We start from the raw sequence: 57,045 nt of genomic DNA on the forward strand, positions 1-57,045 counted from the left end.
CAACTCGCTGAACCCGGTGCAAACCATTGGCGCACAGGTCGGCGAAATACTCCGCCTGCATCAAAAAAGCAGTAAAACGGAGCGTCGACAGCAAGTTATCGCCCTGCTGGAAAAAGTCGGCTTAAGCCATCCTGAGCTGCGCGTAGACCAATATCCGCACCAGCTCTCCGGCGGTATGAAACAGCGGGTGCTGATCGCCATTGCCATCGCCCTGAAGCCGGATTTGATTATTGCCGACGAACCCACCAGCGCGCTCGACGTGACGGTCCAAAAAAGAATCCTCGATCTGCTCGATCATTTGCGTCGTGAATCCGGCACCGCGGTGCTATTTGTCACTCATGACCTCGCGCTGGCGGCGCAGCGTGCCGACCGGCTGGTAGTCTTTCGTCACGGTGAAATTCAGGAGCAGGGCAATACGGGTGATGTGATTCGCACCCCGCAGCACGGCTATACCCGCCAGTTGCTGTGCGATCTGCAGGGACAGAACCTGCACTTAACCACCGCCATTCGCCCGTTTGTTACGCCGGCAATACGGGTTGAAGGCCTGAGCAAACGCTTTGCGTTAGGAGGGAGTCATCTCCAGGCGCTGGATAACGTAAGCTTTATTTTACCGCGTGGCAGTACCCATGCGCTGGTCGGCGAATCGGGTTCAGGAAAAACCACCCTCGCCCGCATCTTGCTGGGTTTTGAGCAGGCCGATAGCGGACAGGTGACCATCGATGGTATTGCCAGCGGACAATTGAGCCGCGAGGCCCAGCGCCAGCTGCGGCGCAAAATTCAGTTTGTTTATCAAAACCCTTTCGCCTCCCTCGATCCCCGCCAGACCCTGTTCGATATCATCGAAGAGCCGTTGAAGAATTTTCAGCGCCTGACCAAAGATGCGCGGCGTCAGCGGGTAGCGTCCGTCGCCGCCCGCGTCGCGCTGGCGCCGGAGCTACTCAACCGAACCGCTCGCGAGCTCTCCGGCGGCCAGCGTCAGCGGGTCGCTATCGCCAGGGCGTTGATCCTCGACCCCACGATTCTGGTGCTTGATGAGGCCACCTCAGCGCTGGATGTCACGGTGCAGGCGCAAATTCTCGCCCTGTTGCTGCAATTACAGCAACAGCTAGGGTTGAGTTATCTGTTCATCACCCACGATCTGGCGACGGTAAGCCGCATCGCCCATAGCGTGACGGTACTGCGCGCCGGGCAAGTCATCGAACAAGGCGAGGTTAAGCAGTTGTTCGCCGCGCCGCAGCGCGACTATACCCGCGAGCTGCTTGCCGCCATTCCTCATTATCACGCACCCAGCACGGAGATTGCATGATGCCTAAACGCCTCGGATTTTTCACCCGCCTACTTGACCGCGCCACGCCGCAAGAGCGCTATCGCCTGGCGACAGAGCAGATCCGCCACGCGGAACGGCTGGGCTTTGATAGCGCCTGGGTGGCGCAACACCATTTCCATGAAAATGAAGGCGGTTTACCGTCGCCACTGGTGTTTCTTGCCCACGCGGCGGCCCATACGCAACGGATCCGTCTCGGTACCGCCATCATTACGCTGCCGATGGAAAACCCACTGCGCGTCGCGGAAGACGCGGCAGTGTTGGATTTACTCGCTGATGGTCGCCTGGAAGTGGGTTTTGGTTCCGGCGGGACGCCAACCTCCTTTCTCCCCTTTGGCCTGGCCTGCGAACAACGCGGCGCGGTCTTCGCCGATCATCTGCATTTGATTGAAAGCGCCTGGCGCGGCGATACGTTGGCTCATCCTGACAATCATCTTTATCCGCCCGCGCCGCAGCTGGCGGAGCGAATTTGGATCGCCACCTTTTCGATTGAAGGCGCTATTCGGGCCGCTAAATCCGGCCATGGGTTGATGCTATCGCGCACGCAGCCGCGCCCGCCAGGTCAAAGCGAGCTGCCGCTGGATGCGATTCAGAACCCGATTATCGATGCCTACCTCGCCGCGCTGCCTGCCGGCGTGTCGCCGCGAATTCTGGCCTCCCGTACCGCGTTTATTGCCGACAGCCAGGCGTATGCGCTACAGACCGCGGAGCCAGGATTAAGTAAACAGGCGGCAGCCCATCGCGCTGCCGGGCATGAGATCATTGGTGACAACGTCACGGATTATGCTCGCCAGCTTGATGCCCATATTGGCGATGCGCCACATGTGCTTGCATCGCTTGCCAAAGATAGCGTGCTAACCCGCGTGACTGACATTTCGTTTCAGGTCCATTCGGTGGAGCCATCGCATCAGGACACGCTGCGTTCTATCGAACACATCGCTAAACACATTGCCCCGCAATTCAGATAAGGAGTCGCTATGAGCTTAAGTCAGGATATTTTGGCTGAACTGGCGGAGATCGCCGCCGATTCACCGCTGGGCAAGGCCCGCGCGTTGCGCGACGCTGCGACCCGCCACGCCCAGGGAAGCTACGAGGTGCTATTTAGCCAACAGGATGAGGATTTTCCGCTCGAGGAACGTTTCGCCATCGCCGCAAAAGTGGCCAGACTTCATCAGGCAGATGCGCTGGCGGCGCATTACGCCGGTTTCGGCCTTGCCGACCCGACAACCCCACGGCTTGCCGCCGCGCTGGGATTTGCCCGCCTGCTGACCTTTACTCCGGTGGAAGCGACGCCAGCGGCGTTACAAACGCTTAGCGACGCGGGCTGGAGCCTGCGCGGCATTGTGACGCTGGCACAGCTTATTGCGTTTGTCAGTTTTCAAAGCCGATTACTGAGCGGCTTGCGTTTGTTAAATGGTAAATCAATTTCCGAAGCCGAGACCCCGGTGGTCGCCGGATACTGGCACACTCATCCCAGGACGGCCAGCGGTAAACCTGCGCCGGTGGCCTTTACGCGCGATGAATTACACTGGGAACCGTGGATTGCCGATAAGCCGCTCGCTGAATTTAATCCCGCCGAGCAGGCGCTGCTGGCGCAGTTCGGCCACAGTGACTCCCCCTACTTCCGCCTGCTGGCGCGCAACCAACCGGTGCTTGAACAGCGCACGCTGACCGATAAAGGGATCTTCTATACGCCGGGTGGCCTGCCGCGCGCCGAACGTGAACTGGCGGCAACGGTGGCCAGTAAAATCAACGGCTGCATCTACTGCGCGTCGGTACACGCGCGCAAGGCGGCGCAGTTGGCAAAAGATGAGCGAGCGGTGGAGACCCTGCTGGCGGTGACGCCTGGGGAGAATCTCAGCGATGGTCAAGAGCCGCGCTGGCAGGCGGAGATTGACGCCGCCGCCGCGCTTTCCGTTACCCCGCCTGCGATAACCTCAGCGCATCTCAGCGCGCTGGAGCAACAGGGTCTGGATATCGTCGAACAGTTGGATCTGCTGCAATCGGCGGCATTCTTCGCCTGGGCTAACCGCCTGATGCTAACCCTTGGCGAACCGTGGCGGGATTAATCAGACCTGCTCTGCCTGGGTAACGCGATGACGCGTTACCCGCCGCTGATATCGCGCATACAGCAGCAACGAGCTCATCGCCAGGAACGACAGCGCTGCCGCCGGCAGCGCCACCGAACGCCAACCTGCGCCAAAGGTAATCATCATTCCGCCGCAGTAGGCGCCTATCGCGCTGCCGAGGTTAAACGCTATTTGCCCGCCCGCCGCCCCGAGCATTTCTCCGCCTCTGGCATTTTGTAGCAGTAATATTTGCAGCGGCGCGGCGAGTGCGAAGAGCCCGGCGCAGCAGATAAACGCCAGCGCCAGCGAAGCCAGCGGCTGTATGCCGAAGGCAAAGATGAGCAGTAACGCCGCGACAATGACGCCGTTAGTCATCGCCGCAATACGCAGCGGACTGTAGCGTCCAGAGATCCTGCCGCTAAAGAGATTACCTAAAACCATCCCCAATCCGACCAGCATCATAATTAACATCATCGCCGACTCGCTAAAGCCGGAGACATTCATCATGAAGGGCTTGATATAGCTAAACCAGGCAAAAACGCCGGCATTGCCAAACATCGTGGCGGCGAAAATAAACCACGGCGCCGGGGATTTAAGGAAATGGAATTGTTCGCTGAGCCGGGAGGCGGATTTGTCATATAGCGTCGGCACCCAGCGCAGTATCGCCAATAGCACCAGCACATCAAATACCGCGATGGCCGTGAAGGTATAGCGCCAGCTGAACTGATGGCCAAGCCAGGTGCCAGCCGGTACGCCAAGCAGGTTTGCCACCGTCATTCCCGCTATCATCCCGGCGACCGCCGCGGTAACCCTGCCCGGCGAGGCGATTTTCGACAAAATAATCGCCCCGACGCCAAAATAAGCGCCGTGAGGAAAACCTGAAATAAAGCGACCGAGCGCCAGCATGGGATAACTTGAGGAGAAGGTAAATAACGCGTTGCCTGCCACACATAGCGCTACCAGAAACAGCATCACCGATTTCAGCGAAAAACGGCTGGAAAACAACGCCATGACAGGCGCGCCAAACACCACGCCAAAGGCGTACCAGGAGATCATGTTGCCGGCCGCGGGGATGGTAATACCGACATCATGGGCGATTTCCGGCAATACCCCCATGATGCCAAACTCCGCCATTCCGAGGCCAAAGGTTCCCAGCGCTAAGGAAAAAATCGTTTTCTTCATCTAGTCGGTCACTTTAATGTGCATTCACGACGTTAGTGTAACCGATTTCACCCCCTGTTTTCTCCCCCTACGACTGACGAAAACTTAACCCATCCCCAGGTAAGCATTTCTGACTTCCGGGTTATCCAGCAACTCTGCGCCGCTACCGCTCAGACGTATTTCGCCGTTGACCAGCACATACGCGCGGTTAGCCAGTTTTAGCGCGTGGTACGCATTTTGCTCCACCAGTAGCAGCGTCATCCCCTGGGCGGTCAACTCGCGCAAGATGCTGAAAATTTGCTTCACCACCAGCGGCGCCAGACCCAGGCTCGGTTCATCTAATAGTAATAGCTTTGGCCGACTCATCAGCGCGCGGGCGATCGCCAGCATTTGCTGCTCGCCGCCGGAGAGCGTCATCGCCCGCTGCGCGCGACGCTCTTCCAGCCGTGGAAACAGCTGATACATCCGCGCTTTATCTTCATTCTGATAACGATTACCAATGGGAATAGTGCCCATCAGCAGGTTCTCTTCCACCGTCATATCGGCAAAAATGCGCCGTCCCTCCGGCGCCTGGGCAATACCGTGGGTGGCGATATAGTGCGTCGACTGGCGGCTAATATCATGTCCGCGATAGATAATACTGCCATCGGTAATCCGCGGCTGGCCGAAAATGGACATCAGCAGCGTGGATTTTCCGGCGCCGTTAGCGCCGATTAACGCCACCGTTTCGCCTTCATTGACCGTTAGCGATACCGACTTCAGCGCCTGAATTTGCCCGTAAAAAACATTAACCTCGCGAAATTCCAGCAACGGTTGGCTCATCAGGCGATCTCCTGTTCATCGGTACCAAGGTATGCGGCGATCACGCTCAGGTTGGATTGGATCTCAGCCGGGGTGCCATGAGCAATAACATCGCCGTGGTCGAGTACAATCACACGATCGGAGATTTCCATCACCATGCTCATATCATGTTCGATCAGCAGTATGGTGACGCCATGATGTTCTCGCAGAAAACGAACAATCCGGCTCAGGGCGCGCGTTTCCGCCGGATTGAGTCCGGCTGCGGGTTCGTCAAGACACAGTATTTCCGGCCCGGTACACATCGCGCGGGCGATCTCCAGTCGCCGCTGCTGGCCATAAGAGAGCGTTCCCGCCAGTCGATTGGCGCAGTCGACCATCTCCACCACTTCCAGCCAGTAAAAGGCCCGCTCTAATGCGCGGTTCTCCGCCTGCCGATAGCCTCGGGTATTCAGGATCCCGGCGATCAGATGGCGGTTGACCTGCATATGCTGGGCCACCATCAGATTTTCAATCACCGTCATTTCGCGAAACAAGCGGATGTTCTGGAAGGTACGCGCCAGCCCGGCGCGGTTGACCAGATGCGCGCCGCCGAACATTTTGTAGTACATCCGCCGCCCCAGGCGCGCGGGATGGAAAAAATCATCGGCATGCAGCTTCTGCCCGAGAACCTGAATCACATCGGTTATTCGTTGCCGGGCATTAAGCCGAATGGCACCGCCGCTGGCACGGTAAAATCCGGTCAGGCAATTGAACACCGTGGTCTTGCCCGCGCCGTTCGGGCCAATCAGGGCGGTGATCGATCCGCGTTCAACCTCGAGATTGACATCATTCAGCGCTTTAATCCCGCCAAAATGCATCATCAGATGCTCGACCTGCAATATTGCATCGCTCATGGCGCGACTCCTTTGCGGATTTCCACCCCGGTACGCCCGGTACGCACCAGCCCGCGCGGCCGCCAGATCATCATCAGGACCATCAGCACGCCAAAGAGCAGAACCCGGTATTCGTCAAAGCCACGCAGCAGCTCCGGCGTGACAGTCAGCACGAAAGCCGCCAGCACAACACCTAATGTCGAGCCCATGCCGCCTAATACCACGATAGCGAGAATCAGCGCCGACTCGAAAAAGGTAAACGACGTCGGGTTCACGAAGCCCTGATAAGTGGCGAAAAAGACCCCGGCGATGCCGGCCGTCGAGGCGCCGAGCATAAACGCGGACAGCTTAACCAGCACGTGATTCAGCCCCATCGCCCGGCAGGCGATTTCATCTTCCCGCAGCGCCTCCCAGGCACGTCCAATCGGCATTCGGGTCAGGCGGTGCTTTATCAGCAGCACCATCAGTACCACGATAAACAACACGGCATAGATAAAAATAAATTTAAGGTTGGGGTTGTAGGCGATATGCAGAAATTCATGAATCGGGGTGCCGCCCTCTTTGGCTCGCCGCGCAAACTCGAGGCCGAAAAGCGTTGGCGACGGCACCGAAACGCCGTTGGGGCCGCCGGTGAAACTTACCCAGTTGTTGAGCACCAGACGGATGATTTCGCCGAATCCCAAAGTCACAATAGCCAGGTAGTCGCCATGCATTCGTAAAACCGGAAAACCCAATAATGCCCCTGCCAGCGCCGCCATCACCGCCCCCAGCGGCAGCATTGCCCAGAACCCCAGGCCAAGATATTGATAGCCGAGCGCCAGGCCATAGGCGCCAATGGCGTAGAAGGCGACGTACCCCAAATCAAGTAACCCCGCGAGACCCACCACGATGTTTAATCCCAGCCCCAGCAGGACGTAGATAAGCCCGAGGATCGCCACGGTGAGCAGATACTTACTGGCCATTAACGGGAATGCGACAGCCACGATCGCCAGCAGCGGCAGGACAAAACGCAGCCGACTACGATAGCCAGGGGGGCGGACGAATACCCCCTGGTCGTTGCCTTCAAAACGTCCGACAAACCGCTTTCCCCTGCGGGTTTGCAAAAGCAGGCTGAGCAGCAGACGCCCCACCATTACCACCGCTACCAGCACGATGACGCGCTGTGGGGAAAGCGTAAAACTGTACCCCTTCAGCACGATCCCCACGATCGGGCCAAAGACTATCAGCGCGCATAAACCGGCCAGCACGCTATCGATAAGGCTGCGCTTGACGTCGATGCCGTCTAAACGGGAAATATCGGTCATATGCCCCCCTTAGACCTTGGCCACGACAGGACGGCCTAACAGCCCTTGCGGACGGAAAATCAGAATCGCCACCAGCAATGCGAACGAGAAGACATCCTTATAATCCGAGTTTACTAACCCGGCGAACTGCGCCTCGGCGACGCCCAGCAGCAGGCCGCCAAGCATCGCCCCCGGCAGCGAACCGATCCCGCCCAGTACCGCAGCGGTGAAGGCCTTAATGCCGATAATAAAACCGATATAAAAATCAAACGTGCCGTAATTCATGGTCACCAGTACCCCGGCGAGTCCCGCCATGGCCGCGCCAATCATAAATACCAGCGAGATCACCCGATCGGTGTTAATGCCGAGAATGGCCGCCATCCGCCGGTCCTGCTGGGTCGCGCGGCATACCCGCCCAAGCTGCGTATGGTTGATTATCCAGCTCAGCACCACCATGCCGACGAAAGCGGCGAGCAGAATGAAGATTTTGGTCCAGGTGATTTGCACCACGCCATCACCTACCGTAATCCGCAATACGCCGTGCATCAACGTCGGGATCCCCTGTTGATTAGGGCCCTGACTCAGTTGCACGTAGTTTTGTAAAATCAGCGACATGCCGATTGCCGAAATCAGCGGCGCCAGACGCGTTGAATTCCGTAGCGGCCGATAAGCAATGCGTTCGATGGCCCAGCCGTACACCCCGGTGACGATAATCGTAAACACCAGCGTGCCGAAAATAAGCAGCGGGAAAGAGTGAATACCGAAGTAGGCCAGCAGCGCCAGCCCGATAGCGCACAGGTAGGCTGAGACCATATATACCTCGCCGTGGGCGAAGTTAATCATACCAATGATGCCATAAACCATGGTGTAGCCAATGGCGATAAGCCCATATACCGCGCCAAGCGTTAAGCCATTGATCAGTTGTTGCAGAAAGAATGCCGCCATAGGAACCATCCTGCCAGTCAAGGTGCAGCAGACGCAGAGGCCTTAACGTCTGCTGCTTACGGTGGTACGACGCCCCTCTGATGAGGGCGTTATGCGCACTACAATCCCGGGTTACAGCTGATGATATTTGCCTTTATCATCCCATTGATAAACCACGTAATCCGATACTTTCAGGTCGCCTTTGCCGTCCCAGGCTTTTTTACCCATCACGGTATCGACGCTGTGGTTTTTCAACCATTCGCTGGCTTTGGCATTATCGGTACCGGCAGCGTTATAGGCGGCGGCGATAGCCTGGATTGAAGCATAGGCGTAAAGGGTATAGCCCTCCGGTTCAAAACCGCTGGCGCGGAATTTGTCGATCACCGCTTTACCTTCAGGAATGGTGCGCGGATCTTTACCGAAGGTCATTAACACGCCATTGGTAAACTGCGGCCCGCCCGCGGCGGTAACCAACTCTTCGGTCACCACGCAGTCGCCGGAGAAGAACTTAGCCTGGACGCCCTGCTCGCGCATCTGGCGCACCAGCGGGCCGGCTTCCGGATGGCAGCCGCCGAAATAAACCACATCCGGTTTCAGGGCGCCGATTTTGGTTACCAGGGCATTGAAATCTTTTTCCCCGCGGGATAGGCCTTCATACAACACCTCTTTCGTCCCGCGTTTAGCGAGCGCCGCGCGCGTCGCGTCGGCTAATCCCTGACCGTAGGTGTCTTTATCGTGAATGACGGCGATCTTCTTCGCCTTCAGCACATCCAGCATGTAGTTGGCGGCAATCACCCCTTGCTGGTCATCGCGCCCGCACATGCGGAACATATCTTTCATTCCGCGTTCGGTGATTTGCGGATTGGTGGAACCCGGCGTGATGGTCAGGATCCCGGCTTCGTCATAGACCTCGGAGGCGGGCATTGTCGAGGAAGAGCAGAAGTGGCCTACCACCGCCGAGACGCCGGAGTCGTCAACCAGGCGGTTAGCCACCGCCACCGCCTGCTTGGGTTCACAGGCATCATCGCCCTGCACCAGCACAATTTTTTCGCCTTTAATTCCCCCGGCGGCATTAATATCAGCCGCCGCCTGCGATGCCCCTTTCCAGTATTGGGCGCCATAGGTCGCATTCGGCCCGGTAAAGGGGCCGGCCACGCCAATCTTCACATCCGCCTGTGCGTAAAATGCCGCGCTCAAACAACCTGCTATTGCAAAATGCAGAGTCAACTTTTTAAGTTTTAAAGACATTCGGATAGTCCTCAGCGATATCGAACAGACGCCATAAACTGGCGCAGTAAAAACCACTTACAGCGTAACGTGCCAATGCTGGAATAAGCCGTAGCGGCTTCGGTAGATAAAGCAAAAAACCCGCCAGGAAGAGAGGTATCGCCAGATCGATTACTAATAGTCGCGTAGCGTGACCGCAATCGGTACCACCCGGCAATACGCCAGTCTTTACAGGTCAGGAGGTCTGTTGCCGTCACGTGGCCTGCCAGGAACGCTGGTGTCCATACCGACAGTGAGCTAAACATAGAACGACTTTAGCAACCTTGCGCACCGGGCTGGTGCAAAAGTGCGGAGATGATCAAAACTAGTGAAAATTTTGCTACATTAATGTGAAATTAACGATAAGGACACGGGGAATGCTCGGTAATACAAGTAGCTACCATAAAGAATTGCCGATGAATAGCAACTTTATACTAGCGGAGGGCGATTACGCTTTGAAACATTAACTTCTTTTACGTATTATCTTAAACCTTGCTCTTTTTACCTGCCGCCGTGGCGGGTTTCGTCTCATGGATGAAATTTATGACTTTAAAAAAATTAATTATTGTCGCCATCAGCGCGCTTTCTATTAACGCCAGCGCCTTCGCGGCGGGCAGTCTCGCCGACCAGTTACACTATACGCCGCCGGAACCGGCAGACCTTGCCGCTAATCCACAGACAGAATCGCCTGAATCGAAAACGGAACAACCAAAATTAGCGATGACTCCCGACGTTAATGCCTACACCTATTACAACGAAAAGGTGAATCCTGTCACCAATGATATTGACCGTATTGAACAAGGCGGCGTCGTCGAATTCTGATTTTTACCGGCGCATCGTGCGCGCCGGTAAACATTGACCACGGAGTATTCGCCATGATGAAGGATTATCTGATCATCGCCTGGATTACTATCGTCGCCTGCTGGCCCATTACGTTACCGGTGTTAGCCGTGGTCGCGGGAATACTATTTTATTCCCGCCATCGCGTGGCGGGTCTCGTTGTATCCGGGCTGTTTATCCTCGAAGCCGTGGCGGCATGGCAGTTTGAGCGCTATATGTAACCACGGTTTGTTTTAATTGAGCGGCCCGTGGTTAACCTGGCTGAGCGCTAAATTGACATCGAAAATCTTGTAGAACATCTCCTGCACACCAAATTGCTGCAGGCGGGCGGCGTGTTTTTTCGCATAAGCCTGCGCGCTTTGTTCATCTTCAAACAGATATATGCCACCGGCTTCCTGCGTAGCGCTATTCTCCGTCCAGATCTTCCAGATAAAACCGGGCTCGTGGTTAATAGATTGCGCGAGTTCGGCTAATTGCGTCGACATTTCATCGCCAAACGGGCCGCTAAAAGCAAAGTGCACTTGCAGAAGTTTATTCGACATACTCTCTCCCTGAATGATTTCAGTTAATTAACCAGCCTATCCTACCCGATTCCTGATTAAGCAGCAGTGAGTTGATGCGCTTAATGGCTATCTTGCGCCCTCCACTGGATGAGAAGTTTTCCGCCGCTTTGTCTGGCTCTGATTACACTTTAAACAGCGACCTGCCTTTCAGGCCACCACGCATGAGGACAGCCATGGGAAACAAGAAGAAAGCCGTTGCGCCCGTCATACCCGCCAAAACGGAGCCGTTAAGCGAGAAAGAATATCAGCAGGCATTGCGTAAACTGCACGTCGAGTTGGTCAAGCTACAGCGGTGGGTCGTGCATAAAGGGCTTAAGGTATGCATCGTATTCGAGGGACGCGATGGCGCCGGCAAAGGCGGCACCATCAAAGCGATGACCGAACGCGTCAGCCCACGGGTTTTCCGCGTTGTCGCCCTTCCCGCGCCAACCGAGCGCGAACGCAGCCAGCTCTATTTTCAGCGTTATATCAAACATCTTCCCGCCGCCGGCGAGATAGTGATTTTCGATCGCAGCTGGTACAACCGGGCCGGCGTTGAACGGGTGATGGGATTTTGTACCGAGGAGGAGGTGCAAAAATTCCTCGACGGCGCGCCAATGGTGGAGCGTGGGATGGTCGATTCCGGCATTATTTTACTGAAATACTGGCTGGAGGTGACGCCGCAGGAACAAGAACGGCGCCTGCGCGACCGTATTGATGACGGACGCAAAATCTGGAAACTATCGCCGATGGATATTAAATCTTTCAACCGCTGGGATGATTACACCGCAGCGCGCGATGCGATGTTTGCCGCCACCGATACCGCCTGGGCGCCGTGGTTTGTCGCCCGCTCGGAAGATAAAAAACGCGTACGCCTGAATATTATTACCCATCTGCTTTCGCAGATCCCCTACGAGGCTCTACCAACGGAACACATTACCTTACCGAAACGTAAAATTGGCAAAGTGAAACCGACCCATTTTCCTTTCCGGTTTATTCCTGAGAAGTTTTGAAAGAATAGCTTTATCACCTTTGCGCAGTATTACCCCTGCGCAAAGGATTATTACAATAAACGTTAATATTTCATCTGTTGCGTTGCTCTGGAACCCGGCTCGCAAAATAAATATTAAAATTACTGCTGAGGTTTATTTTTAAGTGAGTAAAGAGAATAATCACTGAACCACCAGCAAGGAGCCAACGATGAAAAGTAATACGCTACGTAAAAGATGTACTGACGTGCCAGCCCAGAAGGAGTCAGCGCAGACAGGAAAGGATTTACGAGAAACAGATAAGCAGCGCCAGCATAAGGAATTCATTGCCGCAATGAATGAATTTATTGCAAAAGCAGGTACTCTCACAGATGATGAGTTTTTCAGGGTGCTATGATGCTTAAACAATTCAATGTCTATCGAAATTATTCTGCGCAAACAAATAACACCCTGCCGTATTATATGATAGTGCAGAATGATTACGGCCACTAGAGTCATTATTCCTTTAATGCGGGCGCGACAGTTACCTCGTTGGCATCAGCATGTCGCCCCAAGGATAAATATAGAGTTTGACAGCTTTTTACTTTGTACGCCGATGATCAGTAATTTAAATAATAAACGAATCCAGCCACAGGCTTTCGTCTGTAATCTGAGTTGTGCGCGTCAGGGGGTCATTGATTCAATCGATACACTTATCACTAACTGCTGAATGCCGGGAGCCCGCCCCAATATCTTTGGAGCGGGTTTCCCCCGTAAAGGCTTACTTCATTCCCTCACGGCTCTCTTTTTGCGCTTCCAGGCGTTCGACATCGCGATACCAGCGCGGGTGATGTTTCTTCGCCCAACGGCGGCTGACCTTGCCTTCGATCATGCCTTTAATCGACCCTTTGACCCAGAATGCCATATACATATGGATGAGGATCGCGTGGATCAGGATAATCGCCGAAGTGGCGTGTATCAGCAGGCTGTAACGGATAACCGGTATCGGGAAATATTCCGCAAAATACGGGCGCCAGATAATCACCCCGGTCACCAGCAGCACAAAAATCATGCTCATAATGGTCCAGAACATCATCTTCTGCCCGGCGTTATATTTACCGACGCGCGCGACCTTATGTTCGTTGCCTTTCAGAACCTCCACGATGCCTTTCAGCCAGGGGATATCCTGTTTATCAGGGATATTGTGGTGGACAAAACGCACAAACATAAACATCAGCGCGACAAAAATCAGCACGCCGAAAAACGGATGCAGGATACGCCCCATCTGCGGGGTGCCGAAGGTTTCCGTCAACCATTGTAGCGTCGGGAAGAAAAACGAAATCCCCGACAGCGCCACCAGGAAGAAACAGATAACCACCGTCCAGTGACAGGCGCGGTCGATGAATTTGGTGCGCACTATCATTTTCGATTTACTCATCGTGTTCCTCCTCGTCATCGTCAACTTCCTTGTTCGGCCCGATACCAATGTAGTGATAAATCAGCCCAGCAAAGGTAGCGATAAAGCCCGCTGCCGACAGCGGTTTCAGCGCCCCCTTCCACAGATTGATACTGGTATCGATCTGCGGCGCTTTCGGCAGCTTGTGATACAGCTCCGGCTGGTCGGCATGATGCAGTACGTACATCACATGGGTGCCGCCAACGCCCTGCGGGTTGTAAATCCCGGCATTGGCATAACCGCGTTTTTTCAGCTTATCCACCCGCTCCTGCGCCACTTCCAGCATCTCTTTTTTCGTGCCGAAGTGGATAGCGCCGGTAGGACAGGTTTTCACGCAGGCCGGTTCCTGACCAACGCTGACCCGATCCACGCACAGCGTGCATTTATAGACCCGGTTATCCTCTTTATTGAGGCGCGGGATATTAAACGGGCACCCTGCTATGCAGTAACCGCAGCCGATGCAGTTTTCCTGCTGAAAATCGACAATGCCGTTGGCGTATTGAATGATCGCCCCGGCGGACGGGCAGGCTTTCAGGCAGCCCGGCTCTTCGCAGTGCATGCAGCCATCCTTGCGGATAAGCCACTCCAGCTTGCCGTTCTGTTCGGTCTCGCTAAAGCGCATTACCGTCCAGGATTTAGCGCTGAGGTCCGCCGGGTTGTCGTACACGCCGACGCAGTGCCCCACTTCATCACGAATGTCATTCCACTCGGAACAGGCCACCTGGCAGGCTTTACAGCCTACGCAGGAGGAGACATCGATAAGCTTGGCGACTTCCGCCTTATAGTCCCGCGCGCGTGGCGCGGGAGTTATCGGGTTGGTCGCGGAGCGTTTAATAATGTCTTGTGTTTCCATCGCCATTTAATCGCTCCTTACGCTTTCTCGATGTTGACCAGAAACGCCTTATACTCCGGCGTTTGCGAGTTGGAATCGCCGACATTAGGCGTCAGGGTGTTGGCGATATAGCCTTTACGGGCCACGCCTTCAAAGCCCCAGTGCAGCGGGATACCGACGGTTTCTACCTGCTGCCCGTTGACGTTCAGCGTGCGCAGTCGGCGGGTCACCACGGCAACCGCGCGAATAAACCCGCGCTTGCTGCTGACTTTCACCCAATCGCCGTTAACGATACCTTTGCTTTTCGCCAACCCTTCGCTGATTTCGACAAACTGTTCCGGCTGCGCAATTGCGTTAAGCAGCGCATGTTTGGTCCAGGTATGGAAGTGTTCGGTCAGACGATAGGTAGTACCGACATACGGGAACTTATCCTTCTTACCCAGGCGAAGGGCATCATCTTCATACAAACGCACCACCGGGCTTGAGACCACATTGGGGTGCAGCGGGTTGGTGCCAAGCGGCGTTTCCATCGGCTCGTAGTGTTCCGGGAACGGCCCTTCCGCCAGTTTATCGAGCGCAAACAGGCGCCCAAGCCCCTCTTGCTGCATAATAAACGGCCCGGTGTTGCTCCCCGGCGGCGCGGTATTGAAGTCCGGAATATCATTACCGACCCACTTACTGCCGTTCCACTGGATCAGCATCCGCTTCGCATCCCACGGCTTGCCGTTAATGTCAGCTGATGCGCGGTTATACAACACGCGGCGATTGAGCGGCCAGGCCCAGGCCCATCCCAGCGTATTGCCAAGCCCAGAAGGATCGGCGTTATCGCGATTCGCCATCTGGTTACCCTGCTCGGTCCAGCAGCCGGTGTAGATCCAGCAAGATGACGCGGTGCTGCCGTCATCGCGCAGTAACGCGAAGCTATTCAGCAACTGTCCTTTTTTCGCCAGCAGCACCCCATTGCCATCGTAGAGATCCGCCAGCGCGTAGCCGTTGTTCTCTTTTGCAACCTCTTCCGATTCCGGATGATCTGGCTGCTTATAGCTCCAGCTCATTTTCAGCAGCGGTTCCGCGCCCTTACCGCCTTCGCGACGGTACAGCTCACGTAGACGGTGATAGATCCCGGCAAGAATTTCGCCATCGTTGCGTGCTTCGCCCGGCGCGTCCTGGCCTTTCCAGTGCCACTGCAGCCAGCGACCGGAGTTGGCGATCGAGCCATCCTCTTCGGCAAAGCAGGTCGACGGCAGACGGAAGACTTCGGTCTGAATAGCCGACGGGTCGACATCATTAGACTCGCCGTGGTTCTGCCAGAAGGTCGAAGTTTCGGTCACCAGCGGGTCGATAACCACCATATATTTCAGCTTACTGAGGCTACGCACCACTTTGTTTTTGTCCGGGAAGGACGCAACCGGGTTGAAGCCCTGGCAGATATAGCCGGTGACGTTGCCGTTATCCATCATATTGAAGTACTTGATAACGTCGTAAGCCTGATCCCATTTCGGCAACCAGTTGAAGCCCCAGTAGTTCTCTTTCTGCGCCGCATCGCCGTAGAACGATTTCATCAGGCTGACGAAGAATTTCGGGTAGTTGCTCCAGTAGTTCACCTGGTCGGCCAGCGTCGCTTTCGGCGTGTTGGCGCTAAGATAACTTTGCAGATCGCTCTGTTTATCGGACGGCAGCGTCAAATAACCCGGCAGGCTGGTCGACAACAGGCCCAAATCGGTCAGCCCCTGAATATTGGAGTGTCCGCGCAGCGCGTTGACGCCGCCGCCTGCCATACCCATATTGCCGAGCAGCAGCTGGATCATCGCCATGGTGCGGATGTTCTGCGCGCCGACGGTGTGCTGCGTCCAGCCCAGCGCATACAGGAAGGTGGTGGTGCGATCCGCGACGCTGGTTGAAGCCAGTACCTCGCACACTTTGAGGAAGTCTTCTTTCGGCGTACCGCAGATATTTTCGACCACTTCCGGCGTGTAGCGGGAAACGTGCTGCTTGAGCAGATTCCACACGCAGCGCGGATGGGAGAGCGTTTCATCGCGTTTCGCGTAGCCATTTTCATCGAACTGGTAGTTCCAGGACGATTTATCATACTGGCGCTTTTCCGCATCGTAGCCGCTGAACAGGCCATCTTCGAAGGTAAAATCATCCCGTACCAGCAGGCTGGCATTGGTGTAATGCTTTACGTACTCGGCATTGATCTTATTATTTTCGATCAGGTAGCGCAGCACGCCCGACAGGAACGTAATGTCGGTACCGGAACGAATCGGCGCATAGATATCGGCCACCGACGCGGTACGCGTAAAGCGTGGGTCGACAACGATAAGCGTGGCATCGTTATTGTTCTTCGCTTCCATCGCCCAGCGGAATCCCACCGGATGCGCTTCCGCGGCGTTGCCGCCCATCACCATCACGACGTTAGCGTTTTTGATATCAACCCAGTGGTTGGTCATCGCACCGCGACCAAATGTTGGAGCAAGACTTGCTACCGTTGGTCCGTGTCAGACGCGCGCCTGGTTGTCTACCGCCAGCATGCCGAGCGAGCGCACAAATTTTTGCGTCAGCATGCCGGTCTCATTACTCGCCGCCGAGGCGCACAGCATCCCGGTGGAAAGCCAGCGGTTAACCGTCACGCCCTGCTCGTTCTTTTCAATAAAGTTGGCGTCGCGGTCGGCTTTCATCAGTTTGGCGATGCGGTTAAAAGCTTCATCCCAGGAGATGCGCTGCCATTTATCCGAGCCCGGAGCACGGTATTGCGGATAACGCAGGCGATTTTCGCTGTGGACGTAGTCCAGCAAACCGGCGCCTTTCGGGCACAGCGCGCCGCGGCTTACCGGATGATCCGGATCCCCTTCGATATGATAAATCGCTTCTTTGGCGTTTTTCGCGCCGTCGCCCAGGCTATACATTAATAGCCCGCAGCCCACGGAGCAGTAAGTGCAGGTGTTGCGGATCTCTTTTGCGCGCAGCAATTTGAAATTGCGTGCCTGAGCCAGCGCCATTTTTGGGGCGAAGCCCAGTGCGGCAGCTGTTGTTCCGGCCATACCGCCTGCGCAGATTTTAAAAAACTTTCTGCGGCTGACGTCCATTGATTCCTCCATGCAGGATGTGTGTTCATCGCGCGGAGGAAACTAACAGCAATGTCCCTTTTTTTATTGCGTCAAATCAAGGTCGCCAACGCTCGCCCCCTAAAGAGTCAGCGCTAGCGAGTTTGACTAACCCCAAAGAGTTATGCGCTACGGAAAAGATCGACCGCCGGGAGCGAAAAGATGTTATAAATTCTGGCTGCGTGTGAGTCACTATCAGGTTAAACATGGAAAAAAAGAGAGCGACGTCAATCGGCTTCGCCGCCATTATATTATGGAGCACGATGGTCGGTTTGATCCGCGGCGTCAGCGAAGGGCTAGGCGCTGTCGGCGGCGCGGCGATGATTTATAGCCTTAGCGGCCTGCTGCTCATTTTTACCGTCGGCTTTCCCAACCTGCGCCAAATCCCGCGCCGCTATCTGTTGGCCGGTAGCGTGCTGTTTGTTAGCTATGAGATCTGCCTCGCCCTGTCGCTGGGTTTCGCCGCCACCCGCCAGCAGGCCATTGAAGTGGGGATGGTCAATTACCTGTGGCCCAGCCTGACTATTTTATTCGCCATTCTTTTTAACGGTCAGAAAAGCAGCTGGCTGGTGATCCCCGGCTTACTACTGGCGCTGTTCGGCGTGAGCTGGGTGCTCGGCGGCGAGCACGGACTCAACCTCAGTGAAATTATCAATAACGTCATTTCGAGCCCGCTGAGCTACTTTCTGGCATTTATCGGCGCATTTATCTGGGCAGCCTACTGCACGGTGACCGCGAAGTATGCCAAAGGCAAAAATGGCATTACCCTCTTCGTCTTATTAACGGCGCTGACCCTGTGGCTGAAGTTTTTGGCCAGCACGCAGCCGCCGATGCAGTTTAGCTGGCCGGTAGTCATTAAGCTGATTACGGTCTCCGTGGCGCTGGGGCTGGCCTACGCGGCGTGGAACGTTGGCATCCTGCACGGCAACGTCAGCCTGCTGGCGGCGGCCTCGTACTTCACGCCGGTGCTCTCCTCCGCACTGGCGGCAGTACTGCTCAGCGCCGCGCTCTCATGGTCCTTCTGGCAGGGAGCCGGGATGGTGTGTCTCGGCTCCCTGCTCTGCTGGTATGCCACCCGCCGCTAGCCGAGATCGCCGCCCGCCACCGGTATCGTTACGCCGGTGATATAGCTGGCCTCATCGCTGGCGAGAAACAGGATCGCATTCGCCTGTTCCGCCAGCGTGCCGTAACGATGCATCAGGCTGCTCTCCACCGTCTGATCGACAACCTGCTGATACCACGCCTTTTCCTGCTCGCTCGGCTGCTCATCGTTGCGCGGCGTCAGGCGCGGCGGCGCCTCCGTGCCGCCCGGCGCGACGGCGTTAATCCGAATGCCGCTGCCGCTGTACTCCATAGCAATCGACCGGGTCAGCGCGTTAACGCCGCCTTTCGCCGCCGAGTATGGCACCCGGTTCACCCCTGCCGTCGCCACCGACGAGATATTGACGATGCTGCCTTTCCCCTGCTTCAGCATCCAAGGGAGCGCCGTGCGGCAGCCCCACAAGGTAGGGAACAGCGAACGGCGGATCTCTTTCTCAATTTGTTCTGGCTGATACTCGGCGAAAGGTCGCGCCCAGATGGTGCCGCCGACGTTGTTGATGAGCACGTCGAGCCGGCCGAAATGCGCGACCCCGGCGGCAAACGCCTGTTCGGTACTCTGCCACTGCTCAAGGTCAGCCTCCAGCGCCAGTACCTGGCTTCCGGCCTGGGCTAAAACGGCAGCCAGTTCGTGCACGTAAGGCGAGCGGTCAATCAGCAATAGGGCGGCGCCTTCAGTTGCCGCCTGTTCCGCGGTCTGGCGACCAATGCCCTGCGCCGCGCCGGTAATAGCGACGACTTTATCGGTAAAACGCATCATGCCTCCTTATGCCGCCGCGCTCTGGCTGGCGATAAATTTCTCATACCAGAACCCTGCCGGGGAAATTCCTCTTTCGCGCAGCGCCGTGGCGACCGCATTCACCATCGGCGGCGGTCCGCAAAGATAGATGTCGACGTCGCCGTTATTCAGCATGGCATCGTCAAGATGTTCAGTCACAAAGCCGCGCTGCGGGCAGGAACTGCTTTCATCCGCCACCACCGGCAGCCAGCGATACCCCGTAAGCTGTTGAGCAAAGGTGTCCAGCGCGTCGGTTTTCACCAGATCGCCGTCACGGGTCACCCCGTACAGTAGCGTTACCGGACGCTGACTACCCTGTGTCTGCAGGGTGTGTAACATGGACAGTAGCGGCGCCAGCCCGGTACCGCCCGCCAGCATGAGCAGCGGGCGTTCGCCGCTGCGCAAATAGAAGCTGCCCATGGGGCCGCTGAGGGTCAGGCGATCGCCGGGCCGCGCCTGCTGGGTTAACCACTGGCTCATCATGCCGCCAGGCACGTTACGAATCAGAAAACGCCCTTCGAGAGAACCCGGCAGCGAGCTGAATGAATAGGCGCGCACATGAGGCGTGCCCGGTACCTGAATGTTGATGTACTGCCCCGGTAGAAAAGCCATCGGCTCATCCAGCGCGACCACCAGTTCGATGGCGGTATCGGACAGTAAATTCACCTGTCGCACCTGCGCCCCGGTGTTGGTCAACGCGGTTTTACACTGCGCGGCGGCCACCGGCACATCGATCACACAATCGCTGGTCGGTACCATCTGGCAGGTCAGCACCTGGCGAGCCTGCGCTTCGTCATCGCTTAACGCCTCGTCGAGATAATCTTCACCCAGATCGTATTCACCGCTGGCGCAATGGCATTTGCAGGTGCCGCAAACGCCGTCCGAACAGTCCATCGGCAGGTTTACCTTCTGGCGATAGGCCGCATCCAGCACCTTCTCCCCGGCATGGCATTGAATAAAGCGGGTAATGCCGTCCTCGAAATTAAGAGCAATATTAAAAGTCATAAGCGCCTCTTAAATGTGGTAAACGTCGATAACCTGACGGATATAGTCGTTATTCAGGCGTACCGTTTTACGTACGATCTGCGGCCTGCCGTCCTGCTCAATTAGCGTGCAGCAGGTAGAGCCAAAATAGGCATCCGTGTGTTGATAGCGATGGCTCCACGTAACCCAGTTGTAGCGCACCGCAAGCCCCTCATCGCTTTCGCCCATCAGCTCGACATTGCTGATAATGTGCGTGGTGCGCGGTTCCGGCGTGCTGGCGCCGGAACGCTCGGTTTTAATACGGTAGACACGATCCTCCAGTCCTTCCCGGTTGGGGTAGTAGATAAGGGAAATCTCTTTTTGCGGGTCGCGCGTCAGTTGGTCATCGTCGCCCCATGCCGGCATCCAGTAGACCACCTGCGGGCTGTAACAGCTCAGCCACTCATCCCACTGACGGTCATCTAACAGACGGGCTTCGTAATAGAGAAACTGGCGAACTTGTTCGATATTCAACATCAGGCCACCTCCACGCGCTGGGTAATGGACTGGTCGTAACGCTGCTGTTCCTGTTCCAGCGCCGCCAGCATGACCGTTTGCCAGTGGTGGTGATGAGCGATATACAGCGCTTCATCTTCCGATTTCACCCCGCTTAGCCGCGGCGTAAAGCCCGCGTGCCTGGCGTGTTCATCCGGGCCGTCGACCCAACGTAGCGCGCCGCGGCTGAGGTCGCTCCATGGCAGATTTTCGCCAAGATAGCCGCGCTGACAGGCGCTGAACTCTTCCAGATCGTCCGGCGTCCCCATTCCGCTGACGTTAAAGAAATCCTCGTACTGGCGGATGCGTAACGCCCGCGCCTGGTCGGATTCCCCTTTCGGCGCAAAACACCAGATTGTGACTTCGGTTTTATCGACCGCAATCGGGCGGATCACGCGGATCTGGGTAGAGAACTGATCCATCAGGTAGACGTTGGGATAAAGGCACAGGTTGCGGGTTTCGTTAACCATCTGGTCGGCGCGCAGTTCACCGAACTCCGCCTGCAGACGCTCGCGGTGGGCATAGACCGGGCGCACTTCCGGGTTCAGCGCCCGGGTCCACAGCAACATGTGACCATTGTCAAAACCGTAGCCGCCGCCGACGCTCTTTGACCAACCGTTGGCGTCAACCGCATGCGTCCCTTCCGCTTCATAGTTGCGGCGTGACATGGTAGAGGCGTAGTTCCAGTGCACCACGCTGACATGATAACCATCGGCGCCGTTCTCCGCGCCCAGCTTCCAGTTGCCTTCGTAAACATAGCTCGACGAGCCCTTCAGCACTTCCAGCCCTTCCGGCGCCTGATCGACGATCAGATCGATGATTTTGCGGGTTTCGCCGAGATACTCCTCCAGCGGCTGCACGTCCGCATTGAGGCTACCGAATAAGAAGCCGCGGTAAGACTGAAAACGCGGCAGTTTTTGCAAATCGTGAGACCCTTCATGTTTGAAGGTATCGGGATAGGCGCCGGTGCTCTCATCTTTGGCTTTTAATAATTTACCGTTATTGCTGAAGGTCCAGCCGTGGAACGGACAGGTAAACGAATTTTTATTCCCGGTTTTGCGTCGGCATAACATGGCGCCACGGTGGGCACAGCTATTAATTAATGCATGTAATTCATTCTTTTTATCGCGAGTAATAATAACCGGCTGCCGTCCCAGCGTCAGGGTATAATAGTCTCCCGGTTCGGCAATTTGACTTTCATGGGCAAGAAAAACCCAATTACCTTCGAAGATATGTTTCATTTCAAAATCAAATAACTGCTGATCGGTAAATATAGAACGGTGGCAACGGTAAATATGATTTTCACGGTCGACAATTAACGCGTTGTTAATTTTGTCTTTAAGCGCTGATAGCGTTTTTTGCATGAGTTAACTCCTCCTGCAGGATTCAGGATTAAAGATATTTGGCGAATGTGGTGACTATCGGGTGCAGAGCGCGGCCCGGGCCAGCAGCGTAGCCGGGGCCGCTAAAGCAGATTACTCTTTGGCGCGCAGACGGGTGCCGCGGTGCTCTTCGTCGGGGCTCAGCGCTTTACAGAGGGTGAAATCAAAGCGCACTTCGGTGTGTTCTCCGTCCAGTTCACGCTGTGCAATCGTCTCGCGGTCGCTCACTTTCACCGGGTCGGCAATCAGACCATCGCGGGTGGCAAAGGCAAAATCATCCCACAGGTATTTGTCGCCGCTGAGGTTGATCTGGCTGGTCAGATGTTTATGGCCCGGCGCGGAGACGAAGAAGTGAATATGCGCCGGACGGTTGCCGTGGCGACCCAGTTGGTCCAGCAGTTTCTGCGTCGGTCCATCCGGCGGACAACCGTAGCCTGACGGCATGATGCTGCGTACGCTGTAACGGCCATCGGCACCGGTGCGGATACGACGACGCAGGTTGTAATCGCTCTGACTCTGATCGAAGAACGAATAATTACCCAGAGTATTGGCATGCCAGATATCAACGATGGCATTAGCGATCGGCTGGCCCTGGCTATCTTTAACCTGGCCGTGCAGCCACATCACTTCGCCGGCATCGGTGCCATCATCCATGCGGGCATGGCTGTCGGCCAGCGGCGCATTGGCTACATACAGCGGCCCTTCGATGGTGCGCGGGGTGCCGGTTTCACGGTGTGCCGCCGCGTCGATAGCGTCCTGACGCAGGTCGAGGAAATGCTCAAGGCCTAGCCCTGCCGCCAGCAGCGCCGCCTCCTGGCGCCCACCCAGCTCGTGCAAATAGTTTACCGCGTGCCAGAACTCTTCTTCTGTAACGTTATAGTCATCGATCAGCGTGCAGATATTTTCCAGCAAACGGTGGACAATGGCTTTAAAGCGTTCGTTGCCGCCAGGAACATTTAACCCCGCGCCTTCACGTAATAATTTCTGCACGGCTTCTTGTTGTACGAAAGCATTACTCATAATTATTCTCTCTTATCGTTGTAGGATATTTGCCGGGTGAGCCCGGCATGAGGTCATGGGTTATTATTATTAGCTATCGTCTTCACGAATAGACGAGGGATGACGGCACAGCGCCTCTACGCGAATATCCATAAATGGATATAACGGCAATCCCATTAAAATTTGATGCAACTCTTCGGCATCTTTTACATCGAAAATGCTGACATTGGCGTAAAGACCGGCGACGCGCCAGATATGTCGCCATTTGCCTTCACGTTGTAATTGTTGCGAATAAGCTTTTTCGCGTTGTTTAATTTCATCCGCCTCGGCGGCGGGAAAACCGATCGGAATATTAACGGTCATATCAACTTTAAATAGCATTATTTTCTCCTGTTATGCTTTACGGGAATAGAAGCGCAGCTTGTCTTCATCCAGCTCCACACCTAGCCCTGGCGTTTGCGGCAACACCACCTGACCGTCGGCAAAGGTCAGCGGTACGCTGACGATATCGTCTTTGAGTAGCAGCGGGCCGAACATCTCGGTTCCCCACTGCAGCGACAATGTCGACCAGGCGTGCAGAGAAGCGACGGTCCCCACGGTCCCTTCCAGCATCGTGCCGCCATACAGGCCAACCCCCGCTGCCTGCGCGACGCGGGCCAGCGCCAGCACGCTATTCGGCCCGCCCGCCTTGGCGATTTTCAGCGCGTAAGCGCCGGTAAAGCCCTGCTGCGCCAGTTGGTAACCATCGTAAGCGGTCGCGACCGCTTCATCCGCCAGAATTGCGGTCTCGATTTGCTGGCTCAGGCGCACCAGTGCGGCATTATCCTGTGCGCTCACCGGCTGTTCGATGAGATCGACCCCCATCGCCGCCAGCTCGCGGCAGCCTTTCGCGCCGGTTGCGGCATCCCAGGCCTGGTTAACGTCAACGCGAATGCTGGCGCGATCGCCTAAGGCTTCGACAATGGCGCGGGTATGGCGGAGGTCGGTGGCTAATTCCCGCGCGCCAATCTTCAGCTTGAATGCCTGATGACGGCGCTCGGCTAACAGCTTTTCCCCTTCGGCAATATCTTTTGCGGTATCGCCGCTGGCTAACGTCCACAACACCGGCAACGACGTTTGCAACGCGCCGCCGAGCAGCGCCGAAACCGGTAGCCCTAAAGCTTTGCCCTGGGCATCAAGGAGGGCGGTTTCAATGGCAGACTTTGCAAAGGTATTGCCTTTAATGGCGCTATTCATCCGCGCCGTAAGCACATTCAGGTTATCCGCCGGCTGCCCTTTCAGCAGCGGCGTCAGATAGTGGGTCAAGGCCGATGAGATAGCCTCCGGGCTCTCGACGCCGTAGCTCAGTCCGCCGATGGTCGTCGCTTCACCGATACCGCATACGCCATCGGAACGGGTAATGCGCACGATGACCAGCGTCTGGCAGCCCATGGTGGTCATCGATAATTTATGTGGCCGGATAGTCGGTACATCCACTAACCAGCTCTCAATGCGTTCTACGGTCGCAGTCATTTTTTGTTCCTGAAAGATGCATAACTTTTTGTACCCACATCCATAACGGGGATGTCTGTGCTTTGACAATAGGGTCCAGCCTGGCGGATGGTCAACGGCGATAATCGAAATGTTGTGCGATTATCGGTACGCTTGTTAAATTGCGGTTAATAATGTGATCGAGGTGGTAAAACAGGCACAATTCGGCGCGCCCTGGTTTGCGCGCGGTATAGTGATGCCCCGTGAGCTTTTAGTTGCAACGGAGAAAGATGCAATGAGCGACAATACCCACACTACGCTGAGCGCCAGGCAGGCCGAGCACGACCCCAATTTTATGCTGTCTCTCGCCCGCGGGCTGGAAGTGCTCAATGCTTTTACTCCGCAGCGCCAGCGGCTGACCATTTCGCAGTTAAGTCAAAAAACGCAAATTTCCCGCGCGGCGGTGCGCCGCTGCCTGTATACCCTGGCGGCGCTGGGGATGGTGCACAGCCCGGACGGCCGCAGCTATGAACTGCTGCCGCGCGTGCTGGCAGTGGGCCATGCCTATCTGGCGGGAACCCCGCTGGCGAAGGTGGCGCAGACGGCGCTGGACAATCTTGGTAAGACGTTAGGTGAAAGCTGCTCCGCCGCCACCCTTGATGGCGACAACGTGCTGTATATCGCCCGCGCGGCGGTCAATAACTTACTGAGCGTCGATCTGGGGCGCGGCAGCCGCCTCCCGGCATGGACGACTTCAATGGGACGGGTATTGCTGAGCGCGCTGCCAGAAGAACAACTTGAAGTGACACTGTCACGAGCACATCTTATGCGCTATACCCCGTATACCCTGTGCGACCCCACGGCATTGCGCGCGGAAATCGCCAAAGTTCGCATGCAGGGCTATGCGCTGGCGGACCGACAAATTGAAGTTGGATTATGCTCGCTCGCGGTACCGCTGCTGTCGCGCAGCGGCCAGGTGGTGGCAGCGCTCAACGTTGGCGTTCCCGCCTCTTCGATGAGCGCCGCGGCGCTGAAGGAGAAAGCCCTGGCGCCGCTACGTCGCGCGGCGATGGAGCTTTCTCTTCAGCTATGACATTACCGTGGCGCCGGCGTATTGGCCAGCCCGCGCCAGATCCCCAGCGCCAGTAACAACAGCAGAACGCCAGCCGTTGCCAGAGAAATGCTGTGAGCGCTGATGAATGCGGTTTTCGCCGCCGCGATTAGTGAATCCGCCGGTATCGCAGGTAGGGATTGCGCGACCTTCATCGCCTCGCCGATGGACGATGAGGCCTGTACCGCTGCTTCACCGCCAATCCCGGCAGGCAGTTCAATCGCCGAACTGTAGCTGCGGGTCAGGATCAGGCCGAACAGCGCAATACCGAGCCCCGCGCCCAGTTCATAGGCCATGGTCTCAATGGCGCCTGCCGCCGAAGCCTTTTCTTTCGGCGCCGCCGCCATGATCGCCGACGTTGACGCCAGTAGCGCGCTGGCGGCGCTAAAGCCCAGCAGCGTCATTAACCCCCACGCCTGCCACTGTTGCGTGCTGAAGTCGGTCATCGACAGACCCAGGAAACTCAACGCGCTCAGCAACATACCGCCGGTCGCCACCTGCCGCAGCCCCAGTTTCGACACCAGCATTCCGGCAATCGGCCCGCTAAAGCCGCTGGCGACCATCACCGGTAGCATAAACAGCCCGGCCTCAAACGGCGTTTTCTGATGTACGAACTGCAGCTCCTGCGCCATCAGCAATTCAAAACCGACCAGCGTAATGAGCGCGGTCATCGCCATCATCACCCCGCTCAAAATAATGCGGTGGGTGAAGAGACGCATATCCACCATCGGCGTGGGCATCGACAGCTGCTTGCGGACAAACCAGGTCAGCATAGTCGCGCCGCCGATGGCCACCAGCGCAATCAACCACAGCGCCAGTTGCCCCTTTAACGCTGACTTAGCGCTAAATACCAGCATCAGAATGGCCGCAATCAGGATCAGCGCCTGCGGCAGATTCAGCGGCTGCTCGCGGCGTGCGGGCTGACGGGGCACGACCTTAGCGTTGATGGCGATGACCAGCAGCACGATTGGCACGTTGATCAGGAAAACAGATCCCCAATAGAAGTGTTCCAGCAGCATGCCGCCCACCAGCGGGCCAAATGCCGCGCCGCCGGAGCCCACGGCGGCCCATAATCCCAGCGCCATGTTACGTTGGCTGGCTTCGGCGAAAGTGCCGCGGATCCCGGCAAGCGTCGCCGGCACGATCATCGCCGCGCCAACCGCCAGCAGCGCCCGGGAGATAATCAGCGTTATCGCCGACGGCGACAGCGCGGCGCACAGCGAAGCGATGCCGAAAATGGCGCTACCGAGCAGCAGCAAGCGCTTAAAGCCGATTTTATCGCCTAATGCGCCCATCGGCAGCACCATACCGGCCATCACCAACGAATAGATATCAATGATCCACAGTAGCTCATTGCCGCTGGTGCCAAGCGCGACGCTGAGCGTCGGGGCGGCCACATGCAGCACCGTTGCGTCAATTGCTACCGGGATATAAACCAGCAAAATCGCCATCAGCGTTAACCATTGCCGAGACATACTACTTTTCCTCAATTTTCGAAATTGGACACGCGTCCAGGATTGCGATCCTGCCGGATTGTTGAACGTCTGTCCAACTTTTTGTTACCATCGCCCTATCACCTTTTTGTCACGGGTCGCTATGCACTACTTAAATCGGGAAGCGCGTCGGGAAGTTATCATGCAGGCCGCCATGCGGGTGGCGCTAAACGGCGGATTCAGCGCCATGACCGTGCGCCAGATAGCCAGCGAGGCCGGCGTCGCCGCAGGTCAGTTACATCATCATTTTGCCTCGACCGGCGAGCTAAAAGCGCAGGCCTTTGTCCGCTTGATCCGCGAAATGCTCGATATCCAGTTGTTGACCGATGACGCCTCCTGGAGCGAACGCCTGTTTTCATTACTCGGCAGCGAAGATGGCCGTCTAGAGCCCTATATCCGCTTGTGGCGGGAAGCGCAGATTTTGTCCGATAGCGATGAGGAAATTAAGGCCGCGTATCTGCTTACCATGAGCATGTGGCATGACGAAACGGTAACGGCGATTAATCGCGGCGCCGACGCCGGTGAATTTAAGCCGCAGGATACAGCAGAAAATATCGCCTGGCGTCTGATTGCCCTGGTTTGCGGGCTGGATGGCATTTACGCGCTGGGGATGCAAGCGATTGACGATGCAGCGTTTACTCGTTATTTAACACATTACATAGCGCTAGAGCTGCCTCAAGCTTAGGTTACATTTAGTAACAATTGACCACCCTTCATTGCCGGTGTGAATTCTTTCACGTCTCGAATCTTATCTATTCTCAAACAATACAATTATTAAAAACAGCTGAGCCTTAATTCCAGCCTGCACAGCTTCAGCTGTTTTTTTATTTATCCTTTTGATCTCGTACGCTTTAGTGAGGGTGTTATGTCGATAGAAGGTGATAAAAAGAATCATTATCTTTTAAAGGATTGGCGACCAGAAAATGACGCCTTCTGGGAAAATAAAGGAAAAGCCATTGCACGCAGGAACTTATGGATTTCCGTATTTTGTCTGTTACTCGCCTTCTGCGTCTGGATGTTATTTAGCGCGGTTGCGGTCAATCTCAATAAAGTGGGTTTTAATTTCACTACCGACCAGCTTTTTTTATTAACGGCGCTACCTTCGCTTTCTGGCGCAATATTACGCGTACCCTACTCCTTTATGGTACCTATAATGGGTGGGCGCTACTGGACGGTTATTAGCACGGTTATTCTGGTGATTCCCTGTTTATGGCTGGGGTTGGCAGTACAAAATCCAACTACCCCGTACTGGGTATTTATCGCTATTTCGTTACTTTGCGGTTTTGCCGGCGCCAACTTCGCCTCCAGTATGGGCAATATCAGCTTCTTCTTCCCCAAAGCCAAACAAGGCAGCGCGTTAGGGATTAACGGCGGGCTCGGCAATCTCGGGGTCAGCGTGATGCAGCTGGTCTCCCCCATTTTTATCTTTCTGCCGATTTTTACCTTTCTGGGCGTCCGCGGCGTTGAGCAACCGGGCGGCGCCATGCTGTGGCTCGGCAACTCACCGCTGCTTTGGGTGCCGCTACTGGTCATCGCCACCGTTTTCGCGTGGTTCGGCATGAACGATATTGCCAGTTCTAAAGCCTCGATTCGCGATCAGCTACCGGTGTTGAAGCGCCCGCATATGTGGCTGCTAAGTCTGCTGTATCTGGCCACCTTCGGCTCGTTTATTGGCTTCTCCGCCGGCTTCGCGATGCTGGCGAAAACCCAGTTTCCGGATGTCGATATCCTGAAACTGGCCTTCTTCGGCCCGTTTATCGGCGCGCTGGCGCGCTCCTTCGGCGGCATCATTTCCGACCGTCTGGGCGGCGTGCGGGTGACGCTGGTCAACTTCGTTCTGATGGCGGTCTTTACCGGCCTGCTTTTCCTCACCCTGCCGGGCTCCGGTTCCGGCAGCTTCCTCGCTTTCTATGTGGTGTTTATGGGCCTGTTCCTAACCGCCGGTCTCGGTAGCGGATCCACCTTCCAGATGATCGCCGTGATCTTCCGCCAGCTCACCATCGACAGTGTGAAAAAGCGCGGCGGCAGCGACGAACAGGCCCAGCACGAAGCGGTGACCGATACCGCCGCCGCGCTCGGTTTTATCGCCGCTATCGGCGCCATCGGCGGCTTCTTTATTCCAAAAGCCTTCGGTACCTCTCTGGCCATGACCGGCTCGCCGGTAGGCGCGATGAAAGTCTTTTTTGTCTTCTATGTGGTGTGCGTGCTGGTGACCTGGCTGGTCTACGGCCGCCGTAAACCAGCACAACCATAACGACCTATTTACCGGATGGCACGATGCCGGACATTAGCGGAGCAGGAGAAATGTCATGAGTAAATTACTGGATCGCTTTCGCTACTTTAAGCAGAAACGCGAAACCTTCGCCAACGGCCACGGTCAGGTCTACGACAATAACCGTGACTGGGAAGATAGCTACCGGCAACGCTGGCAATTCGACAAAATTGTCCGCTCCACGCATGGGGTGAACTGTACTGGCTCCTGCAGCTGGAAAATTTATGTCAAAAACGGCCTGGTCACCTGGGAAACCCAGCAGACCGATTATCCGCGCACCCGACCGGACCTGCCAAATCACGAACCGCGCGGCTGTCCGCGCGGCGCCAGCTACTCCTGGTATCTCTACAGCGCCAACCGCCTGAAGTACCCGCTGGCGCGCAAACGGCTGATTGAGCTGTGGCGCGAAGCCCTGGCGCAGCATCCCGACCCGGTACTGGCCTGGGATAGCATCATGCAGGACCCGCTGAAAACCCGCAGCTACAAACAAGTCCGCGGTAAAGGCGGCTTTGTTCGCTCCAGTTGGAAAGAGTTAAATCAACTGATCGCCGCAGCCAACGTCTGGACCATCAAAAACTACGGTCCGGACCGCGTCGCGGGCTTTTCGCCGATCCCGGCGATGTCGATGGTTTCCTACGCCGCGGGTACCCGCTATTTATCGTTGATCGGCGGCACCTGCCTGAGCTTTTATGACTGGTACTGCGATTTACCGCCCGCTTCGCCGATGACCTGGGGTGAACAGACCGACGTGCCGGAATCCGCCGATTGGTACAACTCCAGCTACATAATTGCCTGGGGTTCAAACGTCCCGCAGACCCGAACCCCGGACGCCCACTTCTTCACCGAAGTGCGCTACAAGGGCACCAAAACCATCGCCATTACTCCGGATTATTCGGAAGTCGCCAAGCTCTGCGACCAGTGGCTGGCGCCGAAGCAAGGTACCGACAGCGCGCTGGCGATGGCGATGGGCCACGTGATCCTCAAAACTTTCCACCTCGATAATCCGAGCGATTACTTTCTCAACTACTGCCGTACCTATACCGATATGCCGATGCTGGTGATGCTCGACCGTCGTGACGACGGCAACTATGCGCCTGGCCGTATGCTGCGCGCCGCCGACCTGCTTGACGGGCTGGGAGAAAGTAATAACCCGGAATGGAAAACCGTCGCCTATAACGCTGACGGCGAACTGGTCGCGCCGAACGGCTCCATCGGCTTTCGTTGGGGCGAAAAAGGCAAATGGAATCTCGAACAACGGGCTAACGGCCGGGACGTCGAATTAAAACTATCGCTGTTGGATATGCACGATAGCGTGGTGTCGGTGGGCTTCCCCTATTTCGGCGGCAACGAAAACCCGCATTTCCGCAGCGTGAAGCAGGAGCCGATAACGCTTCATCAACTGCCTGCTAAACAACTGCCGCTAGCCAGTGGAGAAAACGCTCTGGTAGTGAGCGTGTATGACCTGGTGCTGGCTAACTACGGTCTGGATCGCGGCCTTGACGATGCCAACACCGCGCGTGACTTCGCGGATGTCAAAGCCTATACCCCGGCATGGGCCGAGCAGATCACCGGCGTACCGCGTCAACATATCGAACAAATCGCCCGCGAGTTCGCCGATACGGCGCATAAAACCCATGGTCGTTCGATGATTATCCTCGGCGCCGGTGTGAACCACTGGTACCACATGGATATGAACTACCGCGGAATGATCAACATGCTGGTGTTCTGCGGCTGCGTCGGCCAGAGCGGCGGCGGCTGGTCGCACTATGTCGGCCAGGAGAAACTGCGCCCGCAGACCGGCTGGCTGCCGCTGGCGTTCGCGCTGGACTGGACTCGTCCGCCGCGGCAGATGAACAGTACCTCCTATTTCTACAACCATGCCAGCCAGTGGCGCTACGAAAAACTAACCGCTCAGGAGCTGCTGTCGCCGCTGGCCGACACCAGCAAATTCAGCGGCCATATGATTGACTTCAACGTTCGCGCCGAACGCATGGGATGGCTGCCCTCCGCGCCGCAGCTTAACGTTAACCCGCTGAGCATCAAGCAGCAGGCCGACGCCGCCGGGCTATCCCCGGCCGATTTCACCGTCCAGTCGTTAAAAACAGGCGATATTCGCTTTGCCGCCGAGCAGCCGGATAGCGGCAACAACCACCCGCGCAACCTGTTTATCTGGCGTTCGAACCTGTTGGGATCGTCCGGTAAGGGCCATGAGTACATGCTCAAGTATCTGCTCGGTACCGATAACGGTATTCAGGGCGAGGAGTTTGGCTCCTCCTCTGACGTGAAGCCGGAGGAAGTCGACTGGCAGACCGCGGCGATTGAGGGCAAGCTCGATCTGCTGGTGACCCTCGATTTCCGTATGTCCAGTACCTGCCTGTTCTCCGATATCGTCTTGCCGACCGCCACCTGGTATGAAAAAGACGATATGAACACCTCGGATATGCACCCGTTTATCCACCCGCTTTCCGCCGCCGTCGATCCGGCCTGGGAGGCGAAAAGCGATTGGGAAATCTACAAGGACATTGCGAAAAGTTTCTCTGAAGTGTGCGTCGGCCATCTTGATAAAGAGACCGATGTGGTACTGGTTCCGCTGCAGCATGACTCTCCGGCGGAGCTATCACAGCCGTTTGATGTCCTCGACTGGCGCAAGGGCGAATGCGATCTCATTCCAGGCAAAACCGCGCCGTCAATTGCGCTGGTTGAACGTGACTACCCGGCCACCTGGGAGCGCTTCACCTCGCTGGGGCCGTTACTCGATAAGCTCGGCAACGGCGGTAAAGGCATTTCGTGGAATACGCAAAACGAAGTCGACTTCCTCGGTAAACTCAACTACGTCAAGCCCGACGGTCCGGCCAAAGGCCGCCCGCGCATCGACAGCGCGATCGACGCCAGTGAAGTCATCTTGAGCCTGGCGCCGGAAACCAATGGCCAGGTGGCGGTGAAAGCCTGGCAAGCGCTGGGAGAATTTACCGGCCGCGACCACACCCATCTGGCGCTGAATAAAGAGGATGAGAAAATCCGCTTCCGCGATATTCAGGCGCAGCCGCGGAAGATCATCTCCAGCCCAACGTGGTCCGGTCTGGAAAGCGAACATGTCTCTTATAATGCCGGTTATACCAACGTTCACGAACTGATCCCGTGGCGCACCCTCTCCGGGCGGCAACAGCTGTATCAGGATCATCCCTGGATGCGCGCCTTCGGCGAGAGTCTGGTGACTTATCGACCACCGATTGATACGCGCAGCGTCAGCCAGATGAAAGATGTGCCGCCAAACGGCTTCCCGGAAAAAGCGCTGAACTTCCTGACTCCGCATCAGAAATGGGGTATCCACTCTACCTATAGCGAAAACCTGCTGATGCTGACGTTGTCGCGCGGCGGGCCTATCGTCTGGCTAAGCGAAACCGACGCAAAAGAACTGGGGATTGAAGATAACGACTGGATTGAAGCCTTCAACGCCAACGGCGCCCTCACCGCGCGTGCGGTGGTAAGCCAGCGCGTGCCGCCGGGCATGACCATGATGTATCACGCCCAGGAACGCATTATGAATATCCCAGGTTCGGAAGTGACCGGTCGTCGCGGCGGTATCCACAACTCCGTCACCCGCGTCTGTCCAAAACCCACGCATATGATTGGCGGCTACGCCCAACTGGCTTACGGCTTTAACTACTACGGCACCGTCGGTTCCAACCGCGACGAGTTCATTATGATCCGCAAAATGAAAAACATTGACTGGCTGGATGGCGAAGGTCGTGACCAGGTACAGGAGGCGAAGAAATGAAAATACGTTCACAAGTCGGAATGGTGCTGAATCTGGATAAATGCATCGGCTGCCATACCTGCTCCGTCACCTGTAAAAACGTGTGGAGCAGCCGCGAAGGGATGGAATATGCGTGGTTCAACAACGTGGAAACCAAGCCTGGTATCGGTTACCCCAAAAACTGGGAAGATCAGGACGAGTGGCAAGGCGGCTGGATCCGCGGTATCAGCGGCAAGCTCACTCCGCGTCTGGGCAACCGCGTCAGCGTGTTGTCGAAGATTTTCGCCAACCCGGTACTGCCGCAGATTGACGATTATTACGAACCCTTTACCTACGATTATCAGCACCTGCACAACGCGCCGGAGGGCAAATACTTGCCTACCGCCCGCCCGCGTTCGCTGATTAGCGGCGAACGGATGGATAAGATCACCTGGGGGCCAAACTGGGAGGAGTTACTCGGCGGCGAGTTTGAAAAACGCGCCAAAGACCGTAACTTCGAAGCGATGCAAAAGGAGATGTACGGCCAGTTTGAAAACACCTTCATGATGTATCTGCCGCGTCTTTGCGAACATTGCCTCAATCCGAGCTGCGTGGCGACCTGCCCAAGCGGCGCCATCTACAAGCGCGAAGAAGACGGTATCGTGCTGATCGACCAGGATAAATGCCGCGGCTGGCGGATGTGCATCAGCGGTTGTCCGTATAAAAAAATCTACTTTAACTGGAAGAGCGGCAAATCGGAAAAATGCATCTTCTGCTATCCGCGCATTGAGTCCGGGCAACCGACGGTGTGCTCCGAAACCTGCGTCGGCCGTATCCGCTATCTCGGCGTACTGCTGTACGACGCGGACCGCATCGAAGAAGCGGCCAGCACCGAGCATGAAACCGACCTCTACGAGCGCCAGTGCGATGTGTTCCTTAACCCTAACGATCCGGCGGTCATCGAAGAGGCCTTGAAACAGGGTATTCCGCATAACGTGATTGAAGCGGCGCAGAAATCACCGGTGTATAAACTGGCGATGGACTGGAAGCTGGCGCTACCTCTGCACCCGGAATATCGCACCTTACCGATGGTCTGGTACGTGCCGCCGCTGTCGCCGATTCAGTCAGTCGCGGACGCCGGCGGCCTGCCGAGCAACGGCAACATTCTGCCGGCGGTAGAAAGCCTGCGTATACCGGTACAGTATCTGGCGAACCTGCTGAGCGCCGGCGATACCGGCCCGGTCCTGCGCGCGTTAAAACGCATGATGGCGATGCGCCATTACAAACGCTCGCAAACCGTTGAAGGCGTGACCGATACACGCGCCATTGAAGAAGTGGGTCTTAGCGTCGAGCAGGTGGAAGAGATGTATCGCTACCTGGCGATCGCTAATTACGAAGACCGCTTCGTGATCCCCACCAGTCACCGCGAACTGGCTGAGGACGCCTTCCCCGAACGCAACGGCTGCGGCTTTACTTTTGGCGATGGTTGCCATGGTTCTGATACTAAATTCAATCTGTTCAACAGTCGGCGCATCGACGCGATTGATGTAGGAGACGTACGTCGACATGGGGAGGGCGAGTAATGCGGATCCTCAAAGTCATTGCTCTGTTGCTGGAGTATCCCGACGACGCGCTGTGGGATAACCGCGAGGAGGCGCTGGCGCTGGTCAGCGCCGATGCGCCTGCCCTGACGCCGTTTGTTAGGCGATTACTGGCGGCGCCGCTGCTCGACCGTCAGGCCGAATGGTGTGAGGTGTTTGAGCGTGGTCGCGCCACCTCGCTGCTGCTGTTTGAACACGTACACGCCGAATCGCGTGACCGCGGCCAGGCGATGGTCGATCTGATGAACCAGTATGAACAGGCGGGCCTGCAGATCGATTGTCGCGAACTACCGGACCACCTGCCTTTATATCTTGAATACCTCAGCATTCTCCCATTAGCCGATGCCCGTGAAGGACTGCAGAACGTCGCGCCTATTCTGGCGTTGCTCGGTGGACGCTTAAAGCAGCGCGAATGCGATTACTATCAACTCTTTGACACCCTTCTTGCGCTGGCGGATAGCCCACTCAATAGTGACAGTGTCACCAGGCAGGTAGCGAGTGAGAAGCGTGACGACACCCGCCAGGCGCTGGATGCGGTGTGGGAAGAGGAACAGGTGAAGTTTATTGAAGATAATGCAACCGCTTGCGATAGCTCGCCAATGCAAGCTTATCAACGACGCTTTAGCCAGGATGTGGCGCCGCAGTACGTCGACATCCGCGCCGGAGGCCCGAAATGATACAGTACTTAAACGTCTTCTTTTACGATATCTACCCTTACCTCTGCGGTACCGTGTTCCTGGTGGGCAGTTGGCTGCGCTACGATTACGGGCAGTATACCTGGCGCGCGTCATCCAGCCAGATGCTCGATAAACGGGGCATGGTGCTGTGGTCGAACTTATTCCATATCGGCATCCTCGGCATCTTCTTCGGCCACTTCTTCGGGATGCTAACGCCGCACTGGGTCTATTCATGGTTCCTGCCGATGTCGCAGAAACAGGTGATGGCGATGGTGCTGGGCGGCGTCTGCGGCGTGCTGACCCTGGTCGGCGGCATTGGCCTGCTGGCGCGCCGTCTGACCAACCCGCGTATTCGCGCCACCTCCACCACCGCGGATATCCTGATCCTGTGCATTCTGCTGATTCAGTGCGCGCTGGGGCTAACGACTATACCGTTCTCAGCCCAGCATCCGGACGGCAGCGAAATGCTCAAACTGGTGGATTGGGCGCAGGCGGTGGTCACCTTCCACGGCGACGCATCAGCGCATCTGGACGGCGTCGCGTGGGTGTATCGCGTCCATCTGGTGTTGGGGATGACTATCTTCCTTATCTTCCCGTTCACTCGGCTGGTTCACGTCTGGAGCGCGCCGATAGAGTATTTCACCCGCCGCTACCAGGTGGTGCGTTCCCGGCGCTGAGCGCTGGCGCCCCCAGCCATGCCCGTTTACCAATAACCCGGACGAGGCGCCTGCGCCGACTCCGGGTCATATTCATCAGCCCCGGCTCCAGCCTTTATGCCGGATGGCGGCTACGCCTTATCCGGCCTACGACGACTGCTGCCTGCGGGATAGCCCGGACGAGACGCCTGCGCCAACTCCGGGTCATATTCATCAGCCCCGGCTCCAGCCTTTACGCCGGATGGCGGCTACGCCTTATCCGGCCTACAACGGCGAAACTGCGCTTTCTTCGCCGTCGTCATCAGCGTTACTTCCCGGCTTCCGGATGGGTATCGAACGCCGCCATCACCGCTGCCAGCGCGGCTTCGCTGAACCCGTGTTTTGGGTCGTCTACACCTAATCCGAAGCGGGTTTGCAGCGCTTCATACAGCGCCGACACGTCCGCAAGATCCACCTTCTCCACCACGTGGTTCTTGTCCCAGTGGGTAAAATGGAAATTGGTCAGCGTCATTTTCCCGCCGTCCGGCAGATGACGACACATCAGCAGATGGTGACGAAAATGGGACTGCGGCCAGTGCGCCGACCAGAAGTTGCCCATCACATAATCAGAAGCATACTGCCGCCCCAGATCAAAATGGTACATCGACTGCCAGTGTTCATGATGATTGAACTGCAGTGTCCACTCATCGCCTTCGCGCACCAGTCGATATACACCATGCGGTGTATGCTGCGGAATATCGGCCAGTAGCTTAATCGGCGCGGTCAGCGTCTGGCCGCCGAAGCCGACGTCGGCAATCCAGCGTTCGCCTTCGACCTCTACCAGCAGCAAGCGATGGGTACGCGGCGGCATTTGCGGCGGATTAGCCAACACCACGCGCCCCAGCAGGCTGCGAACCGAAAAACCGATCTCGCTTAACGCCCGCTGCAAAAGCCCGTTCTGTTCAAAGCAGTAGCCGCCGCGGCGGGCGGTGATTAACTTCTCTTCCAGCGCGCGATCGTCAAGATGGATTTCACGCGGCAACAATACATCCAGGTTCTCAAACGGGATCGCGCTATTGTGATGGCTATGCAATTCCCGCAGGGTGTCTATGGAAACATCGGGGGTTCCCGTCCAGGCCAGACGAGTAAAATACGCGCTTAAAAATGGGGTCATCAACGCCTCCAGTTTTTGGTGTCCGACATTTATAGCGTATTTTTGCCACGCCACGGCGTATTTTGTGCGATCGCGCCCGCTGAGATCTCATTTACGTCGCGGTTGACGTATTGATTACTTTTGTATTGTGAATAAACTACTTACAGGCATTCGCCCACTCACCAAGGAACGCTTATGAGCCGTTTTCGCCACGTGGAACTTCAGTACGCCAGCCGCCTGCTCAACCACGGCCCGACCATTATGATCACCAGTTATGATGCGCAATCCGGACGCCGCAACGTGATGTCCGCCGCCTGGTCGATGCCGGTTGAATTTGCCCCGCCGCGAGTGGCTATCGTGGTGGATAAAAGTACCTGGACGCGCGAGATCATTGAGCGTAACGGCGCCTTTGGCATTGTGGTGCCGGGCGTGGCCGCCGCCAGTTGGGTCTATGCGGTCGGCAGCGTGAGCGGGCGTGATGAAGATAAGTTCAATGCTTACGGTATCCCGGTGGTGAATGGGCCCGAACTGGGGCTACCGTTAATTGAAGAGAAATGCCTGGCGTGGATGGAATGCCGTTTGCTCCCCGCCACCGCGGCACAAGAGCAATACGATACGCTGTTTGGCGAAGTGGTTGCCGCCGCGGCCGATGAGCGAGCCTTCACCAGCGGGCGCTGGCAGTTTGATGATGACAAACTCAACACTATTCACCACCTCGGTACCGGCAATTTTGTCGCCAGCGGCCGTCACGTGCAGGCGAATACGCCACATAATTAACAGAACGACGGCAACTCTGCCGTCATTCCCTTTCAGCATCTTTTAGAGTAAGTGATAAGACGGCGGGCTTATCATGAAGCGATGAAAGTGACTTCCACCTTTAAGGTTAAAGTTTGCTTTAATTTTATCTAAATGCGCATAAATGGTTTTTACCCGCAGTCCCAACGCTCTGGCAATGGCGTTCACCGGAGTGCCTTTGGCGACATGATCAATAATCATCATTTCTCTTTCGCTGAGCGGAGCCCCATCTTTTGCCTTCATTACACTAAAATCCGGTTGACCATCATGATGATATAATTGCCGATGTTTGATCGTTAACAATAATTTTTGAACATTGACTATGGTTTCACGACTGCTTACCCATAATATATTTTGGCGAAATAAAAGCCGCCGTGAGTGAACGTTTCTGGAGGTGCTCACACCCAGAATCATGCCCTGATAAAATTGAGATAGCGCATAAATATGCTTGTAATCTTGATAGCCATGTAACGGCAATATAATGAGATCCGCTTGCTGTATAGAATGATTACAAAAATCCAACACAGCGTAATCGATCTCATTATCGTCAGAAGCTATCTGTTGCAGACAGTGTTCCACGCCCAGTCGGAACCAAATATCCTTACTATTAATTATCACCTTCAATTTTATAACCTTAACATGAAAACGACAGGCATACCTTGAATACGGCAGACCCTATGGCTATTAATTTAGCTCGGATAGCTCACAAAGCTGAACGGTCGCATCATTATTCTGGCAGAATGGTTTATGAGTTCTTACCGAATAAACACTCGTAACGTAATGACTATTGATATAATAACCCTGAGTCTTAACGCGTAATATAATATCTTGTTCGATGCCGATATCCTTCAGGATCCGACGTAAATTTTGCATCACTTGCCATAAACGTTGTGATGAAGGCCTTAAATCATTTTTCTCCCAGACATGCACCATCAACTCTTCATCACTAACCATTCTTTCAAGACCATGTTCAAATAAATACTCAATTAAACAGGCCATCGTTTTTCGTAGACGGATGTTTTTTCTATTACCACTTACAGTAGCTATTTCCCGGTACTTCAAGAAGTAAAAAAAATCATCCTCTAATTGGTAACCAAGTAACGCACTACCTATTATCATTCATCTCTCCATGATAAAAATCATCATTTCAAAGGCAGGTTACATGGCAAATCAGCAATCGCCTAAACAATTTTGATATGCATAATAATCAAAACATAAAACTACATTTAAATACATACGAAGCGCAATACACTATATAGTTTAATATTATCAGTTATTTATGTTGATTAGGATTATTCTTAAATGGCCGATTACTTTACAAAAGGTAAATTAATGAAAGGTATGGAAATCAAAAAAAAGCCACTTTTATTGATCTAGATCAATAAAGTGGCATATCTTTCGCTCAAGTAAAATTGACCTCGGCCGATGGTAGTCTATTTAGCGTGACGAAAATGCGCTAACGGCGGCCGGTCTTTTACATTCGGTATCCCGGTTTCTTAATCAAAGAATCCATCTGCGGCGCGATTTCATTATCCCATACCTGCTGCCAGTCGCTCTGCTGCACCTGATTGAGCGCAACGCTAACTGAACTGTCTTTTGTACTAAGATGGCGGATCAGAACTTCAGTGATTTCCGCAGCCAGCGCATTTTTTTGCTCTTCGCTCAGTTCACGGGGAAAACATTTAATATCAACATGTGGCATAGCAGGCTCCTTATTATTGGGAATTTAAAACTATCACAGGTTTCCTGATGCAAGTCACGATTTGTGCCTTAGAGAAGATTATTGTCACGCAGTACCTGCTGCAGCTCCGCACGGCGATAAACCGCCTGCGCCACAGCGGCAAACTTTGGCGTATGCGCGGCAAACCACTCGCGCCGCGGCCCCCAGCTGTACATCGCGGCAATATAGCAATCCAACAGCGTGATATTCCCGCCTAATGCGTAAGGTTCGGCAGCCAGCTGCTGTTCCAGCCAGAGATAGAGTGATTTGCGGTATTGCTGACAGCTCTCACGCAGTTCGTCAGGCGCTGAGGCTGTCCAGCGTTCGGGATAGTCGGCATAGGTGAAGGTAGGATAAACGTTAGCCACCAGCCAGATCAGCAAACGTTGAAACTGCCGGCGCCGTGGCGTACCGGCTGGCGGCGCCAGATCCGGGCGCTCGTCAAGGATCATCAGCGCGATCGCCGCCGACTCCGTCATTACGCTGCCATCAGCCAGCAGCAAAGTAGGCACCTGACACAAGGGGTTGATCGCCAGCAGTTTCTCTCGCTGCGCGCCTGGCTGGTCAAAGCCATCGACATTGATAAATTGATAAGGGATGTTGGCCAAGGTCAACATCATCTCGCTTATTGCCGAGCCCCACCCCGGCACACCATACAATTTCATCATCGTCAGCTCCCAGGCAGAAAACTTTTAGCGTAGCACTAATTCCGCGCGGCGCTGAATTCGCGCCAGGCGACGATGGCCACCAGTACCACCGGAATAAGTACCGAGTAAAAGCCCGCCAGGATGTAACCCAGCGCTCCGAGCCCTGCGCCCAGCAGAAAACCTAGCACCGAAGCCCCCGATTTTTTGATTTTCTCTCTATTCTCGCGGTTGGGCGCCTGACACCAGTTCACCACATCGATGGTTAACTGCGTAACGTTGCCGGTCATCATCGTACTCGGGCTGGTGGTGGGTAATAATAAACGGGTGGTTGCATTCCTCACCCCCATCGCCATTACGCCTGCCATCCCGGTAATTAACGCGGTCGCGCTATCCGCGCCGACAAAGGGCTGCCACAGCAGCCCCAACAGGCCAAAAAGCAGCAACAGCAGGATCTCGACAACGAACAAGCCGCCAAGGAAGCGCGGCGTGATAATTTTTCGACGTTTGATAACCAGCGTAACGATCGCCACCGCCAGCATAAAAACAGGTATGGCGAGCAGTTTCGATAAAATACCTTCGCTGTTGGTGGCCAGGGCCGCCCCCGCCACCACCAGGTTTCCCGTGACGTGGGCGGTAAACAGGCCAAACAAGGTGATGAAGCTGATGGTGTCGATAGCGCCGCCGGAAGCGGCGAGCAACGCGGGCTCACGATGATGCTGCCAGCGTTGCTCCAGTAAGAGTTGGTTTTCGGCCACAGTGATTAATCCATTAAAAAGACACACGATGTAGCCATGAGTATAGCAATCCCTGGTTATGAATAATCATTGCATCAATAGGTTATCCCCGGCGGATTGACCTCCGATTGCCTGACTTCCTCCCCCTGTTCCCCCCAGCGCGCGAGCACCTGCTGATATTCGCCGCGAGCGATCGCGCCATTCAGCGCCGCCTGCAGCGCGTATACCAGCCCATTGCCTTTTTTAGTGGTGGTTGCCACCCAGGCTTTTTTGGGACCGAGCCCGACAACTTTGGTTTTCCCGTTTAATGCCGCCTTATAAGAGGCCACCGACTGCGGGCCAAAAAAGACGTCCGCCCTGCCCGACTGAATATACAAATTGCCGGAGGCATCGTCGGTAAGGTATACCGGTAATGCCGGTCGCCTTCCCGCTGCTTCGTTTTCCGCATTCCACCCCAGCAGGATCCGCTCCTGGTTGGTGCCAGAACCGACAATGACTTTACGTCCTGACAGATCCTCTGCATTAGCGATATGGGTAATCTCACTGGTTGATTTCACCGAGAAGGCCAGCGAGTCAACGCGGTAGGTGGCGAAATCGAACTTTTCTTTACGCTTCTCGGTCACCGCGATGTTAATCAACGCCACATCGTAACGCCCTGACGCGATCCCCAAAGGCCAGTCCTCCCAGGCCGTTGGCACCAGTTTCAGTTTCAACCCCAGACTACCCGCCAGCAAACGGGCAATGTCCGGGTCGCTGCCGATACGCGTGCGGTTGTCGCTGGCCAACAGCGCCAGCGGCGGCGAATTTAACGCCGAAATCGCCACCGTTAGCACACCAGGCTCCACAAAACGGTAGTTCGGCGGGATTTTACTCACCGCGTTATCATCTCGCGTTACCGGCAATGGCCGTTCATTGGCGCGCAAATCGAGTTCGGCGCGCGCCTCGCCGATGCTCAGGAGCAGCATGAGCGCTGCAGCTAATTTCCTCATGCCAGCACCCGCGATAAAAATTGCCTGGTGCGCTGATGTTGCGGATTATTTAAAACTTCATCGCTGCTGCCCTGTTCAACGATTTTGCCATCGACCATAAACACCACCTGGTCGGCGACCTCGCGGGCGAAGCCGATCTCGTGTGTTACCACCACAAGCGTCGTCCCGGAGCGGGCAAGTTTTTTAATTACATCGAGCACTTCGCCCACCAGTTCCGGATCCAGCGCGGAAGTAGGTTCATCAAATAAGATCACGCGCGGATTGAGCGCCAGCGCGCGGGCGATGGCGATGCGTTGCTGCTGGCCGCCGGAAAGATGCCGCGACCAGGCATCCGCTTTGTTGCGCAAACCGACAATGTCCAACAATTCATACGCACGAGCAATCGCCTCTTTCCGACTGGCCTGTTTATGGGCAATCGGCGCTTCAATCAGATTCTCCAGCACCGTCAGATGCGGGAACAAATTGAAGTTCTGAAATACATAGCCCACGTTGACCCGCTGGCGGAGAATCTCTTTTTCTTTCAGCTCGTACAGCTTGTCGCCTTTACGGCGATAGCCGATATAGTCGCCATCAATCTGGATAAACCCTTCATCGACCCGTTCAAGATGGTTAATTGTGCGCAGCAATGTCGATTTTCCCGAACCGGACGGCCCCAGGATAACCGTCACCGTCCCCGGCGCTATTTCCAGCGAAACATCATCCAGCGCTTTATGACGGCCAAAGTATTTACTGACCCCGGTTATCGAAATATGACCATTACGAGAGTTGAGCATGGACGGCCTCCTGCGGCTGACGAGCCGGCTGGGTCACGCGATTATTACGCACGCTATTTACCGCCGAGCGTCGTTCGCTGCGCGCCAGCGCGCGTTCTACCAGGTATTGAATTGCGGAGAGCACGCTGGTAATTACGAGGTACCACGCGGCGCCCACCATCAGTAGCGGGATCACTTCCTGGGTGCGGTTATAGATCATCTGAATGGTGTAGAACAATTCCGGCATCGCCAGTACGTAAACCATCGCCGTCCCTTTTGCCAGGCTGATGATTTCATTGAACCCTGCGGGCAAAATGGTGCGCAGCGCTTGCGGCAAAATGATCCGCAGCGTGCGTCGCCAGGCCGGGAGTCCCAGCGCAGCGGCGGCCTCATACTGCCCGTGATCCACCCCCAAAAAGCCTCCGCGGATAATTTCAGCGGTATAGGCGCTCTGCACCAGCGTCAGGCCGACCACTGCCGTGGAGAACTGCCCCAGTACGTTGATAGTCTGGTAGCTCGCCCAGGTTACGCCGGTGAAAGGGATCCCCAGCGATAAGCTGTCGTACAGATAAGAGAAGTTATACAGAATGATCAACACCACGATTAGCGGCAGCGAACGAAACAGCCAAATATACCCCCATGCCAGACTGCTGAGCAGCCATGAGGACGACAAGCGGGCCAGCGCCAGCAGGCCGCCGAAGATGACGCTTAAAAGGGTGCCAAGTAGCGTGAGCAGCAGCGTTTGCCCCAACCCCTCAAGGATCACCGGATCGAAGAACCAGCGGGCGAATACCCCCCACTCCCAGCGCGGATTGAATGCGACCGACTGCAAGACAATCGCCAGCACCAACAGAGCCAATATCGCCCCGGCGATGCGCAGCGGATAGCGAGCAGGAACCACTTTGATCGTTTCAGATGATTGCATGATGCCTCCTTAAGCACTGTGGCTGAGGGTGCTAACCGCCAGCGCTTTACTGAACCGCAACCGCCCGTCATAGGGCGGGCGGCTGTATTCTTCCGGGTCGCGAGTGAGATCAAATTGCGCCTCGTACCCCTGGCTTAAATAGAGCTTTACCGCTTCCGGCTGGCGAAAACCGGTGGTGAGAAAAATATGGCTATAGCCTGCCAGCACCGCCCGGCGCTCCAGTTCCTGTACAACCCTGGCAGCCAGCCCCTGTTGACGCAGGCGTCGATGCGTCCAGATCCGCTTAATTTCCGCGGTGTGGGTGTCTTTCGGCTTGTAGGCGCCGGTGGCGATGATTTCACCGTCACGCTCCAGCACAATAAACAGCCCCTGCGGCGGCAGATACCATTCGGTTAATTCCACTTCCGCATCACGAGAAAAATAGTCGCCGTAACGGGCGGCGTACTCGGCAAACAGGCCGCTAATTATCGGCTGTAGTTCCGGCGCGTCCGGAGAAATATCACGAAATGCTTCGCTCATAGCGCCTCCTGTTAATCGCCCAGCCCGGCGGGGTTGATTTCCGATTGTGGGATACTCTCCACTCCCTCACCCCAGCGGTTGAGCACTTTGGCGTAGTCACCGCTGGCGATAGCGCCGTTGAGCGCCGCCTGGACGGCATTAACCAGCCCGCTGCCTTTCTTCAGCGTCACCGCGATATGCGCCGCCTTCGGCCACCCGCCGTCCACGCTGCCCACCAGCTTGGTTTTGCCAGTAAGGGCCGCTTTCCAGGCGCCTATGACGTTAGGGCCGAAGAACGCGTCGGCGCGGCCCGTTTGCAGAGCCAGCGTCTGCGCGGCGTCATCCTTGGTATAGACCGGTATAAACGGTTTAAGCCCGCGCTTAACGTTTTCCGCATTCCATGCCAGTAAGATTGCTTCCTGATTGGTGCCGGAGCCGACGATAATCTTCAGTCCGGCAATATCTTCCGCGTGGTCGATCTTGTTCAGTGGGCTGGTGCTTTTAACGTAAAAGCCCAGCGAATCTTTACGATAAGTGGCGAAATCGAACTTCTCTTTGCGCTCTTTGGTGACGGTAATATTGCTGATCGCGGCATCATATTTGCCGGAGGCGACGCCAAGCGGCCAGTCTTCCCACGAGGTCGGAACAACGTTGACTTCGAGGCCGAGGCTGTCAGCCACCAGACGCGCAATATCCGCCTCGCTACCGAGCAACGTTTTGTTATCATCAGAAAACACCGTCAGCGGCGGCGAGTTTAGCGCCGCAACCGCGACGGTAAATTTCCCCGGCACCGCCAGGTGCAGATCTTTCGGCAACAGCGCAATTGCCTGCGGATTTTTTGCCGTATGAATCGGGGTTTTATTGGCTTCCAGGCTAACTCCGGTGCCATTGATATTGACGTCCTGCGCCCACGACGGGGCGCTAATTGCCAACGCGAAGGCCAGCAATAGAGTTGATTTCTGCATAGCGCGGTTCTCTTTTATTATTTTTCGAATTGGTTAATGGGCAGATCCAGCCCCAGGCTTTCCCGCAGCGTGGTGCCTGGATAGTCGCGGCGGAACAATCCGCGCGCCTGCAGCAATGGCACCACTTCATCAACGAAACGCGGGAAGGTTTCCGGCGTGCCGCCCTGAATAATGAAGCCATCGGCGGCGCGTTGCTCGAACCACTGCTGCAGGCCGTCGGCAACTTCGCTGGCCGTGCCGGAAAACCGTGGGCGCGGGCTGGCAGCCTCCAGCGCCACCTGGCGCAGGGTTAATCCCCGTTCCCGAGCATTGCGTTTAATCTCATCGGTGGTGCTGCGAAAGCTGTTTTGCCCAAGATCGCCAATATCCGGGAAGGGTTCATCCAGTGGATATTGCGCAAAGTCGTGATGCTCGAAGTAACGACCCAGGTAATTCAACGCATCGTCGATAGAGACCAGTGCCGCCGTGGTCTGATATTGACGCTCCGCATCCTCCGCGTCGTCACCGACGATTACGCTGACGCCCTGAAAAATATGCAGTTGATCCGCACTGCGCTGATAGGCAGCCAGTTGGCTTTTGACATCCTGATAAAACGCCTGCGCTTCGGCTAATGATTCCTGGTGGGTAAAAATGGCATCAGCGTGGCGAGCGGCTAATTTTTTGCCGTCATCAGAGGCGCCTGCCTGGAATATAATGGGCCGTCCCTGTGGCGTGCGGGCAATATTCAAAGGGCCAGCGACTTTAAAGAAATCGCCATGATGATTAAGCGTATGCAGTTTATTTTTATCAAAAAACTGTCCGCTCTCTTTATTACGCACAAAAGCGCCATCTTCCCAGGAATCCCACAAGCCTTTAACCACCTGAAGATATTCGTCGGCGATGCGATAGCGCAGCGCATGATCGGGATGCTGGGCGCGAGAGAAGTTTTTCGCCGAGCCTTCCAGCGGTGATGTCACCACGTTCCAGCCGGCGCGCCCGTGACTTAAATGGTCAAGGCTGGCGAACTGTCGCGCGGTCGTGAAGGGTTCGCTATAGGAGGTGGAGAGCGTGCCAACCAGCCCCAGACGATCGGTCACCGCCGCCAGCGTTGATAATACCGTTAAAGGCTCAAAACGATTTAAAAAATGCGGAATGGATTTTTCGTTAATATATAACCCGTCGGCGACAAAAATAAAATCAAGCTTTCCCTGCTCGGCTTTTTGCGCCGTATCTTTCACAAATTCAAAATTAATACTGGCATCCGCCAGCGCCGCCGGATGACGCCAGGCAGACATATTTCCTGAGGCGCCATGTAAAATCGTCCCCAGACGTAATTGCCGTTTTTCAGACATAGTGACCCCTTCCCCTGTCAAAAATTAAATATGGTGTAATGCCTGTTCCGCCAGATCCGCGAAATAGCGCGCGGCTGGAGCAATGACGTTTTCATCCGGATTAAAGGCCGGATGATGCAGGCCGAATTCGCTGGCGCTACCTATGCTGACGAAAGCGCCCGGGATATGCTGCAGATAGACGGCAAAGTCTTCGCCGCCCAGGTGCAAATCGGCGTGATGCGTGCGATAACCGAAGCGGTCGGCCACCTCGCCGGCAAATGCCGCCCAACGTTCATCATTGACCAGCGCCGTTGGCCCGGCGTACCAGAAGACATCGATTTGCGCGCCGAAGGCGCTGGCGAAGCCGGCGGCGATTTCGCTGACTCTCACCTTAACCCGCTGCTGCACCTCACTGCTGTGGGTGCGCAGCGTTCCTTCGAGCTCCACGCTTTCCGGCAAAACGTTCCAGGTATTTCCCCCCTGGATGCGCGTTACGCTAAGCACCACCGAATCCAGGGTATTCACTTCGCGGCTGGCGACGCTCTGCAGCAGCGTCACCAGTTGACTCGCCAGCAGGATGGCATCTTTTCCTTCATGCGGCCGGGCGGCATGCGCCCCTTTGCCGGTCACTTTGAATACGAAGCGGTCGACGTTGGCGTAAAACGGGCCGCCGCGGGTGGCGAATTCGCCAACGGGTAAATTGGGCTCATTGTGCATGCCAAAGATGGCCGATACGCCGTCAAGCGCCCCAACGCGGATCAGCGTTTTTGCACCGCCGAAACTCTCTTCCGCTGGCTGGAACAGGATCCGCACTCGCCCCGGCAGTTGCGCTTCTCGTTCCTTTAACAACAACGCTGCGCCAAGCATTACGCTGGTATGTATATCGTGGCCGCAGGCATGCATGACGCCGGGATTTTGCGAGCGGAACGGCAGCCCGGTGGCCTCTTCTATCGGTAGCGCGTCAATATCGGCCCGCAGGGCGATGATTTTGTCGCCGCTACCGACTTCCGTCACCACGCCGGTGGTTAACTCGTAAGGTAGCAGCGGGAGGCCGCCGCTTTGCAACCAGTCGCGAATACGCGCGGTGGTTGCCACTTCCTGTAACGAGAGTTCCGGGTTCTGATGCAGTTCGCGCCGCCAGCTAATCAACTGTTGTTCGAAATTCATGGCGTTACCTCCGCGCCAAGATGCGCCTGCGCCAGCAACCCCAGCGATTCCAGCCGCGCACGGCCTTCGGCAATAGGGGTATCGATAATAAACTCATCAATTCCCCACTGCGCCTGAAGGGCATCGAGTTGTGCTTTAACCTCGTCTGCAGTACCGAATATGAGAGAAGACTCGCGGCGTTCGATGCGCGTGGGCGGACTCCCCGCCTGACGGGCAAAGGCCGCTGCCTGAGCTTCGCTACCCACCGTTACCCGCTGGCCGTTTGCCAGCTCGACGCCCCAGACTTCCACCTGCTTCGCCAGTTCGGCCGCGCTGGCGGTGTCTTGCGCAACAATTACCTGTACGGCCACGATGACCTCGCGGCGGCTCAACTCACGCCAGTTCGTCAGCACCTTCTGCAACAGATTTTTATCGCCATTGAGATGCGCGGCAAAAACGAAGTTCCAGTCCAGGCTCGCCGCCAGACGCGCACTTTCAACGCTGGCGCCGAGCAGGAAACCGTCCGCGCGGCGCGGCGGGATGGGGGTCGCGCGCAGGCTCTCCTCACCCTGACTTTCGGTCAACGTTAGCCAGTTATCAAGCTGGGCAAGCTGTTCGGCAAAACTGCCCTTCTCATACTGATGGACGCCCTGTTGTAGCGCGCGAGTGGCGAGCGGCAGACCGCCTGGCGCTTTACCAACGCCGAGATCGACGCGTCCTGGCGCAATACTGGCGAGCAAATTGAAGTTTTCAGCGACTTTGTAGGGGCTATAGTGCTGGAGCATCACGCCGCCGGATCCGACGCGAATCTGCCGGGTTTGCCCGAGGATCCAGGCAATCAGCAGCTCCGGCGACGGACTCGCCAATTGTTCCGCGTTGTGATGCTCGGCAATCCAGAAACGATGATATCCCCAGCGTTCCGCCTGTTGCGCAAGCGTTAACGTACGCGCCAGCGCCTGAGCGGCAGTTTCGCCGGGAGCCAGAGGACTTTTATCCAGGATACTGATTCGATAAGACATTTCGCAGGCTCGTTTTAATTAACATGCCTGCATTATTAGAATCTGCAGCGCGTGCTGAGAAACAATTTATTCACATGTACTCTGCCGGAAATTAGATATGCGCAATAAAAGACGCGTGCAATAGGGTGTCTTCGTGGCGGATCTGCCGCACAAGGTTTAGACTCAACTTCCAGCCATGAATCAAATTCATTAATGCGGAATAATAATGCTAAAAGATAACTTCAACGATCTCCTGTCGTTTATGGTGGTCGCCCGCGAACGCAGTTTCACCCGCGCCGCTGCCCAACTTGGGGTGTCGCAATCTGCGCTGAGTCATGCGATGCGCAACCTCGAAGCCCGGCTTGATGTTCGTCTGCTAACCCGTACCACCCGCAGCGTCGCTCCCACCGAAGCGGGTGAAAAATTGTTCCAGAATTTACGTCCACATCTCACGGAAATTGAACGCGAGCTCGGCGCCTTGAGGGATAGCCGCGCCCTTCCGGCGGGTAATATTCGCCTTAACGCCGGTGAACACGCCGTCAGCGCGGTGTTGTGGCCGGCATTAAAGCCATTTATGTTGCGTTATCCGGATATCAATATCGAAATTACCGTCGATAACGGCCTGGCCGATATCGTCGATGGCCGTTTTGACGCCGGCGTTCGTCTCGGCGATCAGGTGGCAAAGGATATGATTGCGGTGCGCATCGCCCCGGACATGCGCATGGTCGTCGTGGGCTCGCCCGACTATCTACAACGCTACGGCACCCCGCAGACGCCTTATCAACTGGATCAGCACCGCTGTATTAATATGCGGCTACCAACCCGCGGCGGGATTTACGCTTGGGAATTCACCGATGATGGTAAGGGCTTTCAGGTTTATGTAGAGGGTCAACTGACGCTGAATAGCTTACCGCAACGCATTGATGCCGCTGAATCTGGTCTCGGCCTGGCCTATGTGCCGGATGATTGCGTCGAGGAGGCGCTGGTTGCCGGTCGTTTAGTACGGGTACTCGATGCCTGGACACCCACCTTCCCTGGTTATCATCTGTATTATCCCAGCCGTCGTCAGCATACCGCTGCGTTTGCGCTACTCGTCGACGCGTTGCGTCATTGAACTCATTGATATTTAAGTAAGTGCTGTTGTGAAATGTTTTACGTGCGTCACTATCACGTTACGTGTAGGATGCAGCGCCGTGCCTGATTTATCTCTACGACAGAATAGTGAGAAAGCCAGCACGATGTATCGCCGCTGCGCGATACGACAACCACTCATGGACATTGACAGGAAAATGGGTACATCAATGAATAACAAACACACTGACGCGGCGGAACATCATGCCGCGAAACGCCACTGGCTCAACTCGCACGAATCGGGTTACCACAAAGCAATGGGCAACCGTCAGGTACAGATGATCGCCATTGGCGGCGCCATCGGGACCGGTCTGTTTCTCGGCGCCGGGGCGCGTTTACAAATGGCAGGCCCGGCGCTGGCGCTGGTTTATCTGGTTTGCGGTATCTTCTCCTTCTTCATCCTTCGCGCCCTCGGCGAACTGGTTCTCCATCGCCCCTCCAGCGGTAGTTTCGTCTCTTACGCTCGCGAATTTCTCGGTGAAAAAGCCGCCTACGTTGCCGGCTGGATGTATTTCGTCAACTGGGCAATGACCGGTATCGTCGATATCACCGCCGTCGCCTTGTATATGCACTATTGGGGCGCTTTCGGCGATGTTCCGCAGTGGGTCTTCGCCCTTGGCGCGCTGGCGATCGTCGGCACCATGAATATGATCGGCGTGAAATGGTTCGCTGAGATGGAGTTCTGGTTCGCGTTGGTGAAAGTACTGGCTATCGTCGCGTTCCTGGTTGTCGGCACGATTTTCCTCGGTACCGGCAAACCGCTGGATGGCAATGCCACCGGCTTCCATCTGATTACCGACAACGGCGGTTTCTTCCCGCACGGTCTGTTGCCGGCTCTGGTACTGGTTCAGGGGGTCGTCTTCGCCTTCGCTTCTATCGAGCTGGTGGGTACCGCGGCGGGCGAATGTAAAGATCCGGAAACCATGGTACCGAAAGCGATTAACAGCGTGATCTGGCGTATCGGCCTGTTCTACGTCGGTTCCGTCGTACTGTTGGTGCTGCTGCTGCCGTGGAACGCCTATCAGGCAGGACAAAGCCCATTCGTCACCTTCTTCTCGAAGCTCGGCGTACCGTACATCGGCAGCGTGATGAACATCGTGGTGTTAACTGCCGCCCTCTCCAGCCTGAACTCCGGCCTGTACTGCACCGGGCGCATTCTGCGTTCGATGTCGATGGGAGGTTCAGCGCCGAAGTTTATGTCGAAGATGAGCCGCCATCACGTCCCTTACGCCGGGATCCTCGCAACGCTGGCAGTTTACGTGGTGGGAGTCTTTCTCAACTATCTGGTGCCGTCGCAGGTATTTGAGATCGTGCTTAACGTCGCCTCTCTGGGGATTATCGCCTCATGGGGCTTTATCGTGATCTGCCAGATGCGTCTGCGTAAGGCTATCAAGGAAGGAAAAGCGGCGGATGTAAGCTTCAAGATGCCGGGCGCGCCGTTTACTTCATGGCTGACGCTGCTGTTCTTGCTGAGCGTACTGGTGTTGATGGCTTTTGACTACCCGAACGGCACCTATACCATCGGATCCATTCCGCTGCTGGCGGTGCTGCTGGTCGCAGGCTGGTTCGGCGTACGTAAACGCGTGGCTGATGTTCACAGCACGGCGCCGGGCGTTGAAAAACGCTAAGCGCCACTCCATAACGGTTTGCCCCTCTGCGGGCAAACCGTCACCGCAAAATTAATTATCTTCCACCAGTTGAGCAACGTCGCTGCTGTTGATTTCGCGTTTGTTGCCAGACTCATCGATATAGCTGGTCATGCCGGTCTCTTTATCCAACTGCGGTTTACCGTGGGTCACAATAGTTTGCCCACTTTTTGTCGTCATGACGTAATTAGAGCTGCAGCCTGCCAGAAGCGCCAGCATTGCCGCCGCGCAGATCACCATATATGGCTTTTTCATAATTTCTCCAGAATGATTACCACTTTCCCGCCGCGCGCGGGAAAAAGTAAGTGTATAACCTTTATAGTAATCAGGCTAATAGCGGTTTGTAACAGAGGATGAGACCCGGAGTAAGGAGGGGTCGCCCCCTCCCTTGAGATTACAGGGCAATGCGGATTACGTCGTCCGGCGCGGTGGCCTCTTTCTGACGAGTTGACTCCTGCTTCACGCTAACAAACAGCGTTTTTCCATCGGCGGACAGCGCCAGGCTATTCGGGAAGGTTGGCGTTTTGAAGGTTTTAACGGCCTTATAGGTCTTAGCATCAATGACGCTGACTTCACCCGCTTTGCGATGGGTGACATAGACTTCGTTGCGGGCCGGGTTAAACAGTACCGCCAGAGATTCCGGCGCGGCGATTTTTTGCAGTACTTTCCCGTCACGAATATCTACCACCAGCACTTCCGGCTGCTTGCTGTCGGTAATGAAAGCACGGTGACCAGCTGTATCCAGGCTCAGGTTCAGGTAGAAATGCTCTTTACCGTCATCCTGCAGCTTCTTACGCGAGAGGATCTTATTGCTATCGGTATCGATAGTCAGCAGTTCGCCATCGGCATTGGTGGTGTAAAGACGTTTAGCGTCAGCATCGAGCGCCAGCCCGGTGGCCATCGCGCCGGTATTGGCGATGGTATCTTTCAGCGTCAGCTTGTCGCCATCCACCACCCAAATCACGCTCTCTTTACCCAGCCCGGAGATATACACGGTATTGGTTTTCTCATTCACCACCAGCTCACGCGGCTGCAGCGGGCGCACGGTATCACTACGTTTACGGTCATCGAGCACCAGTCGCCCTTTCACCGCGCTGGTTTTGGCATCTATTGCGGTCACGCTGCTATCAACGGTGTTGCCAAACCACAACGTCTGGGTGGTGTTATTGATGGTGGCGCCGAACGGTTTCAGGTCGTTATGAATAACCTGGGTGATGTCGAGCGTGGTCGGATCCAGACGATAGACGATGCCGCCCTTATCAAGGGAACGGCTTTGCGAGGTCGCAACCCACAGCGCATTTTCCTGCTGGCTGTACGCCATTTCGTACGCGCCTTTACCAACCGCTTTGCGCAGGAGCTCTTCGGCGGCGTGGGCGCTGAAGCTGCCTGCCAACAGTAACGACGTTAATAACAGAGAACGACGCAGACGCGGCGCGGATAACTGACGTAATGACATAACGATTCCCTTTATAGAACAATTAATTACCGGTTAGAGATGGCTTCCACGGCGTAAAGTTTAACTTCACTCGTTTTGTAAATGAGAATAGTAATCATTATTTATCTTAATGTGGAGCGTTAATTGTCTTTTTTGCTTAAAAGAATCACCTTTGCTAGCTATTACTTAACGACTGGTTAGTTAATTATTTTCAAAGAATTTACAAACGGTGTAACATATATACATATGTTCCATTTGGTACGTTTCTCTTTGCGAGTCGCTTTGATGAAGATTATTGCCATGCGCACGGTCGCGCTCCCCGCTTTATTACTCCCTCTCGTCGCCAACGTGCATGCCAGCACCAACGACGAACAAACCATGGTCGTCACGGCGACGCCTACCGCGGTTTCCGAACTGGATACCCCTGCCGCCGTCAGCGTAGTGAATGGCGATGATATGCGACAGGCCGCCCCGCGAATTAACCTCTCGGAATCGCTCGGCGCGGTACCCGGTTTACAGGTACAAAACCGGCAAAACTATGCTCAGGATTTGCAGTTGTCGATTCGTGGTTTCGGTTCCCGCTCCACCTACGGCGTCCGTGGCCTGCGGCTATACGTTGACGGTATCCCTGCCACCATGCCCGATGGCCAGGGGCAGACATCGAATATCGATATCGGCAGCATCGATAGCCTGGAAGTGTTACGCGGACCTTTTTCCGCGCTCTATGGCAACTCTTCCGGCGGCGTAATTAACGTCAATACCCAAACCGGCAGCCAGCCGCCGACCATTGAGGCCAGCAGCTACTACGGCAGCTTCGGTACCTGGCATTATGGACTGAAAGCTACCGGCGCCGTCGGCGACGGCACTCAGGCAGGCGACGTCGACTACACGGTGTCTACCAACCGTTTCACTACCCATGGTTCACGCGACCATAGCGGCGCGCGGAAAAATCTCGCCAACGCAAAATTAGGCGTGCGTATTGATGACGTCAGTAAATTAACGTTGCTGTTCAATAGCGTGGATATTAAAGCTAACGACCCGGGCGGATTGAGCTACGACGAGTGGCAGAATAACCCGCGCCAGTCGCCCCGCGGCGACCAGTACAACACACGTAAAACGGTGAAGCAGACTCAGGCCGGATTACGCTATGAGCGCCAGCTTAGCCAGCAGGACGATCTGAGCGTGATGATGTATGCCGGCGAGCGCGAAACCACTCAGTACCAGTCAATCCCCATGGCGCCGCAGCTGAAGCCCTCGCATTCCGGGGGAGTCATCGATTTGACTCGCCATTATCAGGGGATCGACACCCGCTGGACCCACCGCGGCGAATTGCTGGTGCCGGTGACCTTTACCACCGGTCTTGATTACGAAAATATGAGCGAACGGCGTAAGGGTTATGAAAACTACGTTCTGGTGAACGGCGCGCCGCAATATGGCGAACAGGGCAACCTGCGCCGTAATGAACGTAATCTGATGTGGAACCTGGACCCATACTTGCAAACCCAGTGGCAGTTGACCGACAAGCTCACATTCGATGCTGGCGTTCGCTACAGTTCCGTGTGGTTTGACTCTAACGACTATTACGTCACCCCGGGTAACAGCGACGATAGCGGCGATGCCAGCTATCACAAATGGCTGCCAGCCGGTTCATTGAAATATGCCGTCACGGATGCCTGGAATATCTATCTTTCCGCCGGGCGCGGTTTTGAAACGCCGACGATCAATGAGCTCTCTTATCGTTCTGGCAACCAGAGCGGATTAAATTTCGATCTTAAACCTTCCACAAATGAAACCGTGGAAATTGGCAGCAAAACGCGGATAGGCAACGGACTGTTCACCGCCGCGCTTTTCCAGACCGATACCGACAATGAGATTGTGGTCGATTCCAGCAGTGGCGGTCGCACCAGCTATAAAAACGCCGGTAAGACCCGTCGTCAGGGAATGGAATTAGGTCTCGACCAGCAGTTTGGCGACAGTTGGAAATTAAAAGCAGCATGGACCTGGCTCGACGCCACCTATCGCACGAACGTTTGCGGTTCGTCGGACTGCAACGGCAATCGTATTCCGGGTATCGCCCGCAATATGGGCTACGCCTCTTTCGGTTATCAACCGGAACAGGGCTGGTACGCGGGGAGCGATATCCGTTATATGGGCGACATTATGGCCAACGACGCCAACACCGCCAAAGCGCCATCGTGGACCGTGGTTGGCCTGACCACCGGCTATAAGTGGAGCTACGGAAAAATGGATATGGATCTGTTTGGCCGCGTCGATAATCTGTTTGATCGCAATTACGTGGGATCAGTGATTGTCAACGAATCCAATGGTCGTTATTACGAACCAGCGCCGGGCCGTAACTTCGGCATCGGTATGAATCTCGCCTGGCGTTTCGAGTAACTACGCCCGCCGATGGGTGATGATAAAAAAGGGATCCCAATTGGGATCCCTTTTTGATTCCGCCGCAGTCTGTTAGAACGCGCTTCTCAAGGACAATTCGAAAATAATTTTTTCCGCCTGGCAGGAGAAATTCACCGCCGCGTCCAGTTTCGCCTCATTACCCACCGGTTCAATAGTGTAATCCACGGTCGGCGTTTCGCTGGCGGCGGCAACGGCGCGTTCACGAATGGCCGCTACCGCGGACTCCGCTTCTTCACGGGTAGGGAAAAGTTTCTCGACCCGGTAAACGCAGTCTTCGTTATCGATAATGGTGCCAACATCAATGGCGCAGCCTTTGGTACTGCATTTATCAACTACATCTTTCATCGCATTAACCTCTTAAGTTTCCTTAAGGATAAAAAGCCGCTCACGGAAAAGCAAACCATTAATAAAAGTATGGATTAATCATTTTTGGTTAAAGGCGGCGAAAGCGCCCCCGCATGCTTCTTCGGGGGCATTGGAGAAAACGGCGACGTTACTCGTCCGCTGCGACGTTAATCACCACTTTGCCGAAGTTTTCCCCCTTCAGCAGGCCAATCAGCGCCTGCGGCGCCTGCGCCAGGCCGTCAATCTGCTGCTCGCGATATTTGATTTTACCTTCCTGTACCCAGCGCCCCATTTGCTGCTGGAACTCGGCAATGCGATGGCCATAATCCTGGCCGATGATAAAGCCCTGCATACGAATGCGTTTTTTAAGGATGGTCGCCATCAGCAGCGGCAGCCGATCCGGGCCATCCGGTAACGCTGTGGCGTTGTAGCCGCTAACCAGTCCGCACACGGGAACACGCGCCGCAGTATTCAGCAACGGCAGAACCGCATCAAAGACTTTACCGCCGACGTTTTCATAGTAGACATCGATTCCCTGCGGACACGCCTGCGCCAGCTGCTGGCTGAAATCCGCAGCGCGATGGTCAAGACAAATATCAAAGCCTAACGTCTCTACCGCATAACGACATTTCTCGGCGCCGCCGGCAATACCGACGGTGCGGCAACCCTTAAGTTTGCCAATCTGCCCGACGGTGGCCCCTACCGGCCCGGTTGCCGCCGCCACCACCAGCGTTTCGCCCGCTTTCGGCTGGCCGATATCCAGCAGCCCCATATAAGCGGTAAATCCCGGCATGCCTAACACCCCCAGCGCCCAGGAAGGGTGTTCAGGATTGTCGCCGAGCTTAACCAGATCGCTACCATCGGAAAGCGCATAATCCTGCCAGCCACTATAGCCAAGCACCCACTCACCGGGTTTAAAATCAGGGTGATTAGAGCTCACCACGCGACTTACCGTCCCACCGACCATCACCGCGCCAATGTCCACCGGTGGCGAATAAGAAGGCGCATCGCTCATCCGTCCGCGCATATAAGGGTCGAGTGACAAATAAATAGTCCGCAGCAGGATCTGATTCGCCCCCGGCGTTGGGAGGTCACCCTCTTCCAGTCTGAAATTTTCGGCGGTAGGTTCACCGTGCGGGCGTGAAGCCAATACCCAGCGGTGATGGCGTTGTGGATTAGCGGTCATAGCAAACTCCTCTTGTTAACGGCCTGTACTGAGGCTAGCC

The 57,045-nt window shown here is 55.7% G+C and carries 52 protein-coding genes and 3 pseudogenes (1 of these 55 cut by a window edge); 20 read left to right on the forward strand and 35 right to left on the reverse strand.

All coding sequences use genetic code 11. From position 1 onward, the window contains the following. The 3 genes in view from ABLV17_RS23305 to ABLV17_RS23315 are tightly spaced (at most 9 nt apart) and all read left to right on the forward strand, a layout consistent with a single transcriptional unit that may run on beyond the window. Positions 1 to 1,306, forward strand: partial view of an ABC transporter ATP-binding protein gene (locus ABLV17_RS23305; RefSeq protein ID WP_213316132.1) — the 3' portion only. 296 nt of this gene lie to the left of the window's left edge; 1,306 of the gene's 1,602 nt are visible here — the last part of the coding sequence; the start codon falls outside the window, past its left edge; its stop codon occupies positions 1,304 to 1,306. Beyond that, positions 1,306 to 2,292, forward strand: coding sequence for a putative FMN-dependent luciferase-like monooxygenase (locus tag ABLV17_RS23310; protein ID WP_348854787.1), 987 nt, complete (start codon positions 1,306 to 1,308; stop codon positions 2,290 to 2,292). Before ABLV17_RS23305 ends, ABLV17_RS23310 begins: the two co-directional genes overlap by 1 nt. A 9-nt stretch (positions 2,293 to 2,301) precedes the next feature. Then, positions 2,302 to 3,393 carry an alkylhydroperoxidase domain protein gene (locus ABLV17_RS23315; RefSeq protein WP_348854701.1) on the forward strand — a complete coding sequence of 364 codons (1,092 nt, stop codon included), beginning with the start codon at positions 2,302 to 2,304 and terminating at the stop codon, positions 3,391 to 3,393. Here the strand turns inward: ABLV17_RS23315 and araJ are convergent, their stop codons facing one another. The 6 genes from araJ to ABLV17_RS23345 all read right to left on the reverse strand — a co-directional run bounded on the left by araJ (position 3,394) and on the right by ABLV17_RS23345 (position 9,682). Further along, complete coding sequence (araJ, locus tag ABLV17_RS23320; protein ID WP_348854702.1) at positions 3,394 to 4,575, reverse strand: MFS transporter AraJ; 1,182 nt, start codon at positions 4,573 to 4,575, stop codon at positions 3,394 to 3,396. Between the two features lie 84 nt (positions 4,576 to 4,659). Beyond that, complete coding sequence (locus tag ABLV17_RS23325) at positions 4,660 to 5,376, reverse strand: ABC transporter ATP-binding protein (protein WP_348854703.1); 717 nt, start codon at positions 5,374 to 5,376, stop codon at positions 4,660 to 4,662. Next, positions 5,376 to 6,248: an ATP-binding cassette domain-containing protein gene (locus ABLV17_RS23330; protein WP_348854704.1), complete on the reverse strand. Its 873-nt coding sequence runs from the start codon at positions 6,246 to 6,248 to the stop codon at positions 5,376 to 5,378. The genes ABLV17_RS23325 and ABLV17_RS23330 overlap by 1 nt, the downstream gene beginning before the upstream one ends. Beyond that, complete coding sequence (livM, locus tag ABLV17_RS23335) at positions 6,245 to 7,531, reverse strand: high-affinity branched-chain amino acid ABC transporter permease LivM (RefSeq protein WP_348854705.1); 1,287 nt, start codon at positions 7,529 to 7,531, stop codon at positions 6,245 to 6,247. The genes ABLV17_RS23330 and livM overlap by 4 nt, the downstream gene beginning before the upstream one ends. A gap of 9 nt (positions 7,532 to 7,540) precedes the next feature. Continuing rightward, on the reverse strand, positions 7,541 to 8,455 hold the full coding sequence (locus ABLV17_RS23340; protein ID WP_032711708.1) for a branched-chain amino acid ABC transporter permease: 915 nt from the start codon (positions 8,453 to 8,455) through the stop codon (positions 7,541 to 7,543). A gap of 111 nt (positions 8,456 to 8,566) precedes the next feature. Continuing rightward, positions 8,567 to 9,682, reverse strand: coding sequence for a branched-chain amino acid ABC transporter substrate-binding protein (locus ABLV17_RS23345; RefSeq protein WP_015366474.1), 1,116 nt, complete (start codon positions 9,680 to 9,682; stop codon positions 8,567 to 8,569). A gap of 561 nt (positions 9,683 to 10,243) precedes the next feature. Here ABLV17_RS23345 and ABLV17_RS23350 point away from each other — a divergent pair. Then, a complete protein-coding gene (locus ABLV17_RS23350; RefSeq protein WP_213316136.1) occupies positions 10,244 to 10,522 on the forward strand; it encodes a hypothetical protein in 279 nt (92 codons plus the stop codon). 53 nt (positions 10,523 to 10,575) lie between these two features. Continuing rightward, positions 10,576 to 10,761, forward strand: coding sequence for a hypothetical protein (locus tag ABLV17_RS23355; protein WP_045394141.1), 186 nt, complete (start codon positions 10,576 to 10,578; stop codon positions 10,759 to 10,761). A gap of 12 nt (positions 10,762 to 10,773) precedes the next feature. Here the strand turns inward: ABLV17_RS23355 and ABLV17_RS23360 are convergent, their stop codons facing one another. Further along, a complete protein-coding gene (locus ABLV17_RS23360; RefSeq protein ID WP_348854706.1) occupies positions 10,774 to 11,082 on the reverse strand; it encodes a monooxygenase in 309 nt (102 codons plus the stop codon). Positions 11,083 to 11,276: 194 nt separating this feature from the next. On the opposite strand from ABLV17_RS23360, the gene ppk2 reads away from it, so the two are divergent. The 3 genes and pseudogenes from ppk2 (at position 11,277) to ABLV17_RS23375 (ending at position 12,780) form a co-directional block, all read left to right on the forward strand. After that, a complete protein-coding gene (ppk2, locus tag ABLV17_RS23365) occupies positions 11,277 to 12,095 on the forward strand; it encodes a polyphosphate kinase 2 (protein WP_348854708.1) in 819 nt (272 codons plus the stop codon). Between the two features lie 187 nt (positions 12,096 to 12,282). Continuing rightward, positions 12,283 to 12,468, forward strand: a complete 186-nt coding sequence (locus ABLV17_RS23370) for a hypothetical protein (protein ID WP_213292526.1) — start codon at positions 12,283 to 12,285, stop codon at positions 12,466 to 12,468. Then, positions 12,465 to 12,780 (forward strand): annotated as a pseudogene (locus ABLV17_RS23375) (CcdB family protein). Before ABLV17_RS23370 ends, ABLV17_RS23375 begins: the two are co-directional and overlap by 4 nt. Positions 12,781 to 12,831: 51 nt before the next feature. Here ABLV17_RS23375 and fdnI read toward each other — a convergent pair. Genes fdnI through fdnG form a run of 3 tightly spaced genes read right to left on the reverse strand, consistent with a single transcriptional unit; the run spans position 12,832 to position 17,424 of the window. After that, entirely contained in the window at positions 12,832 to 13,488 is a 657-nt protein-coding gene (fdnI, locus tag ABLV17_RS23380; protein WP_113373307.1) for a formate dehydrogenase-N subunit gamma, read from the reverse strand. Next, positions 13,481 to 14,365, reverse strand: coding sequence for a formate dehydrogenase subunit beta (gene fdxH, locus ABLV17_RS23385; RefSeq protein ID WP_015366463.1), 885 nt, complete (start codon positions 14,363 to 14,365; stop codon positions 13,481 to 13,483). The genes fdnI and fdxH overlap by 8 nt, the downstream gene beginning before the upstream one ends. Positions 14,366 to 14,376: 11 nt before the next feature. After that, positions 14,377 to 17,424 carry a formate dehydrogenase-N subunit alpha gene (gene fdnG / locus ABLV17_RS23390; RefSeq protein WP_348854709.1) on the reverse strand — a complete coding sequence of 1,016 codons (3,048 nt, stop codon included), beginning with the start codon at positions 17,422 to 17,424 and terminating at the stop codon, positions 14,377 to 14,379. Between the two features lie 224 nt (positions 17,425 to 17,648). Between fdnG and yddG the strand changes: the two genes are divergently transcribed. After that, the gene (gene yddG, locus ABLV17_RS23395; RefSeq protein WP_113373304.1) at positions 17,649 to 18,527 is read left to right on the forward strand and encodes an aromatic amino acid DMT transporter YddG; all 879 of its coding nucleotides are present in this window, start codon (positions 17,649 to 17,651) and stop codon (positions 18,525 to 18,527) included. Here yddG and ABLV17_RS23400 read toward each other — a convergent pair. From ABLV17_RS23400 to ABLV17_RS23430, 7 genes and pseudogenes are all read right to left on the reverse strand, one after another. Next, positions 18,524 to 19,297: a 1,6-dihydroxycyclohexa-2,4-diene-1-carboxylate dehydrogenase gene (locus tag ABLV17_RS23400; protein ID WP_213316404.1), complete on the reverse strand. Its 774-nt coding sequence runs from the start codon at positions 19,295 to 19,297 to the stop codon at positions 18,524 to 18,526. The genes yddG and ABLV17_RS23400 overlap by 4 nt on opposite strands. Positions 19,298 to 19,306: 9 nt before the next feature. After that, positions 19,307 to 20,323 (reverse strand): benzoate 1,2-dioxygenase electron transfer component BenC, encoded by a 1,017-nt coding sequence (gene benC / locus ABLV17_RS23405; protein ID WP_348854710.1) that lies wholly within the window; start codon positions 20,321 to 20,323, stop codon positions 19,307 to 19,309. Between the two features lie 9 nt (positions 20,324 to 20,332). Further along, positions 20,333 to 20,818: a benzoate 1,2-dioxygenase small subunit gene (gene benB / locus ABLV17_RS23410; RefSeq protein WP_087859573.1), complete on the reverse strand. Its 486-nt coding sequence runs from the start codon at positions 20,816 to 20,818 to the stop codon at positions 20,333 to 20,335. Continuing rightward, complete coding sequence (locus tag ABLV17_RS23415) at positions 20,818 to 22,200, reverse strand: Rieske 2Fe-2S domain-containing protein (RefSeq protein WP_348854711.1); 1,383 nt, start codon at positions 22,198 to 22,200, stop codon at positions 20,818 to 20,820. Before ABLV17_RS23415 ends, benB begins: the two co-directional genes overlap by 1 nt. Positions 22,201 to 22,311: 111 nt before the next feature. Next, the gene (gene catA / locus ABLV17_RS23420) at positions 22,312 to 23,238 is read right to left on the reverse strand and encodes a catechol 1,2-dioxygenase (protein ID WP_348854712.1); all 927 of its coding nucleotides are present in this window, start codon (positions 23,236 to 23,238) and stop codon (positions 22,312 to 22,314) included. A gap of 69 nt (positions 23,239 to 23,307) precedes the next feature. Next, positions 23,308 to 23,598, reverse strand: coding sequence for a muconolactone Delta-isomerase (gene catC / locus ABLV17_RS23425; protein ID WP_015366454.1), 291 nt, complete (start codon positions 23,596 to 23,598; stop codon positions 23,308 to 23,310). Positions 23,599 to 23,610: 12 nt separating this feature from the next. Next, a pseudogene (locus ABLV17_RS23430) lies at positions 23,611 to 24,773 on the reverse strand (muconate cycloisomerase family protein). 170 nt (positions 24,774 to 24,943) lie between these two features. On the opposite strand from ABLV17_RS23430, the gene ABLV17_RS23435 reads away from it, so the two are divergent. Next, positions 24,944 to 25,780, forward strand: a complete 837-nt coding sequence (locus tag ABLV17_RS23435) for an IclR family transcriptional regulator C-terminal domain-containing protein (RefSeq protein ID WP_162750138.1) — start codon at positions 24,944 to 24,946, stop codon at positions 25,778 to 25,780. Positions 25,781 to 25,782: 2 nt separating this feature from the next. Here the strand turns inward: ABLV17_RS23435 and ABLV17_RS23440 are convergent, their stop codons facing one another. Then, the gene (locus tag ABLV17_RS23440) at positions 25,783 to 27,273 is read right to left on the reverse strand and encodes an MFS transporter (RefSeq protein WP_348854713.1); all 1,491 of its coding nucleotides are present in this window, start codon (positions 27,271 to 27,273) and stop codon (positions 25,783 to 25,785) included. 121 nt (positions 27,274 to 27,394) lie between these two features. Between ABLV17_RS23440 and ABLV17_RS23445 the strand changes: the two genes are divergently transcribed. From ABLV17_RS23445 to narI, 6 genes are all read left to right on the forward strand, one after another. Next, positions 27,395 to 27,976, forward strand: a complete 582-nt coding sequence (locus ABLV17_RS23445) for a TetR family transcriptional regulator (RefSeq protein ID WP_087859567.1) — start codon at positions 27,395 to 27,397, stop codon at positions 27,974 to 27,976. Between the two features lie 180 nt (positions 27,977 to 28,156). Continuing rightward, positions 28,157 to 29,545 (forward strand): NarK family nitrate/nitrite MFS transporter, encoded by a 1,389-nt coding sequence (locus ABLV17_RS23450; RefSeq protein ID WP_213793974.1) that lies wholly within the window; start codon positions 28,157 to 28,159, stop codon positions 29,543 to 29,545. A 55-nt stretch (positions 29,546 to 29,600) separates the two neighbouring features. After that, positions 29,601 to 33,341: a nitrate reductase subunit alpha gene (locus ABLV17_RS23455; RefSeq protein WP_348854715.1), complete on the forward strand. Its 3,741-nt coding sequence runs from the start codon at positions 29,601 to 29,603 to the stop codon at positions 33,339 to 33,341. Further along, positions 33,338 to 34,882: a nitrate reductase subunit beta gene (gene narH, locus ABLV17_RS23460; protein ID WP_047080849.1), complete on the forward strand. Its 1,545-nt coding sequence runs from the start codon at positions 33,338 to 33,340 to the stop codon at positions 34,880 to 34,882. The genes ABLV17_RS23455 and narH overlap by 4 nt, the downstream gene beginning before the upstream one ends. Continuing rightward, positions 34,882 to 35,577: a nitrate reductase molybdenum cofactor assembly chaperone gene (gene narW, locus ABLV17_RS23465; RefSeq protein WP_015705535.1), complete on the forward strand. Its 696-nt coding sequence runs from the start codon at positions 34,882 to 34,884 to the stop codon at positions 35,575 to 35,577. Before narH ends, narW begins: the two co-directional genes overlap by 1 nt. Beyond that, complete coding sequence (gene narI, locus ABLV17_RS23470) at positions 35,574 to 36,254, forward strand: respiratory nitrate reductase subunit gamma (protein WP_308958663.1); 681 nt, start codon at positions 35,574 to 35,576, stop codon at positions 36,252 to 36,254. The genes narW and narI overlap by 4 nt, the downstream gene beginning before the upstream one ends. Positions 36,255 to 36,540: 286 nt before the next feature. Here narI and nhoA read toward each other — a convergent pair whose 3' ends face one another. Beyond that, positions 36,541 to 37,386 (reverse strand): N-hydroxyarylamine O-acetyltransferase, encoded by an 846-nt coding sequence (gene nhoA / locus ABLV17_RS23475; protein WP_308958664.1) that lies wholly within the window; start codon positions 37,384 to 37,386, stop codon positions 36,541 to 36,543. Between the two features lie 174 nt (positions 37,387 to 37,560). Between nhoA and ABLV17_RS23480 the strand changes: the two genes are divergently transcribed. Beyond that, on the forward strand, positions 37,561 to 38,142 hold the full coding sequence (locus tag ABLV17_RS23480) for a flavin reductase family protein (protein ID WP_213316149.1): 582 nt from the start codon (positions 37,561 to 37,563) through the stop codon (positions 38,140 to 38,142). 42 nt (positions 38,143 to 38,184) lie between these two features. On the opposite strand, the gene ABLV17_RS23485 is transcribed toward ABLV17_RS23480, so the two are convergent. From ABLV17_RS23485 to ABLV17_RS23540, 12 genes and pseudogenes are all read right to left on the reverse strand, one after another. Continuing rightward, entirely contained in the window at positions 38,185 to 38,778 is a 594-nt protein-coding gene (locus ABLV17_RS23485) for a LuxR C-terminal-related transcriptional regulator (protein WP_308958672.1), read from the reverse strand. Positions 38,779 to 38,844: 66 nt separating this feature from the next. Beyond that, positions 38,845 to 39,279 carry a winged helix-turn-helix domain-containing protein gene (locus ABLV17_RS23490; protein ID WP_015705537.1) on the reverse strand — a complete coding sequence of 145 codons (435 nt, stop codon included), beginning with the start codon at positions 39,277 to 39,279 and terminating at the stop codon, positions 38,845 to 38,847. Positions 39,280 to 39,634: 355 nt separating this feature from the next. Beyond that, positions 39,635 to 39,862 carry a tautomerase PptA gene (gene pptA / locus ABLV17_RS23495; protein WP_015366439.1) on the reverse strand — a complete coding sequence of 76 codons (228 nt, stop codon included), beginning with the start codon at positions 39,860 to 39,862 and terminating at the stop codon, positions 39,635 to 39,637. A 68-nt stretch (positions 39,863 to 39,930) separates the two neighbouring features. Continuing rightward, positions 39,931 to 40,548 carry a glutathione S-transferase gene (locus ABLV17_RS23500; RefSeq protein ID WP_308958665.1) on the reverse strand — a complete coding sequence of 206 codons (618 nt, stop codon included), beginning with the start codon at positions 40,546 to 40,548 and terminating at the stop codon, positions 39,931 to 39,933. A gap of 35 nt (positions 40,549 to 40,583) precedes the next feature. Next, entirely contained in the window at positions 40,584 to 41,282 is a 699-nt protein-coding gene (locus ABLV17_RS23505; RefSeq protein WP_047080862.1) for a YoaK family protein, read from the reverse strand. A 74-nt stretch (positions 41,283 to 41,356) separates the two neighbouring features. Then, on the reverse strand, positions 41,357 to 42,226 hold the full coding sequence (locus ABLV17_RS23510; protein WP_113373291.1) for an ABC transporter substrate-binding protein: 870 nt from the start codon (positions 42,224 to 42,226) through the stop codon (positions 41,357 to 41,359). A gap of 20 nt (positions 42,227 to 42,246) precedes the next feature. Continuing rightward, positions 42,247 to 43,023 (reverse strand): amino acid ABC transporter ATP-binding protein, encoded by a 777-nt coding sequence (locus ABLV17_RS23515; protein WP_113373290.1) that lies wholly within the window; start codon positions 43,021 to 43,023, stop codon positions 42,247 to 42,249. Then, complete coding sequence (locus tag ABLV17_RS23520; protein WP_087859556.1) at positions 43,007 to 43,927, reverse strand: amino acid ABC transporter permease; 921 nt, start codon at positions 43,925 to 43,927, stop codon at positions 43,007 to 43,009. Before ABLV17_RS23520 ends, ABLV17_RS23515 begins: the two co-directional genes overlap by 17 nt. A 9-nt stretch (positions 43,928 to 43,936) precedes the next feature. Further along, complete coding sequence (locus tag ABLV17_RS23525) at positions 43,937 to 44,446, reverse strand: GNAT family N-acetyltransferase (protein WP_087859555.1); 510 nt, start codon at positions 44,444 to 44,446, stop codon at positions 43,937 to 43,939. An 11-nt stretch (positions 44,447 to 44,457) separates the two neighbouring features. Next, positions 44,458 to 46,721, reverse strand: a pseudogene (locus tag ABLV17_RS23530) (NtaA/DmoA family FMN-dependent monooxygenase). Between the two features lie 24 nt (positions 46,722 to 46,745). Beyond that, entirely contained in the window at positions 46,746 to 47,867 is a 1,122-nt protein-coding gene (locus ABLV17_RS23535; RefSeq protein WP_308958667.1) for a M20 peptidase aminoacylase family protein, read from the reverse strand. Beyond that, complete coding sequence (locus ABLV17_RS23540; protein ID WP_308958668.1) at positions 47,864 to 48,865, reverse strand: MsnO8 family LLM class oxidoreductase; 1,002 nt, start codon at positions 48,863 to 48,865, stop codon at positions 47,864 to 47,866. Before ABLV17_RS23540 ends, ABLV17_RS23535 begins: the two co-directional genes overlap by 4 nt. A 205-nt stretch (positions 48,866 to 49,070) precedes the next feature. On the opposite strand from ABLV17_RS23540, the gene ABLV17_RS23545 reads away from it, so the two are divergent. Together ABLV17_RS23545 and ansP are read left to right on the forward strand one after the other, a co-directional pair. Next, complete coding sequence (locus ABLV17_RS23545) at positions 49,071 to 49,958, forward strand: LysR family transcriptional regulator (protein ID WP_015366427.1); 888 nt, start codon at positions 49,071 to 49,073, stop codon at positions 49,956 to 49,958. Between the two features lie 187 nt (positions 49,959 to 50,145). Next, complete coding sequence (ansP, locus tag ABLV17_RS23550) at positions 50,146 to 51,603, forward strand: L-asparagine permease (protein WP_045382500.1); 1,458 nt, start codon at positions 50,146 to 50,148, stop codon at positions 51,601 to 51,603. Positions 51,604 to 51,654: 51 nt separating this feature from the next. On the opposite strand, the gene ABLV17_RS23555 is transcribed toward ansP, so the two are convergent. Both ABLV17_RS23555 and ABLV17_RS23560 read right to left on the reverse strand, forming a co-directional pair. Continuing rightward, positions 51,655 to 51,876 (reverse strand): YgdI/YgdR family lipoprotein, encoded by a 222-nt coding sequence (locus tag ABLV17_RS23555; protein ID WP_015366425.1) that lies wholly within the window; start codon positions 51,874 to 51,876, stop codon positions 51,655 to 51,657. 139 nt (positions 51,877 to 52,015) lie between these two features. Continuing rightward, positions 52,016 to 53,077 carry a YncE family protein gene (locus ABLV17_RS23560; RefSeq protein WP_308958669.1) on the reverse strand — a complete coding sequence of 354 codons (1,062 nt, stop codon included), beginning with the start codon at positions 53,075 to 53,077 and terminating at the stop codon, positions 52,016 to 52,018. A gap of 264 nt (positions 53,078 to 53,341) precedes the next feature. On the opposite strand from ABLV17_RS23560, the gene pqqU reads away from it, so the two are divergent. Then, on the forward strand, positions 53,342 to 55,453 hold the full coding sequence (gene pqqU, locus ABLV17_RS23565) for a TonB-dependent receptor PqqU (protein WP_308958670.1): 2,112 nt from the start codon (positions 53,342 to 53,344) through the stop codon (positions 55,451 to 55,453). A gap of 72 nt (positions 55,454 to 55,525) precedes the next feature. On the opposite strand, the gene ABLV17_RS23570 is transcribed toward pqqU, so the two are convergent. Further along, positions 55,526 to 55,819, reverse strand: coding sequence for a DUF406 domain-containing protein (locus ABLV17_RS23570; protein WP_047054792.1), 294 nt, complete (start codon positions 55,817 to 55,819; stop codon positions 55,526 to 55,528). A gap of 148 nt (positions 55,820 to 55,967) precedes the next feature. Further along, positions 55,968 to 57,005 (reverse strand): NADP-dependent oxidoreductase, encoded by a 1,038-nt coding sequence (locus ABLV17_RS23575; protein WP_213316161.1) that lies wholly within the window; start codon positions 57,003 to 57,005, stop codon positions 55,968 to 55,970. Between the last annotated feature and the right edge of the window lie 40 nt (positions 57,006 to 57,045).

This window comes from Klebsiella sp. CN_Kp091, assembly GCF_040065095.1.
GTDB classification, from domain to species: Bacteria; Pseudomonadota; Gammaproteobacteria; order Enterobacterales; family Enterobacteriaceae; genus Klebsiella; species Klebsiella aerogenes.

Coding starts and splice junctions, on each gene's coding strand:
- ABLV17_RS23310 (WP_348854787.1), top strand. CDS start 1,306: ATGCCTAAACGCCTCGGATTTTTCACCCGCCTACTTGACCGCGCCACG.
- ABLV17_RS23315 (WP_348854701.1), top strand. CDS start 2,302: ATGAGCTTAAGTCAGGATATTTTGGCTGAACTGGCGGAGATCGCCGCC.
- araJ (WP_348854702.1), bottom strand. CDS start 4,575: ATGAAGAAAACGATTTTTTCCTTAGCGCTGGGAACCTTTGGCCTCGGA.
- ABLV17_RS23325 (WP_348854703.1), bottom strand. CDS start 5,376: ATGAGCCAACCGTTGCTGGAATTTCGCGAGGTTAATGTTTTTTACGGG.
- ABLV17_RS23330 (WP_348854704.1), bottom strand. CDS start 6,248: ATGAGCGATGCAATATTGCAGGTCGAGCATCTGATGATGCATTTTGGC.
- livM (WP_348854705.1), bottom strand. CDS start 7,531: ATGACCGATATTTCCCGTTTAGACGGCATCGACGTCAAGCGCAGCCTT.
- ABLV17_RS23340 (WP_032711708.1), bottom strand. CDS start 8,455: ATGGCGGCATTCTTTCTGCAACAACTGATCAATGGCTTAACGCTTGGC.
- ABLV17_RS23345 (WP_015366474.1), bottom strand. CDS start 9,682: ATGTCTTTAAAACTTAAAAAGTTGACTCTGCATTTTGCAATAGCAGGT.
- ABLV17_RS23350 (WP_213316136.1), top strand. CDS start 10,244: ATGACTTTAAAAAAATTAATTATTGTCGCCATCAGCGCGCTTTCTATT.
- ABLV17_RS23355 (WP_045394141.1), top strand. CDS start 10,576: ATGATGAAGGATTATCTGATCATCGCCTGGATTACTATCGTCGCCTGC.
- ABLV17_RS23360 (WP_348854706.1), bottom strand. CDS start 11,082: ATGTCGAATAAACTTCTGCAAGTGCACTTTGCTTTTAGCGGCCCGTTT.
- ppk2 (WP_348854708.1), top strand. CDS start 11,277: ATGGGAAACAAGAAGAAAGCCGTTGCGCCCGTCATACCCGCCAAAACG.
- ABLV17_RS23370 (WP_213292526.1), top strand. CDS start 12,283: ATGAAAAGTAATACGCTACGTAAAAGATGTACTGACGTGCCAGCCCAG.
- fdnI (WP_113373307.1), bottom strand. CDS start 13,488: ATGAGTAAATCGAAAATGATAGTGCGCACCAAATTCATCGACCGCGCC.
- fdxH (WP_015366463.1), bottom strand. CDS start 14,365: ATGGCGATGGAAACACAAGACATTATTAAACGCTCCGCGACCAACCCG.
- yddG (WP_113373304.1), top strand. CDS start 17,649: ATGGAAAAAAAGAGAGCGACGTCAATCGGCTTCGCCGCCATTATATTA.
- ABLV17_RS23400 (WP_213316404.1), bottom strand. CDS start 19,297: ATGCGTTTTACCGATAAAGTCGTCGCTATTACCGGCGCGGCGCAGGGC.
- benC (WP_348854710.1), bottom strand. CDS start 20,323: ATGACTTTTAATATTGCTCTTAATTTCGAGGACGGCATTACCCGCTTT.
- benB (WP_087859573.1), bottom strand. CDS start 20,818: ATGTTGAATATCGAACAAGTTCGCCAGTTTCTCTATTACGAAGCCCGT.
- ABLV17_RS23415 (WP_348854711.1), bottom strand. CDS start 22,200: ATGCAAAAAACGCTATCAGCGCTTAAAGACAAAATTAACAACGCGTTA.
- catA (WP_348854712.1), bottom strand. CDS start 23,238: ATGAGTAATGCTTTCGTACAACAAGAAGCCGTGCAGAAATTATTACGT.
- catC (WP_015366454.1), bottom strand. CDS start 23,598: ATGCTATTTAAAGTTGATATGACCGTTAATATTCCGATCGGTTTTCCC.
- ABLV17_RS23435 (WP_162750138.1), top strand. CDS start 24,944: ATGCCCCGTGAGCTTTTAGTTGCAACGGAGAAAGATGCAATGAGCGAC.
- ABLV17_RS23440 (WP_348854713.1), bottom strand. CDS start 27,273: ATGTCTCGGCAATGGTTAACGCTGATGGCGATTTTGCTGGTTTATATC.
- ABLV17_RS23445 (WP_087859567.1), top strand. CDS start 27,395: ATGCACTACTTAAATCGGGAAGCGCGTCGGGAAGTTATCATGCAGGCC.
- ABLV17_RS23450 (WP_213793974.1), top strand. CDS start 28,157: ATGTCGATAGAAGGTGATAAAAAGAATCATTATCTTTTAAAGGATTGG.
- ABLV17_RS23455 (WP_348854715.1), top strand. CDS start 29,601: ATGAGTAAATTACTGGATCGCTTTCGCTACTTTAAGCAGAAACGCGAA.
- narH (WP_047080849.1), top strand. CDS start 33,338: ATGAAAATACGTTCACAAGTCGGAATGGTGCTGAATCTGGATAAATGC.
- narW (WP_015705535.1), top strand. CDS start 34,882: ATGCGGATCCTCAAAGTCATTGCTCTGTTGCTGGAGTATCCCGACGAC.
- narI (WP_308958663.1), top strand. CDS start 35,574: ATGATACAGTACTTAAACGTCTTCTTTTACGATATCTACCCTTACCTC.
- nhoA (WP_308958664.1), bottom strand. CDS start 37,386: ATGACCCCATTTTTAAGCGCGTATTTTACTCGTCTGGCCTGGACGGGA.
- ABLV17_RS23480 (WP_213316149.1), top strand. CDS start 37,561: ATGAGCCGTTTTCGCCACGTGGAACTTCAGTACGCCAGCCGCCTGCTC.
- ABLV17_RS23490 (WP_015705537.1), bottom strand. CDS start 39,279: ATGATAATAGGTAGTGCGTTACTTGGTTACCAATTAGAGGATGATTTT.
- pptA (WP_015366439.1), bottom strand. CDS start 39,862: ATGCCACATGTTGATATTAAATGTTTTCCCCGTGAACTGAGCGAAGAG.
- ABLV17_RS23500 (WP_308958665.1), bottom strand. CDS start 40,548: ATGATGAAATTGTATGGTGTGCCGGGGTGGGGCTCGGCAATAAGCGAG.
- ABLV17_RS23510 (WP_113373291.1), bottom strand. CDS start 42,226: ATGCTGCTCCTGAGCATCGGCGAGGCGCGCGCCGAACTCGATTTGCGC.
- ABLV17_RS23515 (WP_113373290.1), bottom strand. CDS start 43,023: ATGCTCAACTCTCGTAATGGTCATATTTCGATAACCGGGGTCAGTAAA.
- ABLV17_RS23520 (WP_087859556.1), bottom strand. CDS start 43,927: ATGCAATCATCTGAAACGATCAAAGTGGTTCCTGCTCGCTATCCGCTG.
- ABLV17_RS23525 (WP_087859555.1), bottom strand. CDS start 44,446: ATGAGCGAAGCATTTCGTGATATTTCTCCGGACGCGCCGGAACTACAG.
- ABLV17_RS23535 (WP_308958667.1), bottom strand. CDS start 47,867: ATGAATTTCGAACAACAGTTGATTAGCTGGCGGCGCGAACTGCATCAG.
- ABLV17_RS23540 (WP_308958668.1), bottom strand. CDS start 48,865: ATGTCTTATCGAATCAGTATCCTGGATAAAAGTCCTCTGGCTCCCGGC.
- ABLV17_RS23545 (WP_015366427.1), top strand. CDS start 49,071: ATGCTAAAAGATAACTTCAACGATCTCCTGTCGTTTATGGTGGTCGCC.
- ansP (WP_045382500.1), top strand. CDS start 50,146: ATGAATAACAAACACACTGACGCGGCGGAACATCATGCCGCGAAACGC.
- ABLV17_RS23555 (WP_015366425.1), bottom strand. CDS start 51,876: ATGAAAAAGCCATATATGGTGATCTGCGCGGCGGCAATGCTGGCGCTT.
- ABLV17_RS23560 (WP_308958669.1), bottom strand. CDS start 53,077: ATGTCATTACGTCAGTTATCCGCGCCGCGTCTGCGTCGTTCTCTGTTA.
- pqqU (WP_308958670.1), top strand. CDS start 53,342: ATGAAGATTATTGCCATGCGCACGGTCGCGCTCCCCGCTTTATTACTC.
- ABLV17_RS23570 (WP_047054792.1), bottom strand. CDS start 55,819: ATGAAAGATGTAGTTGATAAATGCAGTACCAAAGGCTGCGCCATTGAT.
- ABLV17_RS23575 (WP_213316161.1), bottom strand. CDS start 57,005: ATGACCGCTAATCCACAACGCCATCACCGCTGGGTATTGGCTTCACGC.